The following is a 55,960-nucleotide window of genomic DNA, read 5'->3' as shown; positions in this document are numbered from 1 at the left end:
CCTGCGCCGATCTGGTCCGGTCGTCCGTTTGGGGTCCAGAGATGGCTGATCGGGGATGGGTCGTTCCATGCCGGGGAGCCTCCAGCAGGGCGCGACCTGATCAGAAAAATCGATTTTCGATTTTCTATTGACCCCTCCGCGTTGCCTTGTCATCATTCGACCCATGGGTCCGCTTCAGTTTCATATGACCGGAAGCCCCGGGGATGGTCCGCGCAGCCTGACATCGGCGTTGCACGAGCGCTTGCGCGCCGACATCCTGGCGACGCGGCTGCTTCCGGGGCAGAAGCTGCATATCGCCGGCCTCGCCAAGCAGTTTTCCGTGAGCCTCGCCGCCGTACGTGAGGCACTTTCCCGACTGGTCGCCGACGGGCTCGTGCTGGCGTCCGACCAGCGTGGCTTCCGGGTGAGCCCGGTGTCGCTCGCCGATCTCGCCGACGTGACGCAGACCCGGATCGACATCGAGGGCCTTGCGCTCCGTCGCTCGATCGAGCGGGGCGACGATGCCTGGCTTGCCTCGGTGAAATCCGCCTGGGCGGACCTGAAGGCCGTTCCCTATCGCTATCCCGACGATCCGACGGTGCATTATGAGGAGTGGGTGGTCCGCCACCGCATCTTCCATCGTGCACTGGTCAATGCCTGCGGCTCACCGTGGCTGCTCGGCTTCCGCGACGTGCTGCACGAACAAAGCGAGCGATATCGCCGCCTCTCGATCCGCAGGGAGGTCGGCAAGCCGCGCGACGTCGAGGCCGAACACAAATCGATCGTCGCTGCCGTCGTCAAACGTGACGCGGATGCGGCGGTTCGCGCATTGGCAAAGCACTTCGGCATCACCAAAGAGTTTGTCGAGCTCGCCGCGCCTCGCATTGCGGAGGTGAACGGCGCGAACTGACGATCCGGAAAAATCCGGCAAAGAAAAACAGAGACCGGGAGGAAACAGATCATGAAAACAACTCGCCGCAAGGCGCTATTGGCGTCGCTCTTCGCAGCCGGCGTGCTCGCCGGCCCTGCCACCGCCGCCGAAACCATTCGCGTCGGCCTGCCGACGAAGACCTACTGGCCGACGACGATCGCCGAGACGGCCGTACGGCAAAAATTGTTCGAGAAGGAAGGCATCCAGGCCGAGCTGACGATCTACCGCAGTGGTGCAGAGACGTTCGAAGGCATGGCTGCGGGCGCGGCCGATATCATCCTCGATCCGCCCTCGCTGGTCTCCGCGGGACGCAAGAAGGGTGTGATGTCACGGATCGTGGCCAATGCCGCGATGGGAAATTTTGGCTGGCAGTTGATGGTCCCGGCCAAGTCGACGCTCGACGTCAAGGGCCTCAACGGCAAGAAGGTCGCAATCACCGCCGCCGGCTCCGGTTCCGACCTGCTCGCACTATGGACACTCCAGGACAAGAAAATCGATTTCACGCGCGTTCCGGTTGGTGGCGGCGGTCTGGTGCCGAACCTCCTGGCAGGCAACGTCGAGGCCGCCGTGGTCTATTCGCCGCTGAGCTTCCAGATCGCGAAGTCGGGCGAAGCCAAGTCGATCCTCGATTACGCCACGGCGGTGCCGCCGAACCTCACGGCAGGCTGGATCGTGCTCGACAAATTGGCGGAGACAAAGCCTCAGCTGGTCCAGAAGGCGGTGAACGCCCTCTATGGCGCGGTTGCGTTCATGCGCGCCAATCGCGACGTGACCGTCAAGCTGATCGCCGAGCTCTACGAAATGCCGGCCGAGATCGCCGCCCTGGAATACGACAACACGATCATGAAGCTCGAGACCAGCGGCGACATGGGCGCGCCTGACGTGAACGCGGCCGTGCAGCTGTCGCTGGACCTGGCCAAGCTCGGCGGGCTCAAGGACATCGTGCCGGTCGAGGACGTCATCTCGACCAGGTTCAAGCCGGTTCCAACCAAGCCGTAACGATGCAGAACTCGCTCGCCATCAAGCTCGCACGGATCGCGATCGTCATCGCGGTCCTGGCGCTATGGGAGTTGCTGTCGCGCACCGGCATCGTCAATCCGCGCCTGCTGCCCTCGGCGTCCGACACGTTTGCGACGCTAGGCGACCTCCTGCAGCGCGCGGCCGTGCGGAAAGACCTGATGGTGACGGCGACCGAAGTGCTGGCTGCGTTCGCGCTAGCCGTCCCCTTCGGTGCCGTGATCGGCTTCCTGGTTGCGGAGAACCGCTACTTCGCCGACGTGGCCAAGCCGCTGCTGTTCTTTGCCTTCAGCATTCCGAAATCCATCTTCCTGCCGATGTTCATCCTCGTATTCGGCGTCGGCTTCGCCCAGAAGGTCGGCTTTGGATTTTTCTCCACGATCTTCATCGTGATCATGTCGACGACCACGGCGGTGGAGTCGGTCAAGGTCGAGCATCTCACGGTGGCGCGCTCCTATGGCGCAACTCCGATGCAGACCGCGTTCCGGGTCTATCTGCCGAGCATGCTGCCGGTGCTGCTGGAGGCCCTGCGGATCTCCATGATCTTCAACCTCACCGGGGTGATCCTTGCCGAGATGTACGCCTCGCGCGACGGCATCGGCCACCAGATCGCGACCTGGGGCGAGAACTTCCAGATGAAGCAGCTTCTCGCCGGCGTCGTGATGGTCGCCGCGATCGCAATGACCTTCAACGAACTTGTCAGATGGGTGGAAACGCGATGCAGCCATTGGCGAACGTGACCCCGTTGAAACCTCCCGCGCGCGCCGGCGCGATCGAGGTGAAGAATGTCGGCCAGGTCTTCAAGACCAGGTCTCAGGACGTGGTCGCCCTGGAAGACGTTTCGCTCGATATCAAGCCGGGTCGCTTCGTCGTGCTGGTCGGCCCGAGCGGTTGCGGCAAGTCGACGCTTCTGATGATGATGGCGGGCCTGCGCCAGCAGACCTCGGGCACGATCACGATCAATGGCGCGCCGATTCCGCAGCCCGATCCGGACAGGGTCGGCGTGGTGTTCCAAGAGGCGAGCCTGTTTCCCTGGTTGACGGCCGAAGACAATGTCGAGTTTCCGCTGGCCCTGCGTGGCGTGCCCAAGGCGGAGCGCCGCGCCAAGGCGCAGGATGCGCTCACGCTGGTCGGCCTCGACGGATTCGGCAGGCGTCATCCGCACGAGCTCTCGGGCGGCATGAAGCAGCGCGTCTCGATCGCGCGCGGGCTGGTGCAGGACCCGCCGGTGCTGCTGATGGACGAGCCGTTCGCGGCCCTCGACGAGCAGACCCGCATGACAATGGGTGACGAGCTGCTGCGCATCTGGGCGGCGACCGGCAAGACCGTGGTCTTCGTCACGCACAGCCTCACCGAAGCAGTCTATCTCGCCGACGAGGTGATCGTGATGTCGGCGCGGCCCGGCCGCATCGTCGATCACCTCCAGGTCCAGCTGCCGCGGCCCCGCACCTACGAGATGCTGAGCGGCGATGCCTTCGGGAGCTTGCGCGACCGCATCTGGCGGCATATCCGCAAATCGGCGTGAGGCGGAGATGAGCGCCAAGATGACTGCGAAGAAGATGACCGGGAAGATAAGTGCGAAGACGCTGCGACATCTGATCGTGGTCGGCCTGATCGCGCTGTGGGAGCTGCTGCCGCGCACAGGTCTCATTCCCGAGCTGTTCCTGCCGTCCCTGTCATCGACGCTGATCGCCGGATGGACCGAGGCACCCGAATACGGTCATGCGCTCGCAGTGACGCTCTACGAAGTCGTGGTCTCCATGGCCTTCGCCTGCGGCGGCGGCATTCTGCTCGGCGCCATCGTCGGCAGCCTGCCGCGCCCGCGCGTCCTGATCATGCCGATGGTGTCGAGCCTCTATGCCGTGCCGCTCGTGATCCTCTATCCCGTCTTCACGGTGTGGCTCGGCATCGGCTCCGAATCCAAGATCGCCTTCGCCTCGATTTACGGCTTCCTGCCAACGATGCTGGCCACCGCCGCCGGCATCCAGACCATCGACCCTCAACTGCTGCTCGCTGCACGCAGCATGGGCGCGACGCTGAGCCAGCGGCTGGTTCGCGTCATCATTCCCGCGGCGATTCCGACAGTGCTGTCGGGGCTCCGCGTGGGAGGCGCGCTGGTGATCGTTGGCGTCGTCGTCTCGGAGATGCTGATCTCCTCGGCCGGCATCGGTTATCTGATCTCGCGCTACCGCACGATCCTCGACAGTCCGCACGTGTTCGCCGGCGTCCTCCTCGTGCTGTTCATGGCGATCGCCTTCAACGCCGCAATCCGGGGGATCGAGCGCAAGGCGGCGATCTGGCAGACCGGCACGCGCGCCGGTCAGGCCAACGACGACATCGCATCGGGCGAGATGCAGCCGGCGACTTGAGGAAATTCCGCGTGTTCGATCTGACCTTGACATTCGACAACGGCCCCGATCCCAACGTGACCCCGCGCGTGCTCGACATTCTCGGAGAGCGCGGCATCAAGTCCACGTTCTTCGTCATCGGCGAGAAGCTCGCCGATCCCGCGCGACATCGCCTTGCGATGCGTGCGCACGGGGAGGGGCACTGGATCGGCAATCACACCTTCACCCACAGCATCCCGCTCGGTGAGCAGCCGGATCGCGATACAGCAAAGAGCGAAATTGGCCGCACGCAGGCCGCGATCGGTGATCTCGCTCATCCGCAGCGCTGGTTCCGGCCGTTCGGTGGCGGCGGCAATCTTGATACGCGGCTGCTGAAACCATCCGTCGTCGACTATCTCACCCGCAACAAGCACAGCTGCGTGCTCTGGAATGCGATCCCCCGCGACTGGGACGATCCCGACGGCTGGAGCGAGCGCGCCGCTGTCCAGTGCAGCCGGCAACCCTGGACGCTGATGGTCCTGCACGATCTTCCAACCGGTGCGATGGACCATCTGGAGCAGTTCCTCGACCGCGCGGAGGCGGCCGGCGCCCGCTTCCGCCAGGATTTCCCACCGCAATGCGTTCCGATCCGCAACGGCGCGATCGCACTTCCGATCAACGACTATGTTTCCTCCATCGAAGAGAGCGTTTGACTGATGAAAATCGCAAGTTTCACGATCGCCGGCACCGCGAGCTTTGGCATTGTCACCGACAACGGCGTCATCGATGCCGGCAAGCGTCTCAAGGCCTATCCGACGCTGAAGATGCTGCTTGCCAAGGGATCGCTCGACGAACTGAAGAAGCTTGCCGGCGAGAAGCCCGACTACGCGCTGCAGGACGTTACGCTGCTGCCGACGGTCCCCGAGCCCGACAAGATTTTCTGCATCGGCGTCAACTACGCCACGCATCTCGCCGAGAGCGGCCATCCCACTCCGCCACACCCGATGATCTTCACCCGCTTCGCCAACAGCCAGGTCGGACATGGCCAGCCGATGATCCGGCCGCTCGAATCCGAGCGCTTCGACTATGAGGGCGAGATGGCGGTTGTCATGGGCAAGGCCGGCCGCCGCATCTCGCGCGAAGCCGCGTTGAGCCATGTCGCCGGTTATGCCTGCTACAATGACGGCAGCATCCGCGACTGGCAGCGCCACACCTCGCAATTCGCGCCCGGCAAGAATTTCGCCGGCACAGGCGGCTTTGGGCCCTGGATGGTCACGACCGACGAATTGACCGACGTCAGTAGGCAGACCTTGATCACCCGGCTCAACGGCGTCGAGGTGCAGAAGGCCCCGATCTCCGATCTCGTCTTCGATGTGCCTGCGTTGATTGCCTACTGCTCGACCTTCACCGAGCTCGCGCCAGGCGACGTCATCGTCACAGGCACGACCGGCGGTGTCGGCGCTTATCGCAATCCGCCGCTATGGATGAAGGGCGGCGACGTCGTGGAGATCGAGATCTCCGGGATCGGGATTCTCCGCAATCCCGTCAAGGACGAAGTGCCGGCTGAGGCGACGCGCGCAGCCTGATTTGGCTGCGCTCGACGACAAAAGAAGGAGATCCCTATGCCGATGCCAACGCATATCCTCCCGACCACGGTGGTCGGAAGTTATCCGCAACCGGAATGGCTGGTGAATCGCGCCATGCTGTCGAAGGTGGTGCCGCGCACGCGCCTGCACGACATGTGGCGGCTGCCAGCGGAACATCTGGAGGAGGCCCAGGACGATGCGACGATCGTCGCGATCCGCGACATGGAGCGCGCCGGCATCGATATCGTGACCGATGGCGAAATCCGCCGCGAGAGCTACTCCAACCGCTTCGCCACGGCGCTCGACGGTATCGACGGAGACAATCCCGCGATGATCGTGGCGCGCACCGGCAACACCCAGACCCCGGTGCCGCGCGTCGTCGGGCCGGTGAAGCGCAAGGGGCCGGTCGAGCTGCACGACATGCAGTTCCTGCGCAGGAACACCGATCGTGCAGCGAAGATCACGCTGCCGGGTCCGTTCACCATGAGCCAGCAGGCCAAGAACGAGTTCTACAAGGACGACGAAGAACTCGCGATGGCCTTGGCCGAGGCCGTCAATGCCGAGGCGCTCGATCTGCAAAGAGCAGGCGCAGACGTGATCCAGCTCGACGAGCCCTGGGTGCGGAACAATCCGGATTCCGCCAAGCGCTACGCCGTCAAGGCGATCAACCGCGCTTTGAAGGGCATCACGGTGCCGACGGTCGTGCATCTCTGTTTCGGCTATGCGGCGGTCGTGCCAGGCTCGAACAAGCCGGCCGGCTATTCGTTCCTCGCCGAGCTCGACGATACGACTGCCGACCAGATCTCGATCGAGGCGGCGCAGCCGAAACTCGACCTCGGTGTTCTGAAGGACCTCTCGTCAAAGAAGATCATGCTCGGTGTGCTCGACCTCGCAGACCCCCAGATCGAGAGCGTCGACACGGTCGCCGACCGCATTCGTAACGGCCTGAAATATGTGTCGCCCGATCGTCTCGTTCCGGCGCCCGATTGCGGCATGAAATACATGCCACGCGCCGTCGCGTTCGGGAAATTGAAGGCGATGTGCGATGCGGCGGCCAAGGTTCGGCAGGAGCTTGGTTGACGAGGTTCGAGCCGTTCGCCAGCAAATGCACGATCTGCTCTGGTCCGCGTCAGACCCAGCCGCCATCGACGATGTAGTGCTGGGCTGTGCAGGCGGAAGCCTCGTCCGAAGCGAGGAAGATGGTGAACTTCGCGACCTCGTCCGGGACGAGTTTGCGCTTCAGGCATTGTCGTTGCATCAGCTCGACTTCGCCCTGTGGCGTCATCCATTTGTCGAGCTGGCGCTCAGTCATGATCCATCCCGGCGCTATCGCGTTCACGCGGATGTTGTAGGCGCCGTAATCGCGGGCCAGAGAGCGCGTGAGACCGATCACGCCTGATTTGCTGGCGGTGTAGGCGGCCATGCCGCCTTGTCCGGCGATCCACGACACCGAACCGAAATTGACGATGGCGCCGGCGTTCGCCGCCTTCATGTCCGGCAACACGGCCTGCGCAGCAAAGAACTGGTGCTTCAAGTTGACCGCGATACGGTTGTCCCAATATTCCGGTGTCATTTCCTCGGTGCTGTGCCGCTCGTCATGCGCGGCATTGTTGACGAGGATGTTGATTGCGCCGTGCATGTTGCGCGCCTCCGCGACGCCGGCACGTAACGCGGCGATATCGGTCAAGTCGACCCGCATGAAACGCGCGCCAAGACCTTGATCCGACAGCTCGCGTGCCAGGGATTGGCCCTCGTCGACTTTGATGTCGAAGAACACGACATTGGATTTCTGCTGGGCGAAGCGCCGCACGATCGCAGCGCCAATTCCAGATGCGCCCCCGGTGACGAGAACGACCTTGCCGGCGAGGTCGGAATAAACGGCAGCCATGGATATCCCTCGATTTGCGTTGGGGCAGCGCGACGCGCCGCCCGACTCTCGCGCGCACCTTAGCGATCTCCTTCGTGAGGTGCATAGATCAGAATTTCAGTTGCGTACCTCAAAAATCGAAGGCAGGATTGCACCAAGAATAAGAGCCGTTGGGAGGAATGTGATGAGACTGCTCGGGAAACTGGGACTGGCCGTTGTCGCATGCCTGCTCGGAGCGACACTCGCTGCGGCCGATACGACGGTGAAATGGCTGCACATCGAGGCCAACCCGGCCCAGGTCAAAATCTGGGAGGAGGTCGCGCGCGCCTATGAGGGGTCGCATCCGGGCGTCAAGGTCGAGATGCAGTTCCTAGAGAACGAGGCCTACAAGGCCAAGCTGCCGACCATCCTGCAATCCAAAGACCGGCCCAACATCATCTACAGCTGGGCCGGCGGTGTCCTGAAGACGCAGATCGAGGCCGGCGTGCTCGACGACATCACCGATTCTGTGAAGGGCTACAGCGACAATCTCACACCCGCGGCGCTCGCCGCCTTCACCAGCAACGGCCGGGTTTATGGTCTGCCCACGGCGCTCTCGCAGGTCGGCTTCCTCTGCAACAAGGAGCTGATGGCCAAGGCGAAGGTCGATCCTGCCGGGATCAAGAGCTGGGACGATCTGCTTGCTGCCGTGAAGGCGTTGAAATCCGCCGGTGTGACCCCGATCGTGGTCGGCGGCGCCGACAAATGGCCGCTGCACTTCTACTGGACGCATCTTGCGGTGCGCATCGGCGGCAAGGCGGCGTTCGATGCGGCGCTGCGCGGCGAGAACGGCGGCTTTGCCGGGGAAACCTTCCAGAAATCCGGCGAGCTGTTCAAGCAGCTCGTCGATCTCCAGCCGTTCCAGAATGGCTTCCTGGGTTTCAAGAACCCGCAGGCGGTCGGCTATTTCGGCGACGGCAAGGCGGCGATGACGCTGGCGATCAGCACGGTCTATCATCTGCAACGCGCTCTCGCCGCCGACAAGGTCGGATTGACCGAAGACAAGATGTGCTGGTTCGACTTCCCGGTCGTGACCGGCGGCAAAGGTGCGCCGACCGATACGCTCGGCGGCATCACCGGTTGGCTGATTACGAAGGGCTCGCCCAAGGAGGCTGTCGATTTCCTGAAATACTTCGTCTCCAAAGAGGTGCAGACGCGGCTTGCCGCCGGCAACTTCATCATCCCGGTGGTGCAGGGCGCGGACGCAGGGCTGAACAACAGCTTCATGAAGCTGATTGCCGCCAATCTGGCGAAGTCGAACTACCACCAGAACTTCTATGACCAGAGCCTGGGTCCGTCGGTCGGCCGCGTCGTCAACGACGTCACGGCCGAAATCGCCGGCGGCAGCATGAGCCCGCAAGAGGCTGCCAAGGCGATCGAGGCGGCGTGGAAGCAGGGCAACTGACGGTGGCGCGGCGGACCGCGAGCGTGTCGGCGATCGGCGCTGCTGGCGAGATGGTGCCCCAGGTCACGGTCCGTGGCCCGAGTTGGGACGGCAGGCTGACGGTGCTCATCCTATTCCTGCCGCCGGCGCTGCTATTGTTCACGTTGTTCGTTGTGCTTCCGATCGGCGAAGCAGCCTGGTATTCGGGCTTCAATTGGAACGGGTTCGGCAGGCCGACCAACTGGATTGGCTTGGACAATTACCGCTTCGTGCTGGAGACCCGCGCCTTCTGGCTCGCGCTGCGTAACAACGGGCTGATCATCGCTGTTTCGCTCGCCATCCAGCTGCCGCTTGCGCTCACCTTGGCCGTGATGCTCGCCGAGCGCTTTCGAGGGGCGGTGGCGCTGCGCATGTTGTTCTTCATGCCTTATATCCTGGCGGAGATCGCGACCGGGCTGATCTTCAGCTTCGTCTATGATGGCGACTACGGCCTTGTGGCGTCGATCTGGCGCAGCTTCGGCGCCGAGCCTCCGCATCTGCTTGCCTCGACCGATACGGCCATGCTGGCGGTGCTGATCGTGATCGTGTGGAAGTACTTTGGCTTCCACATGATGCTGTTCATCGCGGCGCTCCAGGGCCTCGACAAGAGCCTGGTCGAGGCGGCGCGCATCGACGGCGCGACCCGATCGCAAGCCTTGCGGCATGTGGTCATCCCGTTGCTCTATCCGACGATAAGGCTCTCCGTGTTCTTTGCTATCGTCGGTTCGCTGCAGCTGTTCGATCTCGTCATGCCCTTGACGCGCGGCGGGCCGGCAGATTCCTCGAACACGATGGTGAGCTTCCTCTACAACAACGGCATCTCGCGCATGCGGGTCGGCTACGGCAGCGCCATCGGCGTCATCCTGTTTGCGATCTGCGTGACCTTTGCCTTCACCTACAAGCGATGGTTCATGCGCGATGAGTAACGCCAGAATCATCCGCGCACCGTTCGATCCCTCGATGCTGTTCAAGATGGTGTTCCTCGCCGTCGTTGCCATCATCGTCATGGTGCCGCTGCTCGCGACCTTGTTCGGTGGCTTCAAATCGCTCGGCGAACTGCGCGTCAATCCGTTTGGCTTGCCACGTCACTGGGAGTGGCAGAACTATGCTGATATCCTGTTCTCTGCACGCTACTGGCAGCTCTTGCGCAACTCGCTGATCATCTCGACACTCACAGTGGCCTTGACCCTGATCATCGCCTCGATGGCGGCGTTCACCTTCGCCCATATCAGGTTCTACGGCAGCTCGATGCTGCTGAGCTACCTGACGCTGGGCTTGCTGTTTCCAGCCGCGACAGCGGTGCTGCCGCTCTTCATCAAGGTGCGCGATCTCGGATTGCTCGATACATATTTTGGTGTTGCCCTGCCGCAGGCGGCCTTCGGTCTTGCGATGAGCGTGCTGCTGCTGCGGCGTTTCTTCAAGGACATCCCGTACGAGCTGCTGGAGGCCGCGCTGGTCGACGGCTGCAGTTATATCAAATTCTTCCGCTATGTGACCTTGCCGTTGTCGCGGCCGATCCTGGCGACCGTCGGTACCATCACCTTCGTCAACAGCTGGAATGCCTATCTGCTGCCGCTGGTGATGCTCAACACCGACGCGCTCTATCCCTGGCCGCTCGGTATCATGGTTTATCAGGGCGAGTATTCGTCCGAGTGGCATCTGATCCTTGCCTTCATCACCTTGACTATCCTGCCGACGATCATTCTCTTCCTCCTGGCGCAGAAACACATCGTCGCAGGCCTCACCGCCGGCGCGGTCAAGGGATGAACGGCACCTCACGGAGATCACAATGAGAAAAGTCGGCATCGGCATCATCGGCTGCGGCAATATCAGCACCGCTTATCTGAAGGCGGCCCAGCGCTTCCCGGTCATGGAAATCAAGGCGCTCGCCGATATGCGCAGCGACATCGCAGAGCGGCAGGGCGCCGCCTTCGGGCTGCCGGCGATGCGGGTTGATCAACTGCTCAAGCGGGACGATGTCGAGATCGTCATCAATCTCACCGTGCCACTCGCCCACACTGACGTCAGCCTCGCAGTACTGAACGCCGGCAAGCACGTTCATTCCGAGAAGCCGCTCGGCATCAACGTCACGGAAGCCCGCAAGGTGATGGACCTCGCCGCGCAAAAGAGTGTTCGCGTCGGCTGCGCGCCCGATACGTTCCTTGGTGGTGGGCACCAGACCGCGCGCAAGCTGATCGACGATGGCGCGATCGGCACGCCTGTGGCCGGCAGCGCGTTCTTCGGCTGCCCCGGCCACGAGCGTTGGCATCCGGCGCCGGGTTTCTACTATTTGCGCGGCGGCGGGCCCATGCTTGACATGGGTCCGTACTACATCACCGATCTCGTGCAGCTGCTCGGCCCGGTGGCGAGCGTGATGGGCTCGACCGCGCGTCCGAAATCCGAGCGGCTGGTCACCAGCCATCCGATGAACGGAACGCTGATCCCGGTCGAAGTCTCGACCCATATCGCCGGCACGCTGGAATTCGAGAGCGGAGCGGTGGTCTCGATCGCGATGAGCTTTGATGTGCCGAAGCACCGGCACGCGCCGATCGAGATCTATGGCGACAAGGGCAGCATGCTGGTGCCCGATCCGAACCGCTTCGGCGGGGAGGTGCAGGTCGCGAAGACCGGCGGCGAATGGGAGCCGGTGCCGCTAACCCACGGTCATGTCGATGGCGAGTTCCGTTCCATCGGCGTCGCCGACATGGCCTCCGCGATCCTGAACAACCGGCCGCATCGTGCCAGCGGTGCGCTCGCGTTCCACGTGCTGGAGGTGATGGAAGCGTTCCAGACCTCTGCCGACGAAGGGCGACGCGTCAAGATCGAGAGCTGCGTCGAGCGGCCGGCGATGCTGCCGGCCGGGCGTGAAACCGGACAGATCGACTAAGGACAGAAACATGCGCAAGGCACTGATTGTATGGGGCGGCTGGCCGGGACACGATCCCGATCTCTGCGCTTCGATGATCCGCGGCTGGCTGAAGGCGGAAGGCTTCGAGGTGCGGATCGAAACCACCACCGCCGCGTTCGCCGATCCCGCGATCCACGACCTGTCGCTGATCATCCCGATCTATACCATGTCGACAATCGAGAAGGCGGAAGCGCTCAATCTCTGCGCTGCGGTCCGTAGCGGCGTCGGGCTCGCCGGTCATCATGGCGGCATGGGCGACGCATTCCGCGATTCCGTCGATTACCAGTTCCTGTGCGGCGGGCAGTGGGTTGCGCATCCCGGCAACATCATCGACTACAAGGTCGACTTGACGAAGCCGGATGATCCCATCATGAAGGGCCTGAAGAGTTTCGAGCATCGTTCCGAGCAATACTACATGCATGTCGACCCCGCCAACGAGGTGTTGGCGACGACGACCTTCACTGGCGAGCACGCGCCCTGGATCGAGGGCGTGGTGATGCCCGTGGTTTGGAAGAAGCGATACGGCGCGGGCAGGGTGTTCTATTCCTCGCTCGGCCACCGCGCTTACGAGCTCGACGTACCGGAGATCCGGACGTTGATGACCCGTGGCATGTTGTGGGCGGCGCGCGAATGAATGCTGGTGCGACCCAGTCGGTGGTTCGCGCTACGCTTGAGGACGTCGCGCGCACGGCGGGTGTTTCGCTCGCCACCGTCGACCGCGTCGTCAACCGGCGCGAGGGCGTGCGCGCGAAGACCGTGGCGCGGGTCGAGGCCGCGGTGGCAAAACTCGGCTATCGTGCCGACGTCGCGGCCGCTCGGCTTGCCCGGGGGCAGACGTTCCGCTTTGCCTTCGTGCTGCCGACTGGGAGCAACAGCTTCATGACAAACCTGACCGAGCAGGTCCAGCGCACCGCGGACTGGCTCGCCGGCCAGCGCGGCTTCATTGATATCCTCCGTGTTGACGTGTTCGATCCGGACGTACTCGCCGCCGCGCTGGAAAGTCTCTCGCCCGCCTATCAGGGCGTCGCCGTGATCGCGCTCGATCATCCCAGGGTGCGCGCGGCGATCGACGAACTCACTGCGCGCGGGGTCGCTGTGGTGACCCTTGTGTCGGACGCGCCGAGCTCGCGCCGCCTGCACTATGTCGGCATCGACAACCCGGCGGCAGGCCGCACGGCTGCAACGCTGATGGGACGGTTCCTCACTGGTCGCGAGGGGACGGTTGCCGTGATCGCAGGGTCGTTGTCACTGCGCGATCACACCGAACGGCAATTCGGCTTCCACCAGATCCTGTCCAGCGAATATCCGAACCTGATCGCGCTGCCGGTGATCGAGGGCCGCGACGACAGCGAGCGCACGCGGGAGCTCACTGCGGCGCTGCTCGCGCGCCAGCCCGATCTGCGCGGCATATACTGCTGCGGCGCCGGGAACCGTGGCATCGCCGACGCGCTCGAGGCCTCGGGACGGACGCGTGAGGTGGTCTGGATTGCCCACGAGCTGACTCAATACACGCGGCGTTTCCTGGTCCGCGGCACGCTCGATGCCATCATCAACCAGGATCCCGGCCACGAGGCCCGGTCCGCAGCGCGAGTTCTGCTCGCGCATTGTTCGGGTGAGCCCATCAGCCCCGACCAGGAGCGCATCCGCATCGACATTTTTTTGCGAGACAATCTGCCGTAGCCTCGACTGGCCTGCGGGGTACATCAGAAGCTCGCGGCCATTACGGCCAGACGTTGGTGCGCTCTTTCGCGGGCCGCCTCGATCGGCTGTTGCCGTCCGGTGGTTGGCCCGATCGGAATGAAACGGACATTGTTGATGCCGACAAAACGCAAAATTTCGCGCAGGTAAGGCGTTGCCATGTCGATGCGCCCGCGGTTCATGCCGGTGGCGAAATCGCTGCCACTGGCAAGGATGACGATGGTCGGCCGGTCCTTCAGCAGCGGAACATACCCTACCGAAGGGTCGAACCGAAAGGTGAGCCCGGGCTGGACGATGACGTCGAGGAATTGCTTGAGCTTATAGGGAATGCTGAAGTTCCACATCGGCGTCGAAATCAGCACCCGCTCGGCGAGCGCTAAGCGCACCGCCATCCGCTCGGCTTCCGCGAAGCTGTCCCGCTGCGCGTCGTTGAAGGCTTGCGCCTTCATCCGTGCATATTTGGCTTCGACAATGGGACCTGAAAACTCCGGCAGGCGCTCCTGCCAGAGATTCATGACATCCACGTCCCAATCGGGCCGAGCTTGGCGAAAGCCATCGAGGAAAACGCGGGCGCCGGCACTTGACCAGGAGTCGTCGCGGGGCGAGCAGGACAGGTGCAGGAGCTTCGCCACTGCTCATTCCAGCGCTTTGATGACCGCATCGGCCTTGGTCACGACGGCGACGTTCTGCATGGCGAAGTTGATCGAGGCAGCGTGCCAATCGGCATTCATGGTCGAGCAGCAATCCTCAGGAACGATCATGAAGTAGCCCTTGTCGGCGCCGGTCCGCGCCGTGTGCTCGACCGACATGTTGGTCCAGGCGCCGGTGTTGATGATCATATCGCGACCGGTGGCTTTCAGAATCGTTTCGAGCCTGGTGCCTTCCCAGGCGCTCATGCGCACCTTCTCGACCACGAAATCGCCGGGCCGTGGTTCGAGACCTGACACCGGTGCCGCCCCCCAGCTTCCGCGCACCATCGCCTTGCTGTCGACAAGACCCTCGAACAGCGGCGCATTCAGAGTCACGCCGGGCGCGCCGGGCTCGACGACGAACCAGACATGGATGATGGCGACGCCGCGGGCGCGCGCGGTTTCTGCCAGGCGGCGAACGTTCTCGACGACATGCTGCTGCTTCGCGTGACCCGGTGCGCCGGAATCGGCGAATGCACCACCGTCCATGATGACGTCGTTCTGGAGGTCCTGGATGATCATGGCACAGCGTCGCGGGTCGATCTGCATCTCGCCGTCGGCAAGGACGGGTGCAGCGGAAGCAGAGCCGGGAGCCGCTGTGCCGCCGCCTCGCTTGCCGCTCATATAGGGCTCGTGGCGCGGTCCGACCTTGGTGGGAATGGCATAGACCGAGTGCGTCGAAGTCAGGTACAGCGTACGGAAATCCGGACCGCCCCAGGTAAGGTTCGCCACGAGCTCAGGAAGGCGGAGCTTGCCCAGCAGCTCGCTCCGCGGCGAATACACCCAGACCCCGCCGGGTGCCGTAACCCAGACGTTGCCGTGCTGGTCGCACTTCATGCCGTCGGGCAAGCCGGGTTCGAGCTCGGAGCGGATGCCGCTCGCGAACACACGCGCACTCGACAGCGAGCCGTCGCCGTTGACGTCGAATACGCGGATCAGTGCCTGCACGGTGTCGTTGACATAGAGCAGTTTCTCGTCGGGCGAAAAGCACAGCCCGTTCGGCTGGTCGAACAGATTGCGCTCGACGACGAGCTTCGGCTCGGCGCCGAGCGCGACGCGATAGACGCCCTGGAAGCCGAGCTGCCTCGGCCGCTCGACGCCATAGACCGGCATGCGGCCATACCAGGGATCCGAGAAATAGATCGCGCCGGAGGAGTGCACGCAGACGTCGTTGGGGCTGTTGAGCTCCAGTCCCCCAAAGTGCGAGGCCAGCACCTCGCGCCGCCCGTCCGGCCGCTCGCGGATCAACGACGATGTCGCGTGCTCGCAAACGATCAAATTGAGCTCGGCGTCATAGGTCATGCCGTTGCATTTGTTCGAGGGACGCTTGACCTCGGCGACGCCGCGCCGCGCATCCCAGCGCCGGCGCACGTCGCCCGGCATGTCCGAGAACAGCAGATAATGATCGACCGGATGCCAGATCGGTCCCTCCGTAAAGTCAAAACCGGTGCCGATCTGCGCGACTGGCGCGTAAGGATCGATCAGGGTCTCGAATTCGGAACGCAAGGTGACGTGCGTCATCGGTCGATCCTCTGGCGTCTAGGCCGGAAACCAGTTGCGCTGGGGCAGGGATTGCACGATCGGTCCAGGAACCTGGTCGTGCAGCCGGCCGACGACGTTGCCGCCTTCGATCTTGGCTGGACGGTCGTGGACCGGCAGCAGATAGCGTGAATTGCTGAGCAGCTTTTTGATGGCGGCCTTCTCGGCCCGCTTGGTGGTGCCGTGATTTCCCGTGGTGCGCGGCTCCCAGTCGTGGATCTCGTTGAAGGGCGTCACGATCTGGTCGTTGAAATCGTAGATCACGTCGCCGCAGATGGTGGCGATGCCGTCGGCGGTTTCGACGATGATGTTCATTGAGCCTTCGGTATGCGCATTCGCGGCGTCGCAGTAGACGCCCGGCATCAGCTCGATGGGACCTGTGATCTCGAGATCGAGAAAGCGCAGCGCACTCTTGGTGTGCAGACGGTCGATCAGATGCTTGATATCCGGTGCCGGATATTGCGGATGCATCAGGCCGGACACGGAATATTCGAGCTCGCGGCGGTTGAGGACGACGGTCGTATTCATCGGAAACAGATCGTCCTTGCCGGCATGGTCGATGTGCAAATGGGTGTGGCAGACGAAACGCACATCGCCCATCCGCACGCCGTGCCGCGCAAGCTGGTTCTCGATCATGTGCTCGTGATACTGCAGGCCGCGCATCCCCAGCGTTTCCATGATCTGGTTGGAGCGATAACCGGTATCTACCACGACAGGATATTTGCCTCCGAGGATCAGGAAGCCGAGTGTGAGGACACGGCGGGTGCGGCCGCAGTCGTGGCCGAGAACCAGAAAGCTCGATTCCAGCTCGATATCGCCGTAGTCCAGGATCTTGATTTCCAGCGGCATTCCGTCCCTCCCTGTGTCCGTTCTCGTTCGTTCCCTCGGCGCTCAGAGCCGATAGACGCGCATGGCGGTGGTTCTGAAAATGGCTTCGTGCTGATCATCGCGCAGCGGCGCGGCGGCGGCACGGAACGCATCGATCAGCTCGCGATAGCTGGTCCACAATTTCTCGATGGGAAAATTCGAGCCGAACAGGCAGCGTTCAGCGCCGAAGATCGCGATCGTATCGATCAGGACGGATGCGATATGCGCGGCCTCGTTGCGGTGGATGAAGGTTCCGAGCCCCGACAGTTTCGAAACGACGTTCGGGCATGCGGCGAGACGGGCCATCCCGGCGCGCCACGCGGCGCGGCCTGCAGGTGAAAGGTCCTCCAGCATGCCGGCGTGCTGGAGGATGAAGGTCACCTTCGGGCAGGCTTCCGCAAGGTGTGCGGCGTCCGGCATCTGCGGCGTGAACACCTGAAGGTCAAAGCTCCAGCCATAGTCCGCAAGGCGGGCGATATTGCGCTGGATCACGGGATCGGTGCAGAGGTCCGGCCGCACGGCAAAGCGATAAAGCGGGTTCTCGTGCCAATGCAGTTGCATGCGGACGCCGCGTACCAGGGAATAGCGCTTCAGGCGGTCGAGCTGTGGACGCACGTCGTCCACTGAAAAATCGGCGTAAGCCACGATGGCATGCGGCCAGCCGTGCTCCTCGGCGGTTTGCTGCACCCAGGCGGCCTCGTCCTCGAAGCGGTCATTGGCCCAGTTGGTCTGGACATAGACTGAGCGGGTAACCCCGCTGCCTTCGATGTCGCCGAGATATTCCTCGATCGGGTAATCGCGCCGGATCGGCTCGTACGGACCGAAGATGCGCGGCTGCATCGGACCCACCAGCCAGGGCAGGTCGGCCTGACGCCAGATATGATGGTGCCCATCGACGATGTCCGTCACGCAACTCTCCTTTGTCCCAGCGCCAGCACATGCGCGACGATCGAGGCGCTCGATCCGCCATCGACGAGGTCGTCGACGAAGCGCTCGATCGCGACCAGCGCTTCGGTCTGCGGACGAAAGTCGGGACCGGACGCGAGCGGCGTCAGCCAGCTCACGCGCCACGCACGGCGCGATAGTTTCGCGACCGCATCGCGCAACGCATCGGGTTCGCCCCGCTCCAGGCCATCGGAAACGATGACTACGGCGGCGCCCCGCGCGTATCCACCGAAGCGGGGCACGGCGAGAAAGGCCTGAAGCGCGTCGCCGATCCGGGTGCCGCCGTCCCAGTCGCTGACCACATAGGCTGCGGCCTTGAGCGCCTGCTCTCGGCGTTTGAGATGCAACGGGCGGGTGATGCGGGTCAGCCGCGTGCCGAAGGTGAAGACCTCGACGTTGGGCGCCGCCTGCACCAGCGTGTGCGCGAACTTCATATTCTCTTCGGTCCGGGTCTTCATCGATCCGGAGACGTCAATCAGGAGCAACACCTTGCGTGGGCGCTGCCGCCGCTTCAAACGCCCCAGCCGGAGGATTTCGCCGTCGCTGCGAACGGAGTCGCGTAAGGTGCGGCGCAAATCCGCGTAGGGCCCGCTGCGAGCCCGCATGCGGCGATGGCCGCGCCGCTTCGGCAGACGCCTGGGCGCCTCGCGGGCAAGCCGGCGCAGCGCATCGGTGGTCGAGAGCTGCGCAAAGCGGCGCTCGACCAGCGCTTCGGCGCGCGCAGCTGCGAGACCGGACTCGTTGGCCTCGTCCGACAGCAGCGCCTCGTCGTTTCCACGGGTCTCCTCTTGCAGCCGAACCGTCTCCTCGTCCTCACCGTCATCGACGCGCTCGATGGCCTCGTTTCCGCGAAAGTGCAGATCGAACAGCCGGTCGAACGTTGCGCGACGCTCCGGGGGAGGGGCCAGTGTCGCGAGGGCTGCCTGCCGAATGTCCTCCAGGCCGCGGGGACCGAGCAACTGGATCGCGGCCAGGAACGAGGTCGTCTGTTCCGGTGCGACGGCAAACCTGTTCGTTCGCAACAACCCGACGAAGGTGATGAAGACGCGCGCAGCACGCGGCAGTTCGGGTTCGGCGCTCATGCAGAGGCCTCCGCCAGCAGGGCGTCCAGGCGCGGCGAAATGAAGTGCAGATCCTCCTCGTCTTTCAGGGCAACGCCGATCGAGCGCCTGAAGGCATCGGGCCAGCGTGCGCCGCCCTGGTGCAACAGCGTGGCGGCCTCAGCCCAATCGACGGCCTCGGCGATCCCGGGCGCCTTGCTGAGCGGCTCGCGTCGCAGCTTCTCGACGGCCGCGACGACGGCCCGCGCGGTCCCCTCGGCGACGCTGGAGGCCCGCATCATCACGATGCGCGCTTCGCGCTCCGCCGAGGGATAGTCGATCCAGTGATAGACGCACCGCCTCCGCAACGCTTCATGAAGATCCCGCGTGCGGTTTGAGGTGAGGACGACGACCGGGCGCTCAGAAGCGCGCACCGTGCCGCGCTCCGGGATCGAGATTTGAAAGTCGGATAGAAACTCGAGCAGGAAGGCCTCGAATTCCTGGTCGGCGCGATCGATTTCGTCGATCAGCAGCACAGTCGAGTCAGGCGCACGCAGCGTCGCCAGCATCGGTCGCTCGATCAGAAACGTTTCGCCGTAGATGTCGATGCTCTCATCACCGGCCTGGCGGATGGCGAGCATCTGGCGCGGATAGTTCCATTCGTAGAGTGCGGCGGACGCGTCGATGCCTTCGTAGCATTGCAGGCGGATCAGGCGGCGGCCGAGGACGGCGGCAATAGCTTTGGCGGCCTCTGTCTTGCCGACGCCCGGCGCGCCCTCGAGCAGCAATGGCTTGCCCAGCGCCAGCCCGAGATAGGCGGCGGTCGCCAGCCCCTCGTCGGCGAGGTAATAGGCGGCCCGAAGCGCCTTCTCCAGTGCCTCGGGGCTATCGATGCCGACGATGTTGCTGCGGACGGCCATCGAGACCTCAGCGCCGCGCCTGAGGGCGCGCGCCGCCCTCGGCCTTGATCGCGCGCAGCACCTTCTCCGGCGTAATCGGCAGATCGTCGATGCGGACGCCGACAGCGTTGAAGATGGCGTTCGCAACGGCCGGCAATACCGGATTCGCGCACATTTCGCCGGGGCCCTTGGCGCCGAAGGGACCATCGGGAGCGGGGCGTTCCAACACTGCGATGTCGTGGGGGCAGATGTCGCCAGGACCGGGCATCACATATTCGACGAAGTCGCGAGGGCCGTGGACAGGATCGGGATAATAGGGTTCAGGGGTCTCGTAGAGCGCGTGACTGACGCCCATCCAGGCGCCGCCGACGAGCTGTTGCTCGACCAGGCGCGGGTTGAGCGCACGGCCGAGCTCATAGGCGGAGTCCATGCGGATCATCGTGACCTCGCCGGTCTCGTCGTCGACCTCGACTTCGGCGACGAGACAGGCATGGGCGTAGCAGGTCGCAGGCGACATCTCGCCGGTCTCGGGATCGACATTGGACAGAGGAACCAGGAAGATGCCACGGCCGGCGATGGTCTTGCCTTGCTTGAACTGCGCGGCGATGGCGACGTCCTTGGTGGAGATCGAGCGGTGCGGCGCGCCCTTGACGTGGATGTTGCCACGCCCGTCGGTTTCGAGATCGGCGGCGTTGACCTCGAGTTCCTCGGCGGCGGCCTCCATCATCACGCCGCGGGCCTCGCGCGCCGCCGCCATCACGGCATTGCCGACGCGATGGGTGCCGCGCGAGGCGAACGAACCCATGCAATGCGGGCCGGTATCGGAATCGGCGGTGTCGACATGAACATCCTCGACGGGTACGCCGAGCGTCTCTGCGCAGATCTGCCGCGTGACCGACTTCATGCCTTGGCCGAGATCGATCGAGGATAGCGCCACGGTGAACTTGCCGCTCGGATTGGAATGAACCAGAGCCTGACTAGGATCGCCGCCGAGGTTCATGCCGATGGGATAATTGACCGACGCGATGCCGCGTCCGCGATGTCGGGTCATCTCAACGCCTCCTGGTGCCGAACACGGATGAGAATCGACCCGCCCCATGCGAGGGCGATGCTGGTCGCGGTGACGGCGGCGGGAAGGGCGCGGGCGGTGGGGGCTCGCGCGGCGGTTCGCGCGACGCGGCCGTCGGCAGGCGATCATAGCTCGTGCGCTGCTGCGCTGGAGCGGTCGTCCTCGCCGGGGTCTCGGCAGGTGTCCGCGGGATGGTGGCACGGCTGCCACCGCCGTCCTTGCGGGAAGAGGCGCGCTTGAACTCGTCGCGGATCGGCCATTTGGCTTTCTCCGCGGCGACCTGGACGCACTCGATCAGCGCCGTGTTCTTGGCCTCGCGCCGATGCGCCTTCATGTCACCGTCGCGATAGGCATTGAGGATGCGGAACTCCATCGGATCCATGCCGACGAGGTTCGCGAGCTTGTCCATCTGGCACTCGATCGCAAAATCCATTGCGGTGACGCCGAAGCCCCGCATAGCGGTTGCCGGCGTGCGGTTGGTGAAGACGCAGTAGACGTCGCCATAGACGTTCGGGATGGTGTAGGGCCCGGGCAGGTGGGCTGCGCATTTCACCGCGGCATAACTGGAGAGCCGCGTATATGCGCCGCTGTCGAAATATGAGCGGATCTTTCGCGCGACGACCCGGCCGTCGCGCATCACGCCGTCCTTGATGTAGATGCGCTCGGCGCCCCGCGGCGGGCCGTATTGCATCTCTTCTTCGCGTCCGAACACGTAGCGCACGGGACGTCCCGTCAGCATCGCACCCAGGATGCATAAAGGTTCGGTCAGCGTGTCGACCTTGCCGCCAAAGCCGCCGCCGACGGTGCCGCCGATGAAATGGAAGGTGTTGGAGGGGACGTCGAGAATCTTGGCGCAGGTGTCGACGGAGAAGAACAACGCCTGCGTCGATGTATAGACGACGTACCGCCCGTTGGTGTCGGGCGCCGCGATCGACCCGTTGGTTTCGGTCGGGGCGTGCTCGATAGGCGACATCTGGTAGCGCTGTTCGAGCACGTGATCGGCGGCCGCGAGTGCGGCATCGGCATCGCCGAAGCGGAGTTTTTGGTGGTCATATGTGTCGTGATAAATGAAGGCATTCTTCGGATAGGTATCGTTGACGACGGGCGCGCCGGCCTTCAGCGCATCTTCTACGTCGAACACGGCTGGCAACGGTTCATAGTCGATCCGCACCTTTGCGATCGCCTCGAACGCCTCGCGCTCGCTGTCGGCGACGATGGCCAGGATCGGCTCCCCCTTGTAGCGGACCTTGTCGACGGCCAGCGACGGCTCGTCGTCCTTGCCGAAATTGATCAGGCTCAAGAGCGTATTGAGATTGCGGGGTACGTCGGAGCCGCGGATGATCCGGCGCACGCCGGATGAGCGCTCGGCGTCAGCGGTGTCGATCCGCCGGATCCTTGCATGCGAATGGGTCGAGCGGACGACTTTCAGGTGCAGCATGCCCTGGAGCTTGTGGTCGTTGAAATAGCTCGATGTGCCCGTGACATGGCCGAGCATGTCCTGGCGCTGGGTGCCCTTGCCGATCTCGTTGAGATTATCGTCGCGCTCGTCGGCGAAGATGTCCTTGCGTAGTTCCAGCATGATCTGGTCCTTCAGGCGCTCACCCGGCCGCCGGAGGCGGCGAGGATAGCGTTGATGATCGGCTCGTATCCGGTGCACCGGCAGATGTTGCCGGAGATCGCCTCGACGATCTCGGCGTGGCTCGGGGAGGGGTTGCGATCGAGCAGCGCCTTGGCAGCCATCAGCATGCCCGGCGTGCAATAGCCGCACTGGGCGGCAAAATTCTCAGCGAAGGCGCGCTGCAGCGGATGGAGGTTCGGTCCCTGCTTCAGGCTATCCAGCGTCTCGACGGAGCGGCCGGCGACGGTCTCGGCTAGCGTCAGACAGGAGAGATGGAGCTCGCCGTCGATCAGGACGCTACAGGTGCCGCAGCCGCCCTGGCCGCAGCCGAACTTCGGCGTCATGTCACCGATCAATTCGCGGAGCGCGACGAGCAGGTTGGTGCCGCCATCGACGAAAATGGCGACATCGCTGCCGTTGTGACGAAATTGTAGGGCAGTCTTGGCCATACGATCTATTCCTGACCCAAAAGAAGACGACGCAGATGGACGCCGACGATCTCGCGGCGGTACCAGGCGCTGCCGAGCGCGTTGTCGGACGGCGATGTTCCCTCCGCAGCTGCGGAGGCTGCGGCCGCAACGGTCGCGGCATCGAGGGCGCGGCCTTCGAGAGCGCGTTCGGCCGCCCGCGCACGTATTTGCGTCGGCGCCATCGATCCCAATGCGATTCGTGCCCCGGCGATCCGTCCGCCGCTGATGGGCAGATGTGCGGCGAGCGTGATGACGGAGCCGCCCTTGGGCTTGATCCGTGCGATCTTGCGGTAGCGGAAAGCCTCCGGGCTTGTCGGTCGCGTGCAGGACACCGACAGCACGAGCGTGCCCGCCTGCCTTTCACGCGACTGCAAGAACTCCTCAATTGGAATGTCGCGCGATCCAAAGCCGCCTTGCACGGCCACCGTGGCATCGAGCGCAAGCAGGGCGACGGTGAAATCGCCATAGGGGTTGGGCGCGAACAGATTGCCGCCGACCGTACCCATGTTGCGCACCGCCGGGCCACCGATCGAGCGGGCAGGAACGTGCAGGAAAGCGAGGTCGCGCTCGCCCAGAATTCGGGCGAAAGTGACGCCAGCACCCAAGGTGATCCGTGGACCGGCTGGGTCAATCCGGGTCAAGGCTTGGTCGTTGGCGCGCACGACGGTTGAGACCGAGATGTCGCCTTCGTTCAGTGCGCGCATCACCAGCGTGCCGCCGCCGAGATAGCGCGCGTTGCGATCGGACGACAGCGCGGCGGCGGCCTCGCTCGAACTCGTGAAAGTCTTCACCGTCACAGTCATGTTGACACAGCCTCCTTGAGGTGCCGGCGGATCGCGTCGAATCCTGCCTGGTAGATATCTTCCGCGACCATGTGGGTGATCCGGTCCTTGTCCTCCGGCCGTGTCGAGAAGCGGGATTCCCAGTGCCAGAAGGTGCGGTCGCCGTCCGTCACGGGCAGCAGGCGAACGTGGGCTACGTAGTTGAACATCGGGACCGGCGTATCGAGCAGGCAATAGCTGAAGGTCTGCTCCAGATCCGACAGCGTCAGCAATTGCTCGCGCAGCTCGGAGCCGTCCTGCAGCTTAAAGCGCCTGACACAGCCGATCTTGTCTGAGGCCTGCGCACGCTCGATCGTGGAGGTCGCGACCGCCGGATGCCAACGATCGTGTCCGTTGAAGTCGCGCAGCACCGCCCACACGGAGCCGGTCGGCGCATCCAGGATCGTGCTCTTGGCGATATGCGGCACGGCGCTCAGCCTCCGAACTGGCGCTTGAGGGCGTCGAAGCCGCCCTGGAACACGCCACCGCCGATATTCGCGACGAGCTCCGCCTCCCGCTCGGGTGCGCAGTCGAACTCGGCGGTCCATTCCATGAAGGTCTGGTCGCCATCCGTGACCGGCGTCAGCCGAAGCGTCGCGACGTAGTCCTCGACCCCCATCGGGGATTCGAGGATCGAGTAGGTGCAAAACATGTCGTAATCGGACAGGCCGAGCAGCTTTTCCCGGATACGATCGCCGTTGCGCAGGCGAAAATCCCTGACGCAGCCGATCTTGTCGGAGGGCTCGCCACCCTCGATGCGGCTTTCCGCAATCGCGGGATGCCAGTTCGGCAGACCGTTGAAGTCGCGCACCCGCGCCCAGACGCGATCGTTGCGCGCGTTGACGACGGTTGAGACGTAGACCCGGGCCATGGTGCCACCTCAGCTCTTCTTCCGGGGGCTGCGCTCGGGGGGCGGCTCGCCGTCGGGCGAGGGCGCAGCACCTGGCTTCTCGCCACCGCCACCGCCGCCGCCCTTGCGTGCGGAGTCCTTGATGCCCTGCATGTCGCGAGCCTCCCGGATCAGGCCTGGCATCTTGGCGAGACTGCCGCCTTCGACGCCGATGTCCGCCAGAAGCGAGTCGATCAGCGGCGCCTGGACGCGGTAGCGCAGCGCCGAGTCGATCACCTCGTCGGTGGCGCTGCGGCCGCCATTGCCGCCATGGCCGTTGCCGTTGAGGCCATCGACCTGAAGGATGCGGATGCCCTCGATCTTCTCCATCGGCTTGACGCTCTCACGGACGATACCCTCGATGCGGTCGAGCAGCTTTCTGCGGAACAGCGAGTAGCGCGCCTGGTCGGTCAGCACGTTCTCGGCCTCGTTGAGCATCCGCTGCGCCTCGGCCTCGACTGCGGCGCGGATCCGTTCGGCTTCCGCGGCAATTCGCGTCTCCTCGGCCTGCTTCTCGGCGATCAGGATCTCCACGGTCTTGCGACGCTTCGCGATCTCGCTCTCGCGCGCGGTGATGACGCGCTCGGTGGCTTCGGTGGCATGCACCCGCGCTTCCTCGGCCGAGGCCTTGGCCGCAGATTCTTCGAGCGACTTCAGGTGGATGGCAATCGCCTTCTCCATCAAGACGGTCTCGACCTCCTTCTCGCGATTGATTTCGAGCTTGCGCAGCTCGCGCTCGCGGCCGATGCGGGCCTCGTCGAGGCCGCGATCGGAGGCGATGCGGGAGCGCTCGACCTCTTCGCGCGCGGCAATCTCGGCTTCCTGGAGCGACTGGACGCGGGCAACTTCGAGTTGTTCGATCGAACGGCGGCGTTCGATCCGCGCTGCCTCCAGCGCATGCTCGCGCGAGACGTCGGTGGTCTCGACTTCCTTGCGCGCGACAATCTCGGCCTGCCTGACCTGGCGGTCGGCGTCGATGCGCTCGGATTTCTTGGTCGAGAGCGCAATGACGCGGTCCTCGTCCGCGATCTCGATCGCCCTCTTGTGCTCGATGTTGAGGACTTCACGCTTCCTGGAGGAGGTGATGCGCTCGGCTTCGAGCGCGAGATCGACGCCGATGCGCTGGCGCTCGATGGTGTCGCGACGCTTCAGCTCGGCGGCCTCGAGCACGGCTGTGCGCTCGATCTCGAGCGCGCGCGTGTCGCGCTCGGCCTGGATACGCTCGGCTGCAACGGACTTCTCCTGCGCGATCCGGGCGGCTTCGATGGCTTCGCGTGAGGCAATGTCGGCTTCCTCGACGGCGCGGTTGCGGGCGATCTCCAGGGAGCGCACGCGCTCTTGCTGGGTGATGCGGGCAGCTTCCGTGGCTTCGCGCGCCGTGACCTCTGCGACTTCCAGCGTCTGATTGCGTTCGATCTCCAACTGCCGGGTATTCTGCTCGACCGCGATGCGCTCGACGGCGAGCCTGTGCTCGCGGGCGATGCGCGCCGCCTCGACCGCGCGCTGCGCCTCGATCTCGGCTTCCTGGATGTTACGCACCTGCTGGATCTCCAGCGCACGGGTGCGCTCATCGGATGCGATGCGCTCGACATTGACAATCATGGTCTGGGCGATGCGGGCCTTTTCGGTCGTCTCGCGGGCAGCAATCTCGGCTTCGTCCACGGCGCGGGTCCGGTCGATCTCGCGGCGCCGGGTCTCCTCTTCGTTGGCGATGCGGGCGTCGGTCACGACGCGGTCCTGCTGGATACGCGCTTTCTCGATCGCCTCGCGGGCGGTGATCTCGGCTTCCTCGATGGTCTGCATCCGCTCGATTTCGCGCTGGCGTACCTCGCGCTCGGAAGCGATGCGGCTGGTATCGATCGAGCGCTGGTTGGCGATCCGGGCCTTCTCAATCTCCTCCCGTGCCAGCAGCTCCTTCTCCTCGATGGTGCGGGTGCGCTCGATCTCCCGCTGGCGGGTCTCTCGCTCCGAGGCGATGCGGGCTTCGGCGATCGCCTGGTCGTTGGCGATTCGCGCCTTCTCGATAGTTTCACGGGCGGAAATCTGCGCCTGCTCGGCTTCGGTCTCGCGCAGGGCCCGCTCGCGTGCGACCTCGGTGCGTTGCAGGGCGCGGCGCATCTCGATGTCACGCTCCTGTTCGAGGCGCGCCGTCTCGCTTTCGCGTTCGATCTCGAGAGCCTGCCGCTCGGCCTCCAGGTTACGAGAGCGGATCTTGATCATCGAATCCTGCTCGATGTCGTTGCGCAGTTTGCGCTTGGCCTCGATGTCCTCCATCAGGCGGGTCAGACCTTCGGCGTCGAAGCGGTTCGAGGGGTTGAAGAATTCGAGATCGGTCTGGTCGAGATCGGTGATCGCGACTGACTCCAGCTCGAGTCCGTTCTGGGCAAGTGCCTCTGCCGCGTTCGCCTTGAGGCGGGCGACGTACTCGCCGCGCTGCTCGTGCATCTGCTCGAGGGTCATCTCCGAGGCAACGGACCGAATGGCCGAGATGAATTTGCCGGCGAGGAGGGCGTGGAGCTGTTCGGGCTCCATGGTACGGCGGCCGAGCGTGGCGGCCGCGATAGACACGGCTTCCCGGGTCGCCTGCACTCGGACATAGAAATCGGCTTCGATGTCGACGCGCATGCGGTCACGGGTGATCACGGCGTCCTGGCGGGAGCGCACGATGCCCATCGGCTGCACGTTCATGTTGACCGGCGTGTAGTCGTGGATGAACGGCAGCACGAAGGCGCCGCCGTTGATCACAACGCGCTCGCCGAGCAGGCCGGTCCGAACGAATGAGGTCTCCTTGGACGAGCGGTGATAGAGCCAGTTCACGATGTAGACGCCGACCACGATCACCACGACGGCGACGATCAACCAAAGGATCAATTCACCGACCAGAGTCCCTGACATGTTTCTCTCCCTCGACCTTTCGGCGTTATCGCGCGCCGATCGCCTTGAATTTGCGAACTTGATCCGTCAGCGCCCGTTCGACCGGCAGCCGCTCCATCGAGGAGGCGCCGTAGAAGCCGTGACAATTTCGTGTGTTCCTCATGATGAAATCGGCATCGTCCGGATCGGAGATCGGTCCGCCGTGAGCGAGCACCAGAATGTCCGGATTGACGCCGAGCGCGGCGGAGGCCCATGTGTCGATGTGCGCTGGGCAATCCGTCAGCTTGAGTGCGGTCTGCGCGCCGATGGTGCCCCCGGTCGTCAGGCCCAGATGACAGACGATGATATCCGCGCCCGCGATCGCCATCGCGGCAGCTTCCTTCTCGCTAAAGACGTAGGGCGTCGTCAGCAGGTCCTTCTCGCGCGCCTTTGCGATCATGTCGATCTCGAGCGCATAAGACATGCCGGTCTCTTCGAGATTGGCGCGGAACACGCCGTCGATAAGGCCGACGGTCGGAAAGTTCTGCACACCGGCGAAGCCGAGCGCTTTCAATTGGTCCAGGAAAAGATCCATGTCGCGGAACGGATCCGTGCCATTGACGCCGGCGAGCACTGGCGTCCTGGTCACGACGGGCAGCACTTCGCCGGCCATCTCCAGCACGATGGCGTTGGCGTCGCCGTAAGCCATCAATCCCGCGAGCGAGCCTCGGCCGGCCATGCGGTAGCGGCCGGAATTGTAGATGACGATGAGATCGACACCGCCAGCCTCCTCGCATTTGGCCGAAAGGCCGGTGCCGGCGCCGCCGCCGACGATGGGCTCGCCGCGCCTTGCCATGTCGCGGAAGCGCTTCAACAGTGCAGCGCGTTCAAACCGGGCCATCGGTCACCTCGCTAGTCTCCGGCGCGCCCCGTTGCGGCCGAACAATGTTCGGAACGCGCTGACAATGGTGGAGGCGAACTCGGGATCATTGATATTCTTGGGAACGCGGATGAGCTGACGGTTGGCGGTCTGCCGCACGTTCCGTTCCAGCGTTCGGAACAGCGCCGCATTGGCGTCCGGATCCCAGAATGGCTGTCCTCGTGCGTCGAGCGCGGAGACGCCGCCCTCGGGCAGGAAGAAGCGCACCGGGCCATCCATCCGGTTGAGCCGATCGGAGATCCAGTGCCCCATGCGCTCGTTCTCCTCCGCCGTGGTCCGCATCAAGGTAACCTGCGGGTTGTGGACGTGGAATTTCCTGCCGCGGTAGCGCTCCGGGATGGTCTCGGGCGCGCCAAAATTCACCATGTCCAGCGCGCCCACCGAGCCGACAAAAGGCACCCGGCTGCGGATGATGGCGCCAAAGCGGTCGTCGGTGGCCGGGAACACGCCACCCATCAGGAGGTCCCCGACCTCCGTGGTCGTGAGGTCGATGACGCCTGCGAGTTGCCCGGAATCGACGAGTGCCTCCATTGAGTGCCCGCCGACGCCGGTGGCGTGGAAAACCAGGCACTCGAAATCCTCGCGCAAGTCGGACGCGATCTTCTGCACCGCCGGCGTGGTGACACCGAACATGGTGATGCCGACCGACGGCAATCCGCTGTCGTCGCGATCCTTCCGTGCATGCTGATCTAGGCGCGCCTTGACCATGCCGGCGAGCGCGTTGGCGCCGTTGGCCAGCACGGCGCGCGAGATCGAGTTGAGGCCCTGAACGTCGGTGACCGAATGCATCATGGTGATGTCCGCGGGGCCGACATAGGGCCCGACGTCGCCAGAGGCGACGGACGAGACGATGAGCTTCGGCACCCCGACAGGAAGCATCCGCATACCGGGCGCGACCAGCGACGCTGCGCCCGAGCCGCCCGCCGAAATCACGCCGGCAACATTGTTTTGGCGCCGCAGCCAGCTGGCGAAGGCCTCGGCCATCGCAGTGACGGCGGCGCCGCGGTCGGGTCCGAATACCGCCGATCCGCCGCGACCATGGTTCAAGGCGATCTCCTGGGCGGAGACGTCGCTGGCCGCGTGCCTGCCGCTGGTGGAGACATCGACCAATCGGGTTCGCAGGCCGGTCCCGGCGATGATGTCGCGGATGAAGCGGAGCTCGGCGCCCTTGGTGTCGAGCGTACCGACGACGAGCACGACCGGAGAGCCCTGCGTTTGGGCCGCGACCGGTTCGCGCCGGCGTCGTGCCGTCTCGTCGAGACGCATCACCTGTGTCGGGAACGTGCGGGCCGCGGCTTCGATGCGGGCGATCGGCACCGGTTGCGACCAGCGTGTCGGCGGCGTCGGGTTGGACATGTAGATGCGGATCGCGCCGCCTGGCCGCGTCTGCTGCGGAGAAGGCTTCGCCTCCGTATCCGCCGGCGGCACGTCGAGGTCGAGCTCGAGTCCGGCGTGCATTCCGACACCGAGCAGGCGCTGCTGCAGTTCGCGATCGGCGGCAAGCCGCACCGAATCGATGATGCGGTTGACGCGGCCGTTGACCATGATCGCGACCTTGCGCGACACGGCCGTCGCGACGCCGATATTCTGCTCGATCACGAGCACGGACATCTCGCCGTCCTCGCCAAGCCGTAGCAGCATCTCCTCGACCTGGGCCACGATCACGGGGGCGAGCCCCTCGGTGGGCTCGTCCATGATCAGGAGGCGCGGGTTGGTGAGCAACGCGCGCGAGATCGCAAGCATCTGTTGCTCGCCGCCGGAGAGCTGGCCGCCGCCGTGATCCTTGCGCTCGGCCAGCCGCGGAAACGTCTTGTAGATGCGCTCGACCGTCCAGGCGCCGCGGCGCAAGCCGGCGGCAAGCTGCAGATGCTCGTCGACGCTGAGTGATCGCCATAGCCGCCGTCCCTGCGGAACGTAGCCGACGCCGAGTCGGGCTATGTGGGCGGGCGGCTGCCGGGTGATGTCATCGCCGCGGATGCGGATCGAGCCGCCGCTGACCGGCACCAGCCCCATGATGGCCTTGCATAGCGTGGTCTTGCCCATGCCGTTGCGGCCGACGACCGAGAACACGCCGGCCTCGAGTGTCAGGTCCACGCCTTGCAGCGCATGCGAATGGCCATAGTAGACGTCAAGGCCACGGACTTCGAGCGCGGCGGCGGTGCGGCGGACCTCATTCATGGCCGCCTCCGAGGTAAAGCTCCTGCACTTCGGGATCGGACTCGATCTCCTGCGGACGGCCTTCCTTGAAGATCCGCCCGTTGTGCATCATCGTGACGCTCTCGACGACGCGCAGGGCCACGTCCATGTCGTGCTCGATGATGATGTAACCGATATGCGCGGGCAGGGAGGTCAATATCTCGATCAGCTCGGCACGCTCGGTCGGCGACAGTCCCGCGGCGGGTTCATCGAACAGGACGAATCGCGGCGCGCCGGCAAGCGCAAGTGCAATCTCGAGCTGGCGCTGCTGGCCATGCGCGAGCTCGGCAACGCGCTGATCCTTCACGCCTGAGAGATGGACGGCCTGCACCAGATCTTCGGCCGCGTGCATCAACGCATCGTTCTGACCGGGGCGGAGAAACGAGAAGCGCCCGCGTGAGACGCCACGGCAGGCGAGGTAGACATTGTCCTGGACGGTGAGGCCGGGAAACAGCGCGGAGATCTGGTAAGTCCGGCGCAGGCCACGGCGGATGCGCTCATAAGGCGGGAAGTGCGTGACGTCCTCGCCGAAGAAGCGGATGGTGCCGGAAGAGGGTGGGAAGTCGCCGGTGATGCAGTTGAACAGCGTGGTCTTGCCGGCGCCGTTGGAGCCAAGCACGGCGCGCCGTTCGCCGGGGCGGACGGTAATGGTGATGTCGGTGAGTGCCGCGAGCGCGCCGAACAGACGTGTCACGCCGCGCAGCTCCAGCGCCGCGCCGGCGCCCACGACAGAGAGGCGTTGCGCGACGCTATCCATGGCGGGATCCTTGAGTGGATCCTTGGGTGGATCCTTGGCCAGATTCTCGGCCAGGTTCTCGGCCATGTCGTCCACTTGAACTTGCCGCGCCGGAGCGTTGGCGGCGGCGCCAGCTCTGCCAGAGCCCGATGACGCCGTCCGAGGACCAGAACACGATGGCGAGGAAGCCGAGGCCGATCAGGAGCCGAAAGCGGTTGCCGTCGAGCCCCAGCTTGACCAGGAAGTCGAGTGCGAAGGTGCGCAGCAGCACGAAGATCAGCGCGCCGATAAAGGGTCCGACGGGGCGCGTGATGCCGCCGACGATCGCGATGATGAGGATGTCGATGCAGGCTCCAACGCTCACCGATCCCGGCGAAATCTGCCGGTAGTTCCAGACCTGGAGTACCCCCGCCAGCGCCGCGACGAAGGACGCGAAGGCGTAGGCCGCAACGCGATGCGCATTGACGTTGAAGCCGAGCGCTGCCATGCGGCGGGGATTGTCGCGTACGCCTTGTAGCGCGAGGCCGAACGGTGCGCGGGAGATGTAGTCCACGGCGAAGTAGCACAGCGCGGCTACCGCGAGGACGATATAATAGAAGGGAATGTCGCCACGCCAGTTGACGCCCCAGAAATGCGGCGTGGCAACTGTATTGATGCCGGTATGGCCGTTGAAAATCGCCCAGTTCTGGTTGGTGAAATAATAGAACGCCGCGCCGATCGCGAGCGTGATCATGATGGTGTAGATGCCCTCGGTGCGCACCGCCAGCGCGCCGCCGAGCGTGCCGAAGATGGTCGCGAGCGCGAGCGCCATCGGCACCGCAAGCCACCACGGCCATCCCAGGCTGATATTGGCGTTGCCGCTGACGCCAAACACCGCGACCATATAGGCGCAGAAACCGGCGATGGTGAGCTGCATCAGGCTGACCATGCCGCCATAGCCGGCAAGAAACATCAGACTCAGCGCCATGGTTCCGAGGATCAGCGTGGTCGCAAAGATCTCGATCAGGAAGAAGCCGTTGGCGATCAGGGGCATGATCAGAAGAATGGCCGCGACGGTCCAGGCCGCCGGATTGTCGATCTCCGGCCATCCGCGCAATCTGGAGCGTTGCACAGCAGCGGTGTGACGAACCGGGACGCGGGCGTCGTGCGCGAGGGACATGTCAGCGCCTCGCCAACAGGCCCTGCGGCCGAATTGCCAGCACCAGAACCATGATCAGGAAGGTCACGACGATGGCGTAGGTTGGGATGTAGACCGAACCGAGCTGCTCGGCGAGGCCGATGATAAGCGCGCCTAGCGCAGCCCCCGGAATCGAGCCCATGCCGCCGACGATCACGACGACCAGGGAGGCGAGCAGGAAGCGGATATCCTCGCCGGGCGAGAGCGACTGGAACGTTCCGCCGACGACGCCGGCGACGCCGGCGAGGCCGGCGCCGAGCGCAAACACCACCACGAAAACGAGTTGGATCCGCACTCCGGTCGCAGCCAGGATGTCGCGATCGTCGACCCCGGCGCGGATGATCATGCCGATGCGCGTGCGGTTGAGCGCCAGCCACATCGCCACGCCGATCACGACGGAGGCGGCGAAGATCACGAGTCGGACCATGGGATAGCGGAGATAGACCGGCTCGCCTGAGGATTTGACCGCGGTGACCAGCGGAAGCTCCACGGGTCCGATCAGCCAGTTCGGGGTCTGGATCTGATAGAAATCGCCACCGCAGGCCCACAGCATCAAATCGGCGAACACGATCGAGAGTCCGATCGTCACCATGGTCTGGCGCAGGTCCTGGCCCTCCATGCGGCGGAAGACGAGGACCTGGAGCAGGACGCCGACCAGCGCCGTCAGGATGAAAGCGACGATGAAGCTGAGGACCCATGAACCGGTCGCGGCGCTGATGGCGTAGCCGACATAGCCGCCGAACAAATAGAGCGAGCCGTGTGCGAGGTTGACGTTGCGCATCAGGCCGAAGATCAGCGTAAAACCGCTGGCGACGAGGAAATAGAGGCCGCCGAGCGTGATGCCGTTGAAGAGCGCGTTGAGGAAGACCCGCTTGCGGCCGAACGCATCTTCAACGCCCTGCGGCCAGACCGCGAAAATCAGCCAGAGCGCTAACGCGATCGCGATGATGACGATCAGGGCCCAGGCGGGATGGCGTTCGACAAACCGGGTCATGATCGCCGCTCCGTCTTCACGTCACCCCATCTCTCACCCCGCAAGCGGGGCGGAGGGGCACGCAGACCGTTGCCGGCCGCAAGCCCTGCCATGCACGTGCGCTCCCTATCGCGCGCGATCCTCTTTCGGGACCGCGTTTTGGCGCATCCTAGTGCGGCTGTAAGGGAGGCGCTTGATCGTGAGTATCTTTTCGCGTGGCTTTAGGCGCGCAAAACCTTGGCCGCGCGGCGATAATCGGTCGGCGCCATGCCGACATTGGCAGCGAAGAAGCGGGTGAATCCGCTCTGCGACGAGAAGCCGAGATCGAAGCCGATATCCGCGATTGGCGCTTCGCTCGCCACCAGCGCCTCCAGCGCCTGCTCCATCATCAGCGTGTTGAGATAGAGGTGTGGCGTGACGCCGGTCTGAGTGCGGAAGAGCCGGTAGAAATGCGGTCGCGACAGGCCGGATTCGCGCGCGATGGTGTCGAGCTCGATCTCGGCGCCGGGACTCTCCGACATCATCTTGATGCACTTGCGCACACGAAAATCCGTGACGGAGCCGTTTGCGCGTGGATCGCGCGCGGTCGCCGCCTGTTGCCAGCTTTCGTCATAACAGATGTCGATCAGGCTTCTGAGCTCGCCATCGAGGCTGTTGAGCGAGGGAGCGCCGCACACGAGGGCGGCTGCGTGCCTGATATGCTTGTCCAGCGCAACGGACCGCGTGAACTGGGTGCGGCCGAAGCGCAAGCGGTCGGCGCCGGGCGCATCGGGCGCAAACCACTCCGCATTGACGTAGAGCACGAAGAAAACGGCGCCGCCTTCGAGATCGGACGGCAGGAAATTATGCGGCTCCCACGGATTGACCGCGACGACGGAACCTTCGGTGAGCTCGTAACGTCCGTCGCTGACATCGATGCATGCGGAACGCCCGCCGACATGGAAGATCAAATGACCTTCGCGATGTGCGTGGATGTTGAAAGGGCGGTTCAACTGATAGACCGTCGCCCGACCAAAGCGGCCGTGGAAGACGGCGAGCGCCCGGCTCATGCCTCTCCTCCCAAAAGCTCTTGGTATTTTTTGCTAGCGTTCAACAACCGGGGAGAGAATGCAAGGGCGCACGTGTCGCGCTTCGGGCAAATCTCTCCCCGTCCGGTCATCGTTCGCGAACGAGACTAGGTCAGTATTTCTTACATTCCGGTACTGTGCGGCTCGGCAAACCGATTTTGGCGAACACCGCGGGATCGTAGCCCAGCGTTTGGTTGACGTTCGGGATCACGTTCACAACCTTTGAGAACAGCGCGCCCTTGCCATCGTCGACAACCTCGGTAACGAAGTTGGTGCCGATCGCTTGGCGGTTGGAGTCCAGCTTGATCTTTCCGTTGGGTGCGTCGAGTTCGATCTTGGCAAGGGCCTCCTTGTACTTGGCTTGATTGTTGGAGAGATCTCCGTTGACCTGACGCAGCGCCAGGATCAGCGCCATGGTCGAGCCATAATAGTTGGTGGCGAGCAGCGATGGGCTCGGGAAGCGTTTGTTGGGCGGGAAGGCGTCCTGATAATCCTTCACGAACTTCTGCCAACTCGGGTTCTCCCAGGTGTCGGCCTGGCCGCTCGCGGCCAGCGTGCCAATCAGGGCATTCTTGGCGTTTCCCTTGGACGACAGGATGGTCTGGTCGATCATGATCGAGCCGCCCATCAGATGCGCCTTGCCGCCGGCCTGCTGGTATTGGTTCAGGAAGTTGACGGCGTCGGCGCCGCCGAGGCCGAGATAGATTGCGTCCACGTCGTCAGGCAGTGCGGCGATAACCGAGGCAAAGTCCTTGGTGCCGAGCGGCACCCATTGCCGGTTGGTGACCTGTCCGCCAGCACCGCAGAACTCGAGCACGAGGCCGAACACTTGCGTATAGATGAAGGAGTAGTCTTCGCCGACGGTCGCGATCTTGCGATACTTCTTTTGGTCATAAGCGTATTTGCCGAGGCCCACCTGCCATTGCGCGCCGTCCATGTTGTAGCGGAAAAAGTTCGGAGCCGGATCGACATAGGTCGTTTCCTGGGCGCCCGATGCGGCGTTGATGAAGGTCAGTTCGGGATGGGTCTTTGCAAAATTCTTGACCGCGATGCCTTCGTCTCCGGACAGCGGTGACAGCAGTATCTGTACCTTGTCCTGCTCGATCAGCTTGCGCACGGCTCGCACGGCGGAGTCCGGCGTCGCGTCGGTCGAGGCGATGACAAATTCGAGTTCCTTGTCGCCGACCTTCTTGCCGAGCACGTTGAGGGCCGTCTGGAAGCCGCGGATACCGTCCTCGCCGAGCACGGTGTAGGTACCCTCGAGCGTCGCGGTGACGCCGACCTTGATCTTCTCCTGTGCGAAGGCGGTGCCCGAAAGTAACAGGCTGCTCAACGCGATCAGTCCTAGACTGCCTTTCAACATTGCTCTCCTCCCAGGGCGTTCTTGTCGCTGTTTTTCACCGCGCTTGACGCGTCCGCCGCGCGATGCGGCGTTCGGACAAGGCCAACGGTTCTTGAAAGGGAGGCTATCCGAACTCGGATGCAGCGCACGTGCCGGAGCCGTGCGCGGCTTAACAGGCAGTCTCATTTTGAATGTTGCGTCGCGATTAACATCGCGGTGCAACAGGAGTCAGGCCTCCCGAATTGGCACCCGCCAGCCGCATGGCGGTTGCGACTGCGGCCGCGTGAATGGGATCGCTCGAATAGAGGGGAAATCAATCGTAGGCGTTGCGTGATTTCGCCGCGCGCGGCACTCGCTGCTTATACGTTGTGGCAGGCGATCGTCCGACCGTCCGCACCGACAGATCGAAGTTGTGGCACATCGACGAGACAGCGATCGCTGGCCATTGGACAGCGGGGCGCATAGGCACAGCCGCGCGGCCGCGTGAAGAGGCTTGGCGGTTCACCCATTTCGATCGCGCCCAGGATCCGTTTCGATGGATCGGGCTTCGGAATTGCCGCCACCAACGCGCGCGTATAGGGGTGGAGCGGATGATCCAGCACCGTCCGCGTCCCGGCCTGCTCCACGATCCGGCCCATATACATGACAGCAACGCGGCTGGTGATCTGTCCAATCACGCCAAGGTCGTGCGAGATGAAGAGCATCGACAGTCTCAATTGGTCACGCAGGTCCATCATCAGATTGAGCACCTGCGCCTGCACGGAAACGTCGAGGGCCGAGACCGGCTCGTCGGCGACGATGATGGACGGGGTGGGAAGAATGGCTCGTGCGATTCCGACCCGCTGCCGCTGCCCGCCACTCAGCTCGTAGGGATAGCGAGCGGCGAAAGACGGGTTCAACCCGACGGCCGTCAAGGTGGCAGCTATGGCCGCGCTGCGCTCAGCGCGGCTCTTGAAGAAGCCGCTGATGTCGGCCGCCTCCGCCACCGAATCTCCAATTGCACGTCGTGGATTGAGCGATGCATTGGGATCCTGGAAAACCATTCGGACGCTCAGGCGCATCTCGCGGACGCCGGAGCCGCCGGCTCCGATCATTTCGGTTCCCTTCAATTTGATGTTGCCGCTGTCGGGCTGGACCAGCCCGACGAGGGTGCGGCCCAGCGTGGTCTTGCCGCAGCCGGACTCGCCGACAATCCCGAGGACCTCGCCTTCGGCCAGCGACAGCGATACACCATCCACCGCCTGCACCCGGTATTTCCGACCGGCTCGCCTGGCACTGAACGAGACCATCATATCCCGGACGTCGAGAATGGCATTGCCGCTCATGGCAGCTCCCCGCGGGCAAGCGGAAATGCACAGAGCACCTCGTGCCCTTGGGAGGCCTCCAGGCGAGGCGGGGTCGCCACGCGGCACTCATCGCGCACCGCTGCGCAACGCAAGGCAAACACGCAGCCAGCAGCGACCGAACCTGGCAGCGGCGGCTGACCAGAAATTGTAGGCAGCCGGCGCGCGCCGGAATTTCGCGACGGCATGCAATCCATCAGTCCGCGGGTGTAATGATGACGCGGTGCGCCGAACAGCGCATCGACTGCCGCGGTTTCCACAATCCGGCCGGCGTACATGACAGCCACGCGATCGGCGAGCTGCGCAATGACTCCCATGTCGTGGGTGATGAACAATATCGCCATGTCGAGCCGATTGCAGAGCTCGCGCAAGAGCCCGAGAATCTGAACCTGTATAGTGACGTCCAGCGCGGTGGTTGGTTCATCGGCGACCAGCACCTGTGGCCTGCAGGCCAGCGCAATCGCGATCATGACCCGCTGGCGTTGGCCTCCGGACAACTGGTGTGGATACGCGGACAGCTGCATTTTGGGGTCGGGCATACGGACCAGTTCGAGCAGTTCGCGCGCGCGGACGAGCGCCGCCGCGCCCGAAATTCCCTCATGTACGCGCACGGCTTCGGCGATCTGATCGCCGATCCGACGAACCGGGTTGAGTGAGGTCATCGGCTCCTGAAAGATCATTGCCATGCGGCCGTGGCCGGCTTCGACACGTTGCCAGGGCTGCAACTGCGTTACGTCGCAGCCCTCCAACAGGACCCGCCCGGCCCGGACCCGGGGACCGGGCTGCGGCAGCAATCCCATGACCGCAAGCGAGGTCATGCTCTTTCCACAACCGGACTCGCCGACGAGACCGAGGATCTCGCCCTTGGCCAAGCCGAAGGACAGGCCCGCGACGATGTCGACCGGCGCGGTTTCCGGCCCCACCGACACCGTAAGGTCGCAAACTGTCAGCACGGCCTAACCCTTCTCACCGAAGACTTGACGGAACCGCGGATCGAGTCGATCGCGCAATGCATCGCCGACCAGGTTCAGAGAAAATGCCGTCGCCACGATCATCATGCCCGGGAAGAAGAGCAGCCACGGCGCGCGCGTGATGAAGGTCCGCGATTCCGCCAGCATATTGCCCCAGCTCGGAATGTCCGGCGGGGCGCCGAGGCCCAGGAAGTCGAGTGAAGCCGCGCCAAGCTGCGCGAACGCGAAGACGAAGCTTGCCTGCACGAGAAGTGGTGAGACCAGGTTCGGCAAGATGTGCCGACTGATGAGCCATGCCGCTCCGGCGCCCATGCTGCGCGACGCCTCGACATAGGTCTCCGCGCGCAACCGCAGTGTCAGTCCGTACACGATCCGGGTCGTCGTCGTCATGTAGCCGATCCCGATGGCCAGAATGACGGTGGCCACACTCGGGCTCAAGATGACAATCAGGCCGAGTGCGAGAAGCAGAGTCGGGAAGGCCATCAGCACGTCGACCATGCGCATCAGCAGATGACCCAGCCGCGGGAACAGAGCGGAAAGTACGCCGGCCGGAACGCCGGTCGCGAGAGCGAAGACCACCACCCCCGAGCCGATCAGAAGCGCCATGCGTGCGGAATGAATGGTGCGCGACAGGGTATCCCGGCCGAATTGGTCGGTGCCGAACCAGTGGGTCACGTTCGGGGGCGTCAGGCGGATCAGGGGATCGATAGCATACGGATCGTAAGGCGACAGCCAGGATGCGAAGACCGCGGCGAGCACAGTCGCCAGAAGGACCCCGAGCCCGGCCAGCGCGATCGGGCGGGCGAGGAACGGCTTGAGCCACAAGGTCACGCTGTTGCTGCTCATTGGAGTTCGACCCGCGGATCGAGCAGACGATAGCTCAGATCGACGATCAGATTGATCAGGAGATAGACTACCACGATGACCAGGATGACGCCCTGGATCACAGGGTAGTCTCGGCGAAGGATCGACTGAACGACGAGGCGGCCGATGCCGGGCAGGGCAAATACGGTTTCGGTCACCACCGCTTCGGACAGCAGCGCGGCGAAAGTGAAGCCGAAGGCGGACACGACCGCCAGGAGTGCATTACGCCAGATGTGGCGGCGCACGACCTGCCACGGCCGGATTCCCTTTGCACGCGCCGTGCGCACGTAGTCCTCCCGGGAGACGTCGAGCATGCTGGCGCGGGTCAGCCGCAGGATCAAAGCAGCATTCGGGGCCGCAAGCGCCAGGCTGGGCAGGACGAGATAGCGGAGATTGACGACACCGCCTTCGAAGATCGACGGATAACCGGAGCTCGGAAACCAACCGAGCCAGGCGGCAAAGATCAGGATCAGATAGAGCCCGACCCAGAACGTGGGTATCGAGGCCATCAGCATCGCCCCGCCGGACAATCCCTGATCGAGCCACGTGCCGTGCCGGACCGCCGCGATCATGCCGATCGGCACGCCGATGACCGCAACCCAGATCATCGTCATGGTGGCGAGCAAGGTGCTGGTCTCGGCGCCATCGGCAATTACCGACAGCACGGGTGCCTGGAAGAAGATCGAGCGCCCGAGGTCGCCCTCGAGCACATGGCCGGCCCAAGTGAGATATTGCAGGATAATCGGTTGGTCGAGACCGAGTTGGTGTCGCAAGGCGTCGATCTGGTCGGGAGTCGCGGTATCACCGAGCAGAACGTAGATCGGGTCACCCGGCACGATATGGATGAACGCGAAGATGATGATGGACGCTGCCAGCAGCGTCACCGCCGTCGTTCCTGCGCGCTTGAATGCGTAAGACCACATGTGATTGAGCGCCTGGTCAGCGGCAACGATGCGCGCCGGCGCCGGCGCTCGACAGTCTTCGCGGCCTCATTGCCCGTCCCTATTTCATCGACACATTCCAGAACACGGGACCGTTTGGGTTGAGCCCCTTGAGCTTGGGAGAAGCAATGTCATAGGTGTAGGCGTCGCCTACTTTCATCACCGGTACCTGCTCGTAGATCAGCGACTGGATCTTGCCCCAAGTCGACTTCCGCGCAGCCGGATCGGTCGTGTTGATCAACTCGGCCCGAAGCGAGCCGATCTCGGGGCTGTCCCACCAGCCGGGATAGCTCGCATTCAAGAACGTGAGCAGCAGCGGGTCGGGGGCGAAGGAATGGTGGGTGACGAAGATGTCCCATTGTTCCGGCTGGCCGCGCATCTTCAGAAGGGTCGCCCAATCGACGACCATCATCTGAACATTGATGCCGGCATCGGCCAGCTGGCGGGTGAAGACGGAGGCTCCGTCATAGTGTGCCTGGTAGTTCGTCGAGACCAGCAGGCGGATCGGCGTCCCCGTGTAGTCCGCCTCCTTTGCGAGCTCCTTGGCCTTCTTCGGATCGTGCGCACTGTAATTTGAGGCGCCTTCGGTCGAGTACCAGGGTGTGCCGTTGGGAAAGATCGATCCTTCGGCATTCCACAGGTCCTTGGGACCGAAGGCGACGCGCAGCGCCTGCGACTTGTCCAACGCGGTCTGGATGGCGCGGCGGAGCTTGTAGTTGTCCTTCAGAATCCCCTGCTTCGAGTTCATGAAGAAAAGGCCGAAGATCGGCGCGTTGGTACGCTGCACCTGGACCGATGGATCTTTGCTCAGGGACTCGTACAGATCACCGGAGATCATTTCCGCATAGTCGTAGTCGCCCGCCTGCACGCCGCTCACGCGCGTGCCGACGTCTGGCACCGGAATGAAACGGATCTTGTCGAAGCTCGCAACGCGGGCGCCGGCGAAGCCGTCACCCTTTTCCTTCACCGGCTTGTAGCCCTCGAACTTTTCCACCTCGACATAGCGGTTCGGCCGCCACTCCACGAACTTGTAAGGCCCGGTGCCGATATAGTCCTTTTGCTCGATCGGCCGGTTCCCCGCTTTGGCGGCTATGTCTTCCGGATAGATCGCAAGACCGCCATTGACGTCCGCAATGAGAGCCTTCCAGGCGCCGTTCGGCGCGGACAATTTCAGCGTGACTTCATACTGTCCAGTCGCCTCGACCGACGTAGCCGCCGCCATCAGGAGCTTGCCGCGCGCACCGAAACTGCCCCATCGCGTCATCGAGGCGGTCACGTCCTTGGCGGTCATCTCCTTGCCGTTGTGGAAGAGGACACCTTCGCGGAGCTTGATGACGATGGTCCGACCGCCGTCTTCCGTGCGATCGCTTTCGGCCAGCATCGGACGTGGCGTATAGGTCGAGTCCAGCGCATACAGGGTCTCGAAGATGTGGCGGCCGATGACCGATGCGACGTCGGCTGTCGTCAGCATGACGTCGAGCGGCGGCGGTTCTCCGATGGTGGCTTCGCGCAGCAGGGTGGCGGCATTGGCCTGCGCAAACAAGAATGACGCGGTAACCAGCCCCACGACGCCACGCATCAAGACACTTGGACCGTATCTCATGATCGCCCTCCCGCCTTGTTGAACCGCCTGCTTCCCGGAGCAGGGGATGTGCCTTTCAGCTGCTTGGGCTGACGGCACGCTATCGCTTGTTTGAAAGTTACATACACAATTTAGCAATTATCAAGCGGAAAATGCTGTTCTTGATGGGGCGGGCCGATATACGTTTGGTCGATGCTGAAGGTTTCTTACGGCAGCTTCTTGCCAAGAGCGCAGGTTGATCTGACCTGGGGAAGGGCGGGCAATGGCGCGTGCAAAGCGAAATCATCCGGCGAGAGCCGTTGGTGCAGCAATCTCGAAGCCGCCGGGCGACGACAATGTCGTGGCCGGCGACATCATCTCCCTCATCAGGCAGAGCGCTCCAAGCCTCAGCCCGTCCGAGCAGCGCGTTGCCACGGTGCTGCTGGCCGATATGGAATTTGCCGTTCACGCCAGCAATTCCGAGTTGGCCCGTCGGGCGCGCGTCAGCGAGCCGACGGTAACCCGGTTCAGCCGCTCCGTCGGTTGCCGGGGCGTCCGCGACCTCAAGGTGAGGCTGGCTCAAGCAATGGCGGTTGGGCGGATTTACGTTGAGCCTCCCCCGCATGTCGGGACCGATCTGGCGCGCCCCGCGCTCTGGCGGTCGGTGTTTCAGGAAATTCGTCGTGCAATTGCCGCTGCCGAGGAGGGACTTCGTAAGGACGACATCGAGAGGGCTGCCGAAGCGATCTCCCGCTGTTCGAAGCTTGCAGCGTTCGGGGTGGGGGGCGGTTCCACCCTTGCGGCGGCGGAAGTTCAGAACCGGTTCTTTCGTCTTGGGATTGCCGTCTCGCATGCCTCCGATCCGAGCTTGATGCGCATGATCGCCGCGACCTTCGGGCGGGATGACGTCGTCGTTGCCATCTCGACCACCGGTGCAGCAAACGAAGTGATCGAGGCAGCCAGTATCGCCAAGCAATACGGCGCCTTGGTCGTCGCAATTACCAAGCCGCAAAGCAGGCTGGCCTCAATCGCCGATATTGCGCTTGGCGTGCACGTGCCCGAAGCGCCCGACGCGCTTAAGCCGACGGCGTCGCGCTATGCATTTCTCGCCACCATCGATCTGCTCGCAGCGTCAACCGCCTATTGCAAGCCGCTCGAAGCCCAGGCACGCATGCGGCGGATTAAATACGAGTTGCTGAAGGGGAGCGACGGGGACGCCAAAGGGCCGCTGGGAGACTGAAAAATCTACAGTGGCCCAACGAGGATTTTGGCCGGTACATCGCGGCTCGCATGTGGCAACACCAATCGCGCTCCGAAACCTGAACCGCACATCCTGCCGAAAAAATTATCTGGCAGGATGCGATGTTCGGAGCCGGCAACGAGGGCTATCAGCGGCAGACGTAGCTGCCATTGACCAGAACGCGGACACATGCCGTGCCGACAGCGGCTGCACCGACTGCCGCGCCGCCGACGACCGCGCGCCTGGTGGTGCGCCGTGCCACGCCGGCGACTGATACGGGTGTCAAGGGCCGCCCGACTCGTGCTTCAGCCTGGCCGAGCGAGAGCAAAAGGCCTTCCTCCGCCGACCAGTCGATCGAGCCGGACACTCCGAGGACGACCACGGCAACCGCGAGTGATAGCTTTGTGACCAAACCACGCTTCATGATAGTCTCCGCCTGTGAGAGTGAATTTGGATCGCTCCACGGACTGGCGCTCGGACCATTGATCAAGATCAAGGAACCGTCGAAACCGTGAAGCCGTTAAGCGAAGGCGAGACACCAGAACGATTCAGTCGGGTTCGGGTACATGCGTCACCCTTTTCGCCTCTTTTTACTTCTGCATGCAGAGCGGCCTCAGCGTCTCGTCGCTACTGCGCGCTTTCGCGTATTCCATCAGCGCCGTCCGGGCTGCTTCGCAACGCTCTGCGCTTGAAAATTCTTGTGTCGATATGACGGCGCCATTCGCGACGCCGAGCCAGCTGATGACGACCAGAACATAGGTCATGATATCCTCCCCCTCAGCCGCCGATCTCCTGAACGCAGATTAGCGCGACAGGCGGCTTAATGGGCGCCGCCCATCGCGCCATCATGAAGCTCTATTGGCACACGTACATGATGCCATCGCCGCCCTTCACCAACGAGCCTGGGACGCAACCGATGCCGTTGCGCGCCGCATAGTCGGTCCAGCCACTATAGCCGTAGCTCCACGGTCCGCCGAAGTAATAGGCTCGCACGGCGTACCAGGGCAGACCCTCGTTAGTGTAGTAGTGTCCGCGATAGTAGGGAGTGACGTACAACCTCGTCGCCGCTTGCGCCTTGTCGAGCCTCAGCGAAACTCCGCCTTGGTCGGTCCAGCCGATGGACAGCGTCGTGCCGCATACGAGCGCGGCGACGGCAACGGCAATCTTCCTTGCGCTTATCGACTTCATGGACGTTCTCCAAAAATGAACTTCAACGCCACAACACCAATGCAGCAACAGGGCGGCGGCTTGCTTTAGATCAAGGAATCAAACAAATCGAATTCGGTTCGTCCTCGGCTTTGCCGGTCAAGTTCGGATCAAGTTAAGTGAATCTGGATGACAATGCTTTAACGTCTGATAAGTGCAGCGCGCGGGAATGCATCGGAAGCGCGTTGTCACGTGGGATCTCGGCCCTCTCTACACCGAGGCCAAGTATGTAATCGTGCGAAACGCTTCTCGCGGGAATGCGTCATGCAGTCGGCGACAAGCTCCGAGACGGCATGATGCCTCTTGATCCGCTCTTCATCATCTCTGCCGGTTCGTTCGTGGGCTCGTGTTGCGCCTCGATCAATTTGGTGAACGCGAAGAACAGTCGGGCGGTGATGCCACCTTTCAATCTGTGCTCATCATGAAGCCTCTCCGCCGCCATGCGTGACCAGCTTCTTGCCTCGGCCATCCAGACCGTTTGGTTTGCCGGATCCTGGCTTGCAAGCCTCCGACAAAGGGCCGCGCGCGAACTCAGCTCGAATTGACTCATCATCGGCCCTCCCTGCCAGAAGCTCGATGTACGCGGTGAGAATTCTGCGTTGCGTGCCACACCTCTGCAATTGCCCTTCCGGTCATTGTACCAAGGGGCAGGTCACAGCCACTGACCAAGCCGCGAGATACTACGCGAGGCGGTGTTGCGAAAATTCGATTCGTTGATCTGGCTCAAGCGACGCCGCATTCGAACGCGGTGAACATTAGCCTGCTGCAGCGTGCGTGGCGCTTACCAGTGAAGCGCCGCCCATGCCGCAGCAAGTGCTCACCAGGCGCGTCGCGGCGGAAGCAACGGCGGCTCGATTTAGGCAGCCATGCCCATGCAGGTTGCATTCCTTCGCCAATCCTGCCGCCGTGGCCCGTTGCTTGCCAGACGAAGATCTGCGGCGGCAATGGCGCCGACAATGCCCATCTCGCGATATCTGTTCTATGTCGGCGGTGCGTTGCTCGCGATGCTCTTCGTTGCGGACGCCCTGTTGCAGGATCGGCCCGCCATCCACGGTGGAGCTGCGCGCTCCGCCACCATCCGCATCCATTCCGATTGGAAATTGCCCGAGCGGGTCGTTCTCGACACTAGCCTGCCCACGATTGTCGCAACCGACATCGCCAAGGTCGAGCTTGGTGCCTTGCCAGGCGCCGACCTCCCACAGACGCGCGTGCGCGAGGCCTTTGCTCAGCTAGGACCGCTCGATGCCGAACGACCGGCAGCGCGTCCGTCGACAAAGGCTGATGTGAAGCCGCAGCGTCAAAACAAAAATGCGAGGAGGCACATCGAAAAAAATATCCGGCTCGTCGCGCGGCCGCCGCAGTACGGCTGGTTTGGCAACCAGGTTTGGTGAGCGTGTCCGATCGCATCTTCGGAGTGGGACGTCCGCCATCGATACTAGCAACGAGTGCACGTCGAGGCATTGCCCAATCAAATGTCCTTAGATCGGGAGTAACTGACATGAGTGAAACGTCAAGGTCTGAACGAATCCATCGTCGCGGGGCTCTTTCATTGCTCGGATGGGCCGCTGTACTCGAATTGGCGGCATCCGGCACGGTGCTGTTAGGAACAGAAGCGCCGGCGCAGACGATCGGCATGGAGCGACGCCAGGAGAGGCGGGGAGCCCGTCACGAGCGGCGTCAGGAACGGCGCATGGGCCGGACTGAACGCCGCCAGGAAAGGCGTACAGGGCGCACGGAGCGCCGTGAAGAGCGGCGCAACTAGGACGTCAACATGCTCTCACCGATCATCGTTCGCCGGCAGATGTCTGCTTGATCGCGATCCGGAAGCTGGCGGATGCCGCAGACCTGGTACGTTACATTCGAAGTGCAGAAGCGTGGGACCTTGCCGAAGCGGCGAAGTCCACGGGAGACACGCACATTCGAGAGCGAAGCCGAGGCGCGGGCTTTCGCGCGAGAGAAATTCAATGAGGGATTGATCGTGTTTGCAGGCACGCTCAATCCCTTTTTGCCGCGACGGCTGATTCCCTCGAGCGACATTCCGTCCTGGATAGAGCAAGACCGAGGCGACGAGGTTGGCGGCCATGATGAGAAGCGCGAACCGGAGAAATAGGCAGCATGTCTTGGTGCGTCATGCCGATGTCGCGTTCGAAATGTCTTGAGTGTTGCCATTATGGTACGTGGAGTTTGTGGCCTCGCCCGTAGAGTTTCAGCTGGAAGTTGGGGGATGATTGCAGTGCAACAAGCCGCCGTTCGAGCAAATCAAAAAGCGGCCGGCAAGGAGAGAGCATGATGAAAAGACTTCTACTAGCAACCGTTGGTCTGGTGGCGCTGTGCACGGCGGAGACCGCCATGGCTGCCGATATGGCCGTAAAGGCGCCGCCACCGGCACCGATCATTCCGATCTACAATTGGACGGGGTTCTACATCGGCGGCAATGGTGGCTGGGCGCAGAACCACAATTGCGTGGATTTCCTTGACGCGGCTGGAGTCGCCGTCGCCTCTGGCTGCCGCGATCGTTCCGGTGGTGTCATCGGTGGCCAGCTCGGTTATCGCTGGCAGGCCAGCCAGTGGGTGTTTGGTCTGGAGGCTCAGGGCGATTGGGCGGATCTCAGCAACCAGCGCGTCAGCCTGTTCAATCCGGCGCTCTCCACGCGCGCCAAAACGAGCGCCATCGGCCTCTTCACCGGCCAGATCGGCTACGCCTGGAATGCGTCACTGTTCTACGTGAAGGGCGGCGCTGCGGTAACAGACAATCGTCTCAGCGTGCTTGATACTGCGTCCGGCGCCGAGCTCGCGGCGCAAAGCGCAACCCGCTGGGGTGGTGTCATTGGTGTCGGATACGAGTATGGCTTCACCCCGAACTGGTCGGTGGGGCTCGAATACGACCATCTGTTCATGGGGCATCGGAATAATTCGTTCACGGCCGCCGATCCGCGCCTTGCCGCTTTTGTAAACGACCGGATCACCCAGGACGTGGATATGCTCACCGTGCGCTTCAACTATCGCTTCGGAGGGGCCAACCCGGTCGTCGCGAGGTACTGAACTCTCCCGGTCTGATGTCTTCAGGGGGCCGGCAGTCATGCCGGCCCTCATTTTTATGGTCTTATCGCGCAAGCCAGTCAGCGTCGGCCGGCGCGATCGACCGGACCGCCGCGGTTGGTCGGAGTGCCGGACCGCACTGCTTCTCGTGCGGCAGCGCGTGCGACGGGACGCACTCCCCACGACGACGCCCGGTCTTGCGATGCAATGCGCGCGCTAGTCCACATATTGGCAGTATACGACCGCGTTGGCGCTTTCAGGGCTCGCGAAGACGAGCCCGGGCACCAAGAGCGCGTGCTCAGGAAAATCCGAGGCAGATCTACCAGCCCGAATAGTAGCTCCGCCTTGCATAGTAGCCGCCATAACCGCCATAGCTACCGTAGGCGCTGTAGGCACTGGGCGGACAATAGTCATAGCCGTATCCTCCGCCGTAAGAGGAGTATCCGCCGCCGTAGGAGGGATATGCACCATAGTAGCCGGAGTTTGCGATTGCGCCACCGACGATGGCGCCCGCGACCACTGCGCCCGCGCCCCAGCCACGGTAGCCTCTGTATCCGTAACCTCTGTAGCCATATCCGGCGCCGCGATATCCCAAACCACGATAGCCCAATCCCGCTCCGCGGTAGCCTCCACCCCATCCGCCACGATAACCCCAGCCTCCATAGCGCACTTTCACCACGTCGTTATCGAGCGCGGATCTCATCACGCCGACGTTGGTGGGCAAAGGCGCTGCTTCGCTCCCGGGCACAGAAATCATGGCGCTCGCGACAGTAAGACTTGCTGCAAATGCTCCTTTGATGAACCTCATAATGTCCTCCACCTGGTTGAAATCTCGATTGACCGGCGAGGGAAGGATTCCGTCGCGCCGGCGGCGTGACCGTGCACATGAAATGTTTGCGGTCGTTACCGGCTTGGCCTTGATTTGAATCAACGAGCGAGATTGGAGGCCGTGAGCGGCTCCGGCCGGTCACCGGTCCGCTTGCCCGAGGCGCGGCACCAGATGGATCGTCCTTAGGTCGTAGAGCGCGGCGGGCTTGAAGAACCTACGAATATCGCGAACATTAATCGCAACGGCTTGATCTGCATCGTCGACAATACCATAGCGGAGAGACCTGATGATCACAGTTCCGGAACTGGTGTCGCAAGCTCTGGGCGCGTTTCTGACGATGGAAACCAAGGACCGGTTCGGTGCCTCCCATGCCGGTCTGACCGAACTGCTTCCGTTCGCGGCCAAGCTCACCATGGAGTGCATCGGCAACAGCGATGCTCTCTATCATAACATCGAGCATACGTTGCTCGTGACCCTTGCCGGGCACGATATCCTGACGGGGCGCGCGCTGCTCCGGCCCACCACGGCAAACGACTATGCGAATTTCATTCTGGCGTGCCTTGCCCACGACATCGGATACGTCCGCGGCGTCGTTCAGGGCGATGAGGACGATCTGTTCATCGCGGACGTCACCGGCAACACGGTTCGTCTGACGCGAGGATCGTCCGATGCGGCTCTCGCGCCATACCATGTCGATCGGTCGAAACTGTTCGTGCTGGAACGGCTGGATTCCGTCGAGCAGGTGGATGCCGACCGGGTCGCTCGGGCGATCGAATATACCCGGTTTCCTTACACGATGTCTTCGAATGACAGCCTCATTGAAGAGGAGGGATTGCTGTTACGGGCCGCCGATCTCATCGGTCAGCTCGGCGATCCCAACTATCTGAAGAAGTCCAACGCGCTGTTCTACGAGTTCGAGGAGATCGGCCTCAATAAGACCTTGGGCTACGCGACGCCAGCGGACATCGTTTACAAATATCCACAATTCTATTGGAGTAACGTAGCTCCCCAGATCCAACCGGCGATACGTTATCTCAACGTGACGTCTCGAGGCCGGCAATGGATAGCGAGTCTCTACGGCAACGTATTTCGGGCCGAGCGTGAGCTGACTCTCTCCGGACCGCAGCCCTAGACCGGACCACAGCCCTAGAAGAGGCTCGACGCTTGATCTGGATCAAGCGTGCGGCGTGAGAGCAGGGGCTAGTTCGCCTCAGCATGCGCGGCATGACTGAAGGCGCGTCCGTGAAAACACTCCGTCAGATATTCTCCGGAGACGAGATCATCCAGCTTTTGATCCGGCTCGGATTGCTCGGGCTGCTGCTCGTCTGGGCGCTCCTCCTGGTCCGTCCATTCATCCCCATATTGGCCTGGAGTGTCGTGCTTGCTGCTGCGCTGAACCCGGTTTTTCGGCGCCTCAGCGACATTCTCGGTGGGCGGCCGAAGCTTGCGGCGACGATCCTCACGCTCGTCAACCTGGCTGTGGTGATCGGACCGGCGACCTGGCTGGGCATGGGCGCGGTCGACGGGATCACCGATCTTGCCGCCCAGGTGACGGCCGGTGAATTGCATGTGCCTTCGCCGCCGCAGTCGCTCAAGGAGTGGCCAGTCATCGGGCCTCAGCTCTTCGATCTCTGGGATCAGGCGACGACCAACCTCCGGTCGCTCTTGCGCGCGGTCGTGCCCTATTTGAAGCCATTCGCGACCACCGTGCTTGGGTTTGCCGGCAATGCCGGTGTGGGAACGGTCAAGTTTCTGCTGTCGGTGGCGGTGGCCGGCGTGCTGTTTCCGTATGGACCTCAGCTCGTGGCCGCAGGGCGCAGCTTTCTGTCGCGCATCGTGCCGGACCAAAGCGAGCATTTTCTGGACTTGGCGGGAGCCACGATCCGTGCGGTGGCTCAAGGCGTGATCGGCGTTGCTATCATCCAAGCCTTGCTGGCGGGAATAGGTTTCAAGCTCGCCGGCATCGCCAGCGCGGGCCTTCTTGCCTTCGTGGTGCTGTTGCTGTCGATCGTGCAGATCGGCGGGACCATCGTCATCCTGCCGGTTATCATCTGGATCTGGACCGACAAGGAATTTCCGATCGCGCTCCTACTGACGGTGTTTCTCGTGATCGTATCGGTGCTCGACAATATCCTGAAACCGCTTGTCATGGGGCGCGGCCTGACCACGCCGGCGCTCGTGATCCTGATCGGGGTGATCGGAGGGACCCTCTTCCACGGGATCATCGGCCTCTTCATCGGACCTATCATTCTATCTGTGGTCTGGGAGCTGACGGTGGCCTGGATTCGTGCCGAACGTGCTGTGCCGGCGAAACTGGCGATCGAGCGTTGACCTAAATGAGTTCGACCGAGCTGTTCAGCCAAAGCGATACGACAACGAGGTCGGAATCTGGTGGTGGAAATGTCTGGCCCGCTTGGTGCCGTTGCAGTGACCGCCGGTGTTGATGCAGGGCTTCGGCATGCTCCAGCGAGTGCGACGTGAGCGCCATGGATACCATCCTTGTCATCAATGCCGGCTCTTCTGATCTCCGATTCCAGATCTACTCTGTCGAAGGAGAAGGCAGGCTACGGCAGCGGCTCAAGGGGCGGTTGGACGGCATCGGGCGCTGTCCGCGCCTGCGGGCGAGCAAGGCTGGCGGCGGTCCGCTCGCCAATCGCGCTTACCCAGTCGAAGCAGTGCAGGATATTGCGGCCGCGATGGACATTGCCGGCGCCTGGTTGCGGGATGAGCTTCATATCCACCCCATTGCAGTCGGGCACCGCGTCGCGCACGGCGCTGCGGAGCATGATCGGCCGGTCCTCATCGATCACGAAGTCCTGGCGTGCCTGGAGCGGTTGACCGCGTTGGCGCCGTTTGACCTACCGCACAATCTGGCGCCTATCCGTTCGATCCTGGTGAATTTCCTGGCGCTCCCGCAGGTCGCCTGCTTCGACACCGCATTTCACCGAACGCATGCCGCGGCCGCCGATGATTATGTCATTCCTCGTCAGCTCTATGCCGAGGGCGTGCGGCGCTACGGATTTCATGGTCTCACTTACGAATATATTGCGAAGGCCTTGCCTAGGATTGCGCCGGAAATCGCGATGAAACGGGTGATAGTCGCGCGTCTCGGGAGCGAGGCATCGATGTGCGCGCTCAGCGGTGGACTGAGCGTAGAGAGCACAATGGCCTTCACCGCGCTTGACGGATTGCCGATGGACGTGCGAGCGGGGCAAATCGATCCGAAAGTCGTGGGGCGCGGTGATATGCGTCAGCTCGAAGCAAGTAAGGACGCGAGCGCGAAGTTCGCCATCGATCATTTCGCTTATCGAATCGGTCTCAACGCGGGCATGCTCGCAGCTGCGCTGCAGGGTCTTGACGCGTTCGTCTTCACGGCAGAGGTTGGCGACAACTCCGCATCGCTCCGTTCGCGCGTGGCGGAGCAGCTCGCATGGCTCGGTGTCAAGCTCGATGCGAAAGAGAACGCGCTGCAATCGCGGCTGATATCGTCTCCAGCGAGCCGCATCCCAGTCTACATCGTGCCCTCCGACGAGGATCTCATGATCGCCAGGCACACGCTGGCGCTGCTGATGAAGGGTGGCTCGAGGGTGGCAAGCTGAGCGTCATGATCGGGGCTCTTGGCGGCCGCAGTGCCGAGCGTACACGCCCGCGGCACGTTGATCTGCGTCAAACGCCCGCATCATACCGCGGGCCGGATGGCAGGGCTGACCAAACCAAACCCCGGCAGCGTCTGAGGGAGCTCGCAATGGCGGTCCAATTCCTGCTCGGTACCTTGATCAGCGTGATCAACATCATGATTCATGCGCTGGTGACCGTTGCGGCCATCGACATCGCTCGTACCGCTGGCTTGAAGCATACGGCGCGGCCCCGGTCGCACCTGATGGCCGTGATGGTCACCACTGCTGTCATTTTGATGGTCGCGCACACCGTCGAGGTTCTCATTTGGGCGCTCGCCTATGCGATGGTCGGCGCGGCGCCTCCGGGGAGCGATCTGCTATATTTCACCTTCGTGAACTACACCACGCTCGGCTATGGGGACATCACGCCCGTGGCGGGCTGGCGGCTGACCGGACCTATGACAGCAATGAACGGCATCCTGATGTTTGGTTGGTCGACCGCGGTTCTTTTCGAGGTCCTGCGCAAGACGGTTGAACATCTCGCGGCGATTGCGGCCCCTAAGTCTAGTTCTGGAGATCGAGGCTAGCGAGCTTCAGCCTGTCCAGCAGCACGATCTGGCGCTGAGTGTTTCCGATGAAGCCGAGGATACCGAGCTCATGCAACCGCGATAGTGCGCGGGAGACGGTTTCCAGCGTTAATCCGAGATAGTCGGCGATATCACGCCGCGACATCGGCAGCGCCATGATCCCGGCGGCGGTCAGCCGCTTGTCCATCTCGATCAGGAAGGCTGCGACCCGCTCCAGCGACGTCTTGCGGCCGAGCAGCAGCATGTGGTCTTCCGCATGCTGAAGGTTGGTCGTGGTCATGCTCAGCAGGTTACGAGCCACCACGGCGTCGTCCTGCGCGACCAGCTCGAGACTTTGGCGCCTCACCAAACGAACCGTGGTGTCGACGATCGCTTCCGTCGTGAACCTGTGCGCGCTGCCGTTTTCCAGCCCGAAGATGTCGCCCGCAAGATGAAATGCGCCGATCTGGCGTCGGCCGTCCGACAGCAGCTTGTAGCTCCGCACAGCGCCCTTCTTCACCTGATAGACGTACTCTGCGGGCTCCTTTTCACCGTAGACTTCGGAGCCCTTCTTATAGGTAAATTCGTTTAGACTGATGATCGGATTTGAATCGGTGTTTAACCCCAGCTCACGGAGCGAATGAAGCCGCGAGGAGGCGTCGGCAGCGGTGCGAACGAACATGGCCAACTCCCGAACTAATGGTGACGCGGTATTTCCATCGCGGGAATAAGGAGCCGCCGAAAATCCGCTTCCCGCGAAGGTTGTTTAGGCGATAATTGGGGTTTTCAACCATTGTCTGTAGGTGCATTGTACCAAGGTACAGGAGGGGTTCGATGCGCTGACTGAGAACCCGTCAGAGTGTCTGTCAGATGATGCGGCAATATGCCGACAGCGGACGCTTCGTTCCCGGTTGTGGCATCCCAATTGGGCTGCTTTGCTCAGGCATCGACGGCATGTCTGGTCTTTCTGCATTTGAAGTACCCATCGAGGGGAAAAAACTTGTCCGGCTTCGTATATGTCGTGGACGACGATGCATCCTTCCGGACGGCGATTCAGCGTCGGCTCAAACTGGCTGGGTATGAAGTTGTGACCTACGCGTCCGCCCAGCAGTTGCTGGATGATCCGCCAGGGTCCGACCATCCGGGATGTATCTTGCTTGATGTGCAGCTTCCTGGCCTGAGCGGGCCGGAGTTGCAAAGCTCGCTCGTCCAACGCCGTTCGCCGCTGCCGATCGTCTTCCTGACCGGACATGCCGATACCGCGACGACGGTTCGTGCCATCAAGGCCGGCGCGGAGGATGTCCTTACCAAGCCGGTATCGTCTGAGCAGTTGATCGATGCGATTGAGCGGGCAATGGCTCAACAGGAGGTGGCGCGCGGCCAACGGAGCAAGCTCGATTCGCTTCGTTCTCGCTTGACGTCTCTGTCGCGGCGCGAACGACAAGTGTTCGACCTGATCGTGCGCGGCAAAATCAACAAGCAGATCGCCTATGAGCTCGGAACGACCGAACGCACGGTGAAGGCGCACCGCCACCAAGTGATGACAAAGATGCAGGTACTATCGTTTGCCGAACTGGTGTCCGCTGCCGAGCGGCTCGGCCTGCTGGATTCGGCAAAGGTGTAATGCAGGCCGGTTTTCGTGCGCTTCTTCAGGTCCGTGATCAGACCTGTACGATGGGACAATATGAAATGCTATTGACATAATTCGCCCTGGGCCGCCTACATACCGGCGTCGTTAGCCGTCGGATTAGCGCAGGAACCTTTGCCGCGTAGCGTCGTTGCGACGCGAGTAACAGGTTTCCAATCAGAAAGACGGGCCCATTGTTTGCACGTAAGTCGATTTACGTCGTGGATGATGATTTATCAATGCGCCGAAGCTTGGAGCGGCTGCTTCGAAAGCACGGCTTTGATGCTGTTGCTTTTGATTCGGCCGCTGCGCTGCTTAATTATGGCTGCATCGAAGAGGCGTGCTGCATCGTTCTGGATATCAATCTGAACGGAGAGTCGGGTATCTCACTCCGCCGCAGGCTCGCGAGCGAATGTGCCAGTGTCCCCGTTATCTACATTACCGGCAACGACTGCCAGGCAAATCAGGCTGCCGCGGTTCAGTCCGGATGCGCCGCCTATCTGGCCAAGCCCTTCGCAGCAAGCGCACTCATCGATTCCATCGAACGCGCCTGCGCCGACCATGGCTGACCTCGCCGCTGCTCACTCCTCGATGTCCTGCTCCAGGGTCTGTGCGGGCGCGCCGTTGTGAACCGAACCAAACTTCGCCAGCGGCAGCGATGTTGTCAGAGACAAAAGGTTGGAATCGGTGACCTCGAGCGCCAGAGTCTTGCCGGCTTCCATGTCCTCGATGAACTTGGGATCGGCGGCGTCGGCGGCGATACAGGCATTGCTCAGGCACCAGGTGTAGGGCAACGACCGGGAATTTCCCTGATCGACGGTCAGCTTGGCAGGCTGTTGCAGATACATGCCGACAGGGACAAACACTTGCAGCCGGGCAGTGCGGTCGCCGTCGCGCTCGATCAGGTCCATGCGCACCGCCATCTGGCCCGTTGCAAACTTGCCGGTGATCGAGGTTCGGCACAGCATCGGCGCACCGCCGGGCTTGACGCAAAGCTTCCGCCAGTCGCCATAGGTGATGTCCTTGGCTTCGCGCTGTCCGCGAGGCGCGATTTCGGCGGACTTTGCCTCTGGAGCCGGCTTGGGCGCGGCTGCATTCTGCGCCGAAGCTGGTCCGGCAAGAGCCGCCGCGAACAATATCGACACGCAGACGAGCGCACGCCCAGACGAAAGCACTGAAGTTGCGTCAATCATGTACTGCCTCCACGCCAGCCTCCGCGGCTATTTCTGTGCGTCAAGGAATTGCTCGACGAGTGGCGACCACGTCGGGATCGTATCGGGCGAGCCGATGAAGAAGTGCCCTTCGTTGCCAAAGGGTGGCATCAGATGATATTCGGCCCTGCCGCCGGCAGCGGAGAAAGCATCGTGCATGCGCTTCGACAAGGCCGGGCCAAAAAACGTGTCGTTCTCGATATAGAACCACAGCATTGGCACCCGCGACGTTCGGCCGAAATCGGCAGTCGCTTCGACCAGCTTGTCCGGTGCGCAATTGTTGTTGGGTTTACCGTCGACGCGACCGCCGCGTCCAGCCGCGAAGGTGATGATTGCCTTCACCTGCGGCGGGTTTGCGCTCGAGAGCGCAATGGAAGCCCAACCGCCGGCGGACTGTCCGATGACGATCATGTCCTTCGGCAGAACGCGTTTCTCGGCCACCATGTAGTCGATGATCCAGAGATCGACTTGCGCAACGGCACGTCCGGCGTCGTGAAAGTTGGGACTAGTACAGTTTCCGACCTTGGAGAAGAACGGCCCGTAGAGACCGCGCTCGGGAATGTCGATGGCCGCTGCGCCATAGCCGGTGCCGACGGGGGCCACGACGAAATAGCCGCGCTTTGCGAACCATTTGGCGGCGTCTCGGAATTCCACCAGCGGAAAGAAGCTCCGGTCGACGGACTTGAGCGACACGCCATGGTTCATGATCGCCAGCGGGAAGGGGCCGTCGCCGACAGGCCGCACAACGTACGCGAACATCGGCAGCGGTAGCGGCAGCGCCCAGATCTCCTCTTGGAGGCGGGCGTTCTCTTCGGCCCGTGCAGGAGCAAGAAGGCAGGCCAGGATGCTCAAAGCAGTCCATATCCCTTTTAGGTCCAAAGCGTGCCGGGAATTCACGCGCGCCTCCTTCAACCGGCGAAAGTGCTGGCGACGATGATCGGTCCAAGCACGGTCAGGACGACGTTGCCAACAGCGTAAGGCACGGCCACGCCGAGCACCGGCGTCTGGCTTTCTGCAACTTCGCAGGCCCCGGTCACCGC

The 55,960-nt window shown here is 63.1% G+C and carries 59 protein-coding genes (1 of these 59 only partly in view); 24 read left to right on the top strand and 35 right to left on the bottom strand.

Going from position 1 to position 55,960, the window contains the following annotated elements:
• Positions 1-184 precede the first annotated feature (184 nt).
• Genes AC0L20_RS03615 through AC0L20_RS03580 form a run of 8 tightly spaced genes read left to right on the top strand, consistent with a single transcriptional unit; the run spans position 185 to position 6,920 of the window.
• The gene (locus AC0L20_RS03615) at positions 185-889 is read left to right on the top strand and encodes a GntR family transcriptional regulator (protein WP_473287449.1); all 705 of its coding nucleotides are present in this window, start codon (positions 185-187) and stop codon (positions 887-889) included.
• Between the two features lie 51 nt (positions 890-940).
• On the top strand, positions 941-1,909 hold the full coding sequence (locus AC0L20_RS03610; RefSeq protein ID WP_473287448.1) for an ABC transporter substrate-binding protein: 969 nt from the start codon (positions 941-943) through the stop codon (positions 1,907-1,909).
• A gap of 2 nt (positions 1,910-1,911) precedes the next feature.
• On the top strand, positions 1,912-2,667 hold the full coding sequence (locus AC0L20_RS03605) for an ABC transporter permease (RefSeq protein ID WP_247433352.1): 756 nt from the start codon (positions 1,912-1,914) through the stop codon (positions 2,665-2,667).
• On the top strand, positions 2,646-3,452 hold the full coding sequence (locus AC0L20_RS03600) for an ABC transporter ATP-binding protein (RefSeq protein WP_456764975.1): 807 nt from the start codon (positions 2,646-2,648) through the stop codon (positions 3,450-3,452). The genes AC0L20_RS03605 and AC0L20_RS03600 overlap by 22 nt, the downstream gene beginning before the upstream one ends.
• A gap of 7 nt (positions 3,453-3,459) precedes the next feature.
• Positions 3,460-4,296, top strand: a complete 837-nt coding sequence (locus AC0L20_RS03595) for an ABC transporter permease (protein WP_473287447.1) — start codon at positions 3,460-3,462, stop codon at positions 4,294-4,296.
• 11 nt (positions 4,297-4,307) lie between these two features.
• Complete coding sequence (locus tag AC0L20_RS03590; protein WP_473287446.1) at positions 4,308-4,967, top strand: polysaccharide deacetylase family protein; 660 nt, start codon at positions 4,308-4,310, stop codon at positions 4,965-4,967.
• A gap of 3 nt (positions 4,968-4,970) precedes the next feature.
• Entirely contained in the window at positions 4,971-5,840 is an 870-nt protein-coding gene (locus tag AC0L20_RS03585; RefSeq protein ID WP_473287445.1) for a fumarylacetoacetate hydrolase family protein, read from the top strand.
• A 36-nt stretch (positions 5,841-5,876) separates the two neighbouring features.
• Positions 5,877-6,920 carry a uroporphyrinogen decarboxylase family protein gene (locus AC0L20_RS03580; protein WP_473287444.1) on the top strand — a complete coding sequence of 348 codons (1,044 nt, stop codon included), beginning with the start codon at positions 5,877-5,879 and terminating at the stop codon, positions 6,918-6,920.
• A 49-nt stretch (positions 6,921-6,969) separates the two neighbouring features.
• On the opposite strand, the gene AC0L20_RS03575 is transcribed toward AC0L20_RS03580, so the two are convergent.
• Complete coding sequence (locus AC0L20_RS03575; protein ID WP_247407910.1) at positions 6,970-7,728, bottom strand: SDR family NAD(P)-dependent oxidoreductase; 759 nt, start codon at positions 7,726-7,728, stop codon at positions 6,970-6,972.
• Between the two features lie 163 nt (positions 7,729-7,891).
• On the opposite strand from AC0L20_RS03575, the gene AC0L20_RS03570 reads away from it, so the two are divergent.
• Genes AC0L20_RS03570 through AC0L20_RS03545 form a run of 6 tightly spaced genes read left to right on the top strand, consistent with a single transcriptional unit; the run spans position 7,892 to position 13,757 of the window.
• Positions 7,892-9,151: an extracellular solute-binding protein gene (locus tag AC0L20_RS03570; protein WP_473287443.1), complete on the top strand. Its 1,260-nt coding sequence runs from the start codon at positions 7,892-7,894 to the stop codon at positions 9,149-9,151.
• 2 nt (positions 9,152-9,153) lie between these two features.
• On the top strand, positions 9,154-10,095 hold the full coding sequence (locus tag AC0L20_RS03565; protein ID WP_473287476.1) for a carbohydrate ABC transporter permease: 942 nt from the start codon (positions 9,154-9,156) through the stop codon (positions 10,093-10,095).
• The gene (locus tag AC0L20_RS03560) at positions 10,088-10,936 is read left to right on the top strand and encodes a carbohydrate ABC transporter permease (protein ID WP_473287442.1); all 849 of its coding nucleotides are present in this window, start codon (positions 10,088-10,090) and stop codon (positions 10,934-10,936) included. Before AC0L20_RS03565 ends, AC0L20_RS03560 begins: the two co-directional genes overlap by 8 nt.
• Before the next feature lie 22 nt (positions 10,937-10,958).
• Complete coding sequence (locus AC0L20_RS03555; RefSeq protein WP_473287441.1) at positions 10,959-12,056, top strand: Gfo/Idh/MocA family protein; 1,098 nt, start codon at positions 10,959-10,961, stop codon at positions 12,054-12,056.
• Positions 12,057-12,066: 10 nt separating this feature from the next.
• Positions 12,067-12,711: a ThuA domain-containing protein gene (locus AC0L20_RS03550; protein WP_473287440.1), complete on the top strand. Its 645-nt coding sequence runs from the start codon at positions 12,067-12,069 to the stop codon at positions 12,709-12,711.
• Positions 12,708-13,757, top strand: coding sequence for a LacI family DNA-binding transcriptional regulator (locus AC0L20_RS03545; RefSeq protein ID WP_473287439.1), 1,050 nt, complete (start codon positions 12,708-12,710; stop codon positions 13,755-13,757). The genes AC0L20_RS03550 and AC0L20_RS03545 overlap by 4 nt, the downstream gene beginning before the upstream one ends.
• A 23-nt stretch (positions 13,758-13,780) precedes the next feature.
• Here the strand turns inward: AC0L20_RS03545 and AC0L20_RS03540 are convergent, their stop codons facing one another.
• The 25 genes from AC0L20_RS03540 to AC0L20_RS03420 all read right to left on the bottom strand — a co-directional run bounded on the left by AC0L20_RS03540 (position 13,781) and on the right by AC0L20_RS03420 (position 41,627).
• The gene (locus tag AC0L20_RS03540) at positions 13,781-14,407 is read right to left on the bottom strand and encodes an FMN-dependent NADH-azoreductase (RefSeq protein WP_473287438.1); all 627 of its coding nucleotides are present in this window, start codon (positions 14,405-14,407) and stop codon (positions 13,781-13,783) included.
• 3 nt (positions 14,408-14,410) lie between these two features.
• A complete protein-coding gene (locus AC0L20_RS03535; protein ID WP_473287437.1) occupies positions 14,411-15,985 on the bottom strand; it encodes an isochorismatase family protein in 1,575 nt (524 codons plus the stop codon).
• Between the two features lie 18 nt (positions 15,986-16,003).
• Positions 16,004-16,852 (bottom strand): MBL fold metallo-hydrolase, encoded by an 849-nt coding sequence (locus tag AC0L20_RS03530; protein WP_027569306.1) that lies wholly within the window; start codon positions 16,850-16,852, stop codon positions 16,004-16,006.
• Positions 16,853-16,894: 42 nt separating this feature from the next.
• Complete coding sequence (locus tag AC0L20_RS03525) at positions 16,895-17,779, bottom strand: amidohydrolase family protein (RefSeq protein WP_473287436.1); 885 nt, start codon at positions 17,777-17,779, stop codon at positions 16,895-16,897.
• Positions 17,776-18,897 (bottom strand): vWA domain-containing protein, encoded by a 1,122-nt coding sequence (locus AC0L20_RS03520; RefSeq protein ID WP_473287435.1) that lies wholly within the window; start codon positions 18,895-18,897, stop codon positions 17,776-17,778. Before AC0L20_RS03520 ends, AC0L20_RS03525 begins: the two co-directional genes overlap by 4 nt.
• The gene (locus AC0L20_RS03515) at positions 18,894-19,775 is read right to left on the bottom strand and encodes an AAA family ATPase (protein ID WP_473287434.1); all 882 of its coding nucleotides are present in this window, start codon (positions 19,773-19,775) and stop codon (positions 18,894-18,896) included. Before AC0L20_RS03515 ends, AC0L20_RS03520 begins: the two co-directional genes overlap by 4 nt.
• Positions 19,776-19,782: 7 nt before the next feature.
• On the bottom strand, positions 19,783-20,805 hold the full coding sequence (locus AC0L20_RS03510; protein WP_473287433.1) for a xanthine dehydrogenase family protein molybdopterin-binding subunit: 1,023 nt from the start codon (positions 20,803-20,805) through the stop codon (positions 19,783-19,785).
• 1 nt (position 20,806) lies between these two features.
• The gene (locus AC0L20_RS03505) at positions 20,807-22,402 is read right to left on the bottom strand and encodes a xanthine dehydrogenase family protein molybdopterin-binding subunit (RefSeq protein WP_473287432.1); all 1,596 of its coding nucleotides are present in this window, start codon (positions 22,400-22,402) and stop codon (positions 20,807-20,809) included.
• Between the two features lie 11 nt (positions 22,403-22,413).
• Complete coding sequence (locus AC0L20_RS03500; protein ID WP_473287431.1) at positions 22,414-22,890, bottom strand: (2Fe-2S)-binding protein; 477 nt, start codon at positions 22,888-22,890, stop codon at positions 22,414-22,416.
• 5 nt (positions 22,891-22,895) lie between these two features.
• On the bottom strand, positions 22,896-23,714 hold the full coding sequence (locus AC0L20_RS03495) for an FAD binding domain-containing protein (RefSeq protein WP_473287430.1): 819 nt from the start codon (positions 23,712-23,714) through the stop codon (positions 22,896-22,898).
• Positions 23,711-24,160, bottom strand: coding sequence for an SRPBCC family protein (locus AC0L20_RS03490; RefSeq protein ID WP_473287429.1), 450 nt, complete (start codon positions 24,158-24,160; stop codon positions 23,711-23,713). Before AC0L20_RS03490 ends, AC0L20_RS03495 begins: the two co-directional genes overlap by 4 nt.
• A gap of 5 nt (positions 24,161-24,165) precedes the next feature.
• The gene (locus AC0L20_RS03485) at positions 24,166-24,603 is read right to left on the bottom strand and encodes an SRPBCC family protein (protein WP_007593021.1); all 438 of its coding nucleotides are present in this window, start codon (positions 24,601-24,603) and stop codon (positions 24,166-24,168) included.
• 9 nt (positions 24,604-24,612) lie between these two features.
• Positions 24,613-27,516 carry a flotillin family protein gene (locus AC0L20_RS03480; RefSeq protein ID WP_473287428.1) on the bottom strand — a complete coding sequence of 968 codons (2,904 nt, stop codon included), beginning with the start codon at positions 27,514-27,516 and terminating at the stop codon, positions 24,613-24,615.
• Between the two features lie 25 nt (positions 27,517-27,541).
• Positions 27,542-28,375, bottom strand: a complete 834-nt coding sequence (locus tag AC0L20_RS03475) for a phosphoenolpyruvate hydrolase family protein (protein ID WP_027517172.1) — start codon at positions 28,373-28,375, stop codon at positions 27,542-27,544.
• A gap of 3 nt (positions 28,376-28,378) precedes the next feature.
• A complete protein-coding gene (locus tag AC0L20_RS03470; RefSeq protein WP_473287427.1) occupies positions 28,379-30,592 on the bottom strand; it encodes a Tm-1-like ATP-binding domain-containing protein in 2,214 nt (737 codons plus the stop codon).
• Positions 30,585-31,367, bottom strand: coding sequence for an ABC transporter ATP-binding protein (locus AC0L20_RS03465; RefSeq protein ID WP_473287426.1), 783 nt, complete (start codon positions 31,365-31,367; stop codon positions 30,585-30,587). The genes AC0L20_RS03470 and AC0L20_RS03465 overlap by 8 nt, the downstream gene beginning before the upstream one ends.
• Positions 31,360-32,505: a branched-chain amino acid ABC transporter permease gene (locus tag AC0L20_RS03460; RefSeq protein WP_473287425.1), complete on the bottom strand. Its 1,146-nt coding sequence runs from the start codon at positions 32,503-32,505 to the stop codon at positions 31,360-31,362. Before AC0L20_RS03460 ends, AC0L20_RS03465 begins: the two co-directional genes overlap by 8 nt.
• Before the next feature lies 1 nt (position 32,506).
• A complete protein-coding gene (locus AC0L20_RS03455; RefSeq protein WP_247282348.1) occupies positions 32,507-33,517 on the bottom strand; it encodes a branched-chain amino acid ABC transporter permease in 1,011 nt (336 codons plus the stop codon).
• A gap of 200 nt (positions 33,518-33,717) precedes the next feature.
• The gene (locus tag AC0L20_RS03450) at positions 33,718-34,545 is read right to left on the bottom strand and encodes an AraC family transcriptional regulator (RefSeq protein ID WP_027569321.1); all 828 of its coding nucleotides are present in this window, start codon (positions 34,543-34,545) and stop codon (positions 33,718-33,720) included.
• A 130-nt stretch (positions 34,546-34,675) separates the two neighbouring features.
• Positions 34,676-35,926 (bottom strand): ABC transporter substrate-binding protein, encoded by a 1,251-nt coding sequence (locus tag AC0L20_RS03445; protein WP_007593010.1) that lies wholly within the window; start codon positions 35,924-35,926, stop codon positions 34,676-34,678.
• Between the two features lie 338 nt (positions 35,927-36,264).
• Positions 36,265-37,230, bottom strand: a complete 966-nt coding sequence (locus AC0L20_RS03440) for an ABC transporter ATP-binding protein (protein ID WP_473287424.1) — start codon at positions 37,228-37,230, stop codon at positions 36,265-36,267.
• On the bottom strand, positions 37,227-38,201 hold the full coding sequence (locus AC0L20_RS03435) for an ABC transporter ATP-binding protein (RefSeq protein WP_473287423.1): 975 nt from the start codon (positions 38,199-38,201) through the stop codon (positions 37,227-37,229). Before AC0L20_RS03435 ends, AC0L20_RS03440 begins: the two co-directional genes overlap by 4 nt.
• A 3-nt stretch (positions 38,202-38,204) precedes the next feature.
• Positions 38,205-39,050: an ABC transporter permease gene (locus tag AC0L20_RS03430; protein ID WP_473287475.1), complete on the bottom strand. Its 846-nt coding sequence runs from the start codon at positions 39,048-39,050 to the stop codon at positions 38,205-38,207.
• Positions 39,051-39,061: 11 nt separating this feature from the next.
• On the bottom strand, positions 39,062-40,006 hold the full coding sequence (locus AC0L20_RS03425; RefSeq protein WP_007608695.1) for an ABC transporter permease: 945 nt from the start codon (positions 40,004-40,006) through the stop codon (positions 39,062-39,064).
• Between the two features lie 79 nt (positions 40,007-40,085).
• On the bottom strand, positions 40,086-41,627 hold the full coding sequence (locus tag AC0L20_RS03420; protein ID WP_473287422.1) for an ABC transporter substrate-binding protein: 1,542 nt from the start codon (positions 41,625-41,627) through the stop codon (positions 40,086-40,088).
• Between the two features lie 241 nt (positions 41,628-41,868).
• Here AC0L20_RS03420 and AC0L20_RS03415 point away from each other — a divergent pair, with 241 nt between their 5' ends.
• Complete coding sequence (locus tag AC0L20_RS03415; RefSeq protein ID WP_473287421.1) at positions 41,869-42,825, top strand: MurR/RpiR family transcriptional regulator; 957 nt, start codon at positions 41,869-41,871, stop codon at positions 42,823-42,825.
• Between the two features lie 148 nt (positions 42,826-42,973).
• Here AC0L20_RS03415 and AC0L20_RS03410 read toward each other — a convergent pair whose 3' ends face one another.
• From AC0L20_RS03410 to AC0L20_RS03395, 4 genes are all read right to left on the bottom strand, one after another.
• Positions 42,974-43,249: a hypothetical protein gene (locus AC0L20_RS03410; protein ID WP_473287420.1), complete on the bottom strand. Its 276-nt coding sequence runs from the start codon at positions 43,247-43,249 to the stop codon at positions 42,974-42,976.
• 166 nt (positions 43,250-43,415) lie between these two features.
• Positions 43,416-43,589, bottom strand: coding sequence for a hypothetical protein (locus tag AC0L20_RS03405; protein ID WP_198034843.1), 174 nt, complete (start codon positions 43,587-43,589; stop codon positions 43,416-43,418).
• Between the two features lie 91 nt (positions 43,590-43,680).
• Positions 43,681-44,013, bottom strand: a complete 333-nt coding sequence (locus tag AC0L20_RS03400; protein ID WP_473287419.1) for a hypothetical protein — start codon at positions 44,011-44,013, stop codon at positions 43,681-43,683.
• 280 nt (positions 44,014-44,293) lie between these two features.
• The gene (locus AC0L20_RS03395; RefSeq protein ID WP_473287418.1) at positions 44,294-44,584 is read right to left on the bottom strand and encodes a hypothetical protein; all 291 of its coding nucleotides are present in this window, start codon (positions 44,582-44,584) and stop codon (positions 44,294-44,296) included.
• A 403-nt stretch (positions 44,585-44,987) separates the two neighbouring features.
• Between AC0L20_RS03395 and AC0L20_RS03390 the strand changes: the two genes are divergently transcribed.
• The 3 genes from AC0L20_RS03390 (at position 44,988) to AC0L20_RS03380 (ending at position 47,073) form a co-directional block, all read left to right on the top strand.
• Entirely contained in the window at positions 44,988-45,422 is a 435-nt protein-coding gene (locus AC0L20_RS03390) for a hypothetical protein (RefSeq protein WP_473287417.1), read from the top strand.
• Between the two features lie 443 nt (positions 45,423-45,865).
• Entirely contained in the window at positions 45,866-46,141 is a 276-nt protein-coding gene (locus tag AC0L20_RS03385) for a hypothetical protein (protein WP_473287416.1), read from the top strand.
• 176 nt (positions 46,142-46,317) lie between these two features.
• Positions 46,318-47,073, top strand: coding sequence for an outer membrane protein (locus AC0L20_RS03380; protein ID WP_473287415.1), 756 nt, complete (start codon positions 46,318-46,320; stop codon positions 47,071-47,073).
• A 316-nt stretch (positions 47,074-47,389) separates the two neighbouring features.
• Here the strand turns inward: AC0L20_RS03380 and AC0L20_RS03375 are convergent, their stop codons facing one another.
• Positions 47,390-47,773 (bottom strand): hypothetical protein, encoded by a 384-nt coding sequence (locus tag AC0L20_RS03375; RefSeq protein ID WP_473287474.1) that lies wholly within the window; start codon positions 47,771-47,773, stop codon positions 47,390-47,392.
• Positions 47,774-48,185: 412 nt separating this feature from the next.
• On the opposite strand from AC0L20_RS03375, the gene AC0L20_RS03370 reads away from it, so the two are divergent.
• The 4 genes from AC0L20_RS03370 to AC0L20_RS03355 all read left to right on the top strand — a co-directional run bounded on the left by AC0L20_RS03370 (position 48,186) and on the right by AC0L20_RS03355 (position 52,103).
• On the top strand, positions 48,186-49,031 hold the full coding sequence (locus tag AC0L20_RS03370; RefSeq protein ID WP_456764939.1) for an HD domain-containing protein: 846 nt from the start codon (positions 48,186-48,188) through the stop codon (positions 49,029-49,031).
• An 83-nt stretch (positions 49,032-49,114) separates the two neighbouring features.
• On the top strand, positions 49,115-50,230 hold the full coding sequence (locus AC0L20_RS03365) for an AI-2E family transporter (protein ID WP_473287414.1): 1,116 nt from the start codon (positions 49,115-49,117) through the stop codon (positions 50,228-50,230).
• A gap of 155 nt (positions 50,231-50,385) precedes the next feature.
• The gene (locus tag AC0L20_RS03360) at positions 50,386-51,498 is read left to right on the top strand and encodes an acetate/propionate family kinase (protein WP_473287413.1); all 1,113 of its coding nucleotides are present in this window, start codon (positions 50,386-50,388) and stop codon (positions 51,496-51,498) included.
• A gap of 146 nt (positions 51,499-51,644) precedes the next feature.
• The gene (locus AC0L20_RS03355) at positions 51,645-52,103 is read left to right on the top strand and encodes a potassium channel family protein (RefSeq protein ID WP_473287412.1); all 459 of its coding nucleotides are present in this window, start codon (positions 51,645-51,647) and stop codon (positions 52,101-52,103) included.
• On the opposite strand, the gene AC0L20_RS03350 is transcribed toward AC0L20_RS03355, so the two are convergent.
• Complete coding sequence (locus AC0L20_RS03350; protein WP_456764936.1) at positions 52,081-52,764, bottom strand: helix-turn-helix domain-containing protein; 684 nt, start codon at positions 52,762-52,764, stop codon at positions 52,081-52,083. The genes AC0L20_RS03355 and AC0L20_RS03350 overlap by 23 nt on opposite strands.
• A gap of 318 nt (positions 52,765-53,082) precedes the next feature.
• Between AC0L20_RS03350 and AC0L20_RS03345 the strand changes: the two genes are divergently transcribed.
• A complete protein-coding gene (locus AC0L20_RS03345) occupies positions 53,083-53,706 on the top strand; it encodes a response regulator transcription factor (protein WP_473287411.1) in 624 nt (207 codons plus the stop codon).
• A 197-nt stretch (positions 53,707-53,903) separates the two neighbouring features.
• Entirely contained in the window at positions 53,904-54,278 is a 375-nt protein-coding gene (locus AC0L20_RS03340; RefSeq protein WP_473287410.1) for a response regulator, read from the top strand.
• 12 nt (positions 54,279-54,290) lie between these two features.
• Here AC0L20_RS03340 and AC0L20_RS03335 read toward each other — a convergent pair whose 3' ends face one another.
• The 3 genes in view from AC0L20_RS03335 to AC0L20_RS03325 are tightly spaced (at most 56 nt apart) and all read right to left on the bottom strand, a layout consistent with a single transcriptional unit that may run on beyond the window.
• Positions 54,291-54,902, bottom strand: coding sequence for an invasion associated locus B family protein (locus tag AC0L20_RS03335; protein ID WP_473287409.1), 612 nt, complete (start codon positions 54,900-54,902; stop codon positions 54,291-54,293).
• 27 nt (positions 54,903-54,929) lie between these two features.
• A complete protein-coding gene (locus AC0L20_RS03330) occupies positions 54,930-55,772 on the bottom strand; it encodes an alpha/beta hydrolase family protein (protein WP_473287408.1) in 843 nt (280 codons plus the stop codon).
• 56 nt (positions 55,773-55,828) lie between these two features.
• Positions 55,829-55,960, bottom strand: partial view of an aspartate-alanine antiporter-like transporter gene (locus AC0L20_RS03325; protein WP_473287407.1) — the end only. 1,557 nt of this gene lie beyond the right edge of the window; 132 of the gene's 1,689 nt are visible here — the last part of the coding sequence; its start codon lies beyond the right edge, outside the window; the stop codon is at positions 55,829-55,831.

The sequence above is a fragment of the Bradyrhizobium sp. Kon58 genome (genome assembly GCF_055807455.1).
This window is presented reverse-complemented; position numbering and strand designations above follow the sequence as displayed.

Coding starts and splice junctions, on each gene's coding strand:
- AC0L20_RS03615 (WP_473287449.1), top strand. CDS start 185: ATGACCGGAAGCCCCGGGGATGGTCCGCGCAGCCTGACATCGGCGTTG.
- AC0L20_RS03610 (WP_473287448.1), top strand. CDS start 941: ATGAAAACAACTCGCCGCAAGGCGCTATTGGCGTCGCTCTTCGCAGCC.
- AC0L20_RS03605 (WP_247433352.1), top strand. CDS start 1,912: ATGCAGAACTCGCTCGCCATCAAGCTCGCACGGATCGCGATCGTCATC.
- AC0L20_RS03600 (WP_456764975.1), top strand. CDS start 2,646: ATGCAGCCATTGGCGAACGTGACCCCGTTGAAACCTCCCGCGCGCGCC.
- AC0L20_RS03595 (WP_473287447.1), top strand. CDS start 3,460: ATGAGCGCCAAGATGACTGCGAAGAAGATGACCGGGAAGATAAGTGCG.
- AC0L20_RS03585 (WP_473287445.1), top strand. CDS start 4,971: ATGAAAATCGCAAGTTTCACGATCGCCGGCACCGCGAGCTTTGGCATT.
- AC0L20_RS03580 (WP_473287444.1), top strand. CDS start 5,877: ATGCCGATGCCAACGCATATCCTCCCGACCACGGTGGTCGGAAGTTAT.
- AC0L20_RS03575 (WP_247407910.1), bottom strand. CDS start 7,728: ATGGCTGCCGTTTATTCCGACCTCGCCGGCAAGGTCGTTCTCGTCACC.
- AC0L20_RS03570 (WP_473287443.1), top strand. CDS start 7,892: ATGAGACTGCTCGGGAAACTGGGACTGGCCGTTGTCGCATGCCTGCTC.
- AC0L20_RS03560 (WP_473287442.1), top strand. CDS start 10,088: ATGAGTAACGCCAGAATCATCCGCGCACCGTTCGATCCCTCGATGCTG.
- AC0L20_RS03555 (WP_473287441.1), top strand. CDS start 10,959: ATGAGAAAAGTCGGCATCGGCATCATCGGCTGCGGCAATATCAGCACC.
- AC0L20_RS03550 (WP_473287440.1), top strand. CDS start 12,067: ATGCGCAAGGCACTGATTGTATGGGGCGGCTGGCCGGGACACGATCCC.
- AC0L20_RS03545 (WP_473287439.1), top strand. CDS start 12,708: ATGAATGCTGGTGCGACCCAGTCGGTGGTTCGCGCTACGCTTGAGGAC.
- AC0L20_RS03535 (WP_473287437.1), bottom strand. CDS start 15,985: ATGACGCACGTCACCTTGCGTTCCGAATTCGAGACCCTGATCGATCCT.
- AC0L20_RS03530 (WP_027569306.1), bottom strand. CDS start 16,852: ATGCCGCTGGAAATCAAGATCCTGGACTACGGCGATATCGAGCTGGAA.
- AC0L20_RS03520 (WP_473287435.1), bottom strand. CDS start 18,897: ATGAGCGCCGAACCCGAACTGCCGCGTGCTGCGCGCGTCTTCATCACC.
- AC0L20_RS03515 (WP_473287434.1), bottom strand. CDS start 19,775: ATGGCCGTCCGCAGCAACATCGTCGGCATCGATAGCCCCGAGGCACTG.
- AC0L20_RS03510 (WP_473287433.1), bottom strand. CDS start 20,805: ATGACCCGACATCGCGGACGCGGCATCGCGTCGGTCAATTATCCCATC.
- AC0L20_RS03505 (WP_473287432.1), bottom strand. CDS start 22,402: ATGCTGGAACTACGCAAGGACATCTTCGCCGACGAGCGCGACGATAAT.
- AC0L20_RS03500 (WP_473287431.1), bottom strand. CDS start 22,890: ATGGCCAAGACTGCCCTACAATTTCGTCACAACGGCAGCGATGTCGCC.
- AC0L20_RS03495 (WP_473287430.1), bottom strand. CDS start 23,714: ATGACTGTGACGGTGAAGACTTTCACGAGTTCGAGCGAGGCCGCCGCC.
- AC0L20_RS03485 (WP_007593021.1), bottom strand. CDS start 24,603: ATGGCCCGGGTCTACGTCTCAACCGTCGTCAACGCGCGCAACGATCGC.
- AC0L20_RS03480 (WP_473287428.1), bottom strand. CDS start 27,516: ATGTCAGGGACTCTGGTCGGTGAATTGATCCTTTGGTTGATCGTCGCC.
- AC0L20_RS03475 (WP_027517172.1), bottom strand. CDS start 28,375: ATGGCCCGGTTTGAACGCGCTGCACTGTTGAAGCGCTTCCGCGACATG.
- AC0L20_RS03470 (WP_473287427.1), bottom strand. CDS start 30,592: ATGAATGAGGTCCGCCGCACCGCCGCCGCGCTCGAAGTCCGTGGCCTT.
- AC0L20_RS03465 (WP_473287426.1), bottom strand. CDS start 31,367: ATGGATAGCGTCGCGCAACGCCTCTCTGTCGTGGGCGCCGGCGCGGCG.
- AC0L20_RS03460 (WP_473287425.1), bottom strand. CDS start 32,505: ATGTCCCTCGCGCACGACGCCCGCGTCCCGGTTCGTCACACCGCTGCT.
- AC0L20_RS03455 (WP_247282348.1), bottom strand. CDS start 33,517: ATGACCCGGTTTGTCGAACGCCATCCCGCCTGGGCCCTGATCGTCATC.
- AC0L20_RS03450 (WP_027569321.1), bottom strand. CDS start 34,545: ATGAGCCGGGCGCTCGCCGTCTTCCACGGCCGCTTTGGTCGGGCGACG.
- AC0L20_RS03445 (WP_007593010.1), bottom strand. CDS start 35,926: ATGTTGAAAGGCAGTCTAGGACTGATCGCGTTGAGCAGCCTGTTACTT.
- AC0L20_RS03440 (WP_473287424.1), bottom strand. CDS start 37,230: ATGAGCGGCAATGCCATTCTCGACGTCCGGGATATGATGGTCTCGTTC.
- AC0L20_RS03425 (WP_007608695.1), bottom strand. CDS start 40,006: ATGTGGTCTTACGCATTCAAGCGCGCAGGAACGACGGCGGTGACGCTG.
- AC0L20_RS03420 (WP_473287422.1), bottom strand. CDS start 41,627: ATGAGATACGGTCCAAGTGTCTTGATGCGTGGCGTCGTGGGGCTGGTT.
- AC0L20_RS03415 (WP_473287421.1), top strand. CDS start 41,869: ATGGCGCGTGCAAAGCGAAATCATCCGGCGAGAGCCGTTGGTGCAGCA.
- AC0L20_RS03410 (WP_473287420.1), bottom strand. CDS start 43,249: ATGAAGCGTGGTTTGGTCACAAAGCTATCACTCGCGGTTGCCGTGGTC.
- AC0L20_RS03405 (WP_198034843.1), bottom strand. CDS start 43,589: ATGACCTATGTTCTGGTCGTCATCAGCTGGCTCGGCGTCGCGAATGGC.
- AC0L20_RS03400 (WP_473287419.1), bottom strand. CDS start 44,013: ATGAAGTCGATAAGCGCAAGGAAGATTGCCGTTGCCGTCGCCGCGCTC.
- AC0L20_RS03395 (WP_473287418.1), bottom strand. CDS start 44,584: ATGATGAGTCAATTCGAGCTGAGTTCGCGCGCGGCCCTTTGTCGGAGG.
- AC0L20_RS03390 (WP_473287417.1), top strand. CDS start 44,988: ATGCCCATCTCGCGATATCTGTTCTATGTCGGCGGTGCGTTGCTCGCG.
- AC0L20_RS03385 (WP_473287416.1), top strand. CDS start 45,866: ATGCCGCAGACCTGGTACGTTACATTCGAAGTGCAGAAGCGTGGGACC.
- AC0L20_RS03380 (WP_473287415.1), top strand. CDS start 46,318: ATGATGAAAAGACTTCTACTAGCAACCGTTGGTCTGGTGGCGCTGTGC.
- AC0L20_RS03375 (WP_473287474.1), bottom strand. CDS start 47,773: ATGAGATCCGCGCTCGATAACGACGTGGTGAAAGTGCGCTATGGAGGC.
- AC0L20_RS03370 (WP_456764939.1), top strand. CDS start 48,186: ATGATCACAGTTCCGGAACTGGTGTCGCAAGCTCTGGGCGCGTTTCTG.
- AC0L20_RS03365 (WP_473287414.1), top strand. CDS start 49,115: ATGCGCGGCATGACTGAAGGCGCGTCCGTGAAAACACTCCGTCAGATA.
- AC0L20_RS03360 (WP_473287413.1), top strand. CDS start 50,386: ATGGATACCATCCTTGTCATCAATGCCGGCTCTTCTGATCTCCGATTC.
- AC0L20_RS03355 (WP_473287412.1), top strand. CDS start 51,645: ATGGCGGTCCAATTCCTGCTCGGTACCTTGATCAGCGTGATCAACATC.
- AC0L20_RS03350 (WP_456764936.1), bottom strand. CDS start 52,764: ATGTTCGTTCGCACCGCTGCCGACGCCTCCTCGCGGCTTCATTCGCTC.
- AC0L20_RS03335 (WP_473287409.1), bottom strand. CDS start 54,902: ATGATTGACGCAACTTCAGTGCTTTCGTCTGGGCGTGCGCTCGTCTGC.